Genomic DNA, 56,993 nt, shown 5'->3' on the forward strand with positions numbered 1-56,993 from the left:
CCGTCCGGTGACTCAGGCCTACCGCGAGAAGGCTCATGCGTCCATCGCCTCGGCCCAGTCCTCCGTCATGATGGGGCTCCCTGCTTCACGATCGGCTTTGCGCTGCTCGTGGAAGGCGAGGATCTGCAGCTCCGTCGAGAGATCGACTTTGCGAACATCCACCCCGTCCGGCACGGTCAGCACAACAGGCGCAAAATTCAAAATACTCGTGATTCCGGCAGCGATGACCCGGTCGGCCACCTCTTGCGCCGCCGACGCCGGTGTGGCGATGACCACGATGGAGACCCCCCGGCGGCCGAGGATCTCCTCCAGCTGGTCGATGTGGTCGACGGCCATCCCGACGAGCCGCTCCCCCACGACCGCGGGGTCGGCGTCGAATAACGCGGCGACACGGAAGCCACGCGACACGAACCCCCCGTAGTTGGCGAGCGCCCGGCCGAGGTTCCCGAGGCCGACGATGGCGACGGCCCAGTCCTGGGTGAGACCGAGCTCGCGGGAGATCTGGTAGATGAGGTACTGGACGTCGTAGCCGACGCCCCGGGTGCCGTACGACCCGAGGTGCGACAGGTCCTTGCGCAGCTTGGCGGAGTTGACCCCCGCGGCCAGCGCGAGGTCCTCGGAGCTGACGGTGGCGGTGCCCCGCTCCGCCAGTCCGTTGAGTGCGCGCAGGTAGAGCGGCAGTCGCGCGACTGTCGCATCGGGGATGCCACGTTCTCGCGCTTGCGACATGCGGCGGATCACTTTTGCCGGAACTCCAGGGGACGGCGGGGCGACCGGTGCGCCCCGGCCGCGCTCGCGATTGCGACGGATGACGAACAGCGGACGCAATTCCAGGTTAGTCCCTTTGTGAAGCGATGCACAAAGTGAGGACCACGGACCCTGGGAGGCCCAGTCTCCCAGCCGGGGGCCTCGCCCCCGAATCCGCCCCGGCGTCCCCGCACACCGACGGCACCTCTCATCCCGGACCGGCCAGCACGTTCCACCCGCCTCACCACCGCCCATACCGGGTCAGATCTTGCTTCGACGACCCTACGCCGCCCGCCCGCCGAAAGCTTCTTCACCGCTGCCCTCCTCAAACGGATGAACCGGCCGAAACCCCCGATGCCACGGCTAAGCTGGAGCGCATGGCTCCGCGAGATCACACGATCACCCTGCTCGGAAAGCCCGGCTGCCATCTGTGCGACGACGCGAGAGCCGTCATCGAACGCGTGGCCGGCGAGCTCGGCGTCTCATGGCGGGAGCGGGACATCACCGCGTCCGAGGAGGACATGCGCGCCTACGGCGAGATGATCCCCGTGACGTTGATCGACGGCGTCCAGCACGACTTCTGGCGCGTGGACGAGAACCGCCTGCGCGCCGCCCTCTCCGCCTGACCCTCCGGGGCCCCGCCGCGGGACGCGGCGGGGCGGGGCGCGCTCAGGCCCGGTAGGCCGTGGGCAGCGGGACGACCTTGGCGGCGTTGAGGTTGAGCTCGATCACGTTGGCGGCCAGCACGTGCGCGACGCGCTCGCGGGCGAACCGCTCCATGTGGGGCTGGCGCTGGTGGTCGTTGTACGCCACCTCGTCGCGGTAGATCTCGTAGACGATGCGCTGCAGCGGGGCCGACTTGACCGCGTGGCAGATGAAGATCAGCGTGTCGGGTTCGCTGCGCCGCACCTCCTCCACCGTCTCCTCGGCCAGGCGGTCGAACGCTTCGCCCGCGCCGTCCATCAGGGTGAAGACCGTGAGCAGGCCGTAGATGCGCGGCGAGGGACGCACCGAGCCGGCCGCGGCGGGCGGCTCGGAACGGCTGAGGGCCTGCTGGAGCTCGGCGCCGGCGAACAGCGCCCCGGTGGCCGGCATGGACAGGTTCTGCGGCCCCTGTGCCGGGCCCCCCGCCGGGCCGAGAGGGCCGTGGTGGGAGCCGTTCGGGCCGCCGAGGGGTTCCGCGTGCGTCCCGCGGCCGTACTGCGAGGCGCGGTCCAGCGGGTCGGCGTACGAGGCGGCGCCGTGCTGCCCCTGGCGCGGGCCGAGCGGGTCCTGCCCGATGACCTCGCCGGTCGCCGGGCCGAAGAACCCGCCCGCGTCCGCGGGACCGCCGAACACGCCGGGCCCACCGGAAGCAGCGAGTCCACCGGGGCCGCCGGCAGCACCCGGGCCACCGGCGGCACCGGGAACACCGGGGCCACCCGGACCCATCGGCGTGGCGCCGGGCACGCCGGGCGGGCCACCGAAGCCCTGGTCCTGACGGCCGAAGCCCTCCCCGGGACCGAACGACTCCCCGGGACCGAACGCGCGCGGCTCCCTGGCGCCGAGCGTCCCGGGCTCCCTGGCGCCGAACACCCCCGGCTCCGCCGGGCCGAACCCCCCGGGCTCGCCGGGACCGCGCTCGACCGGGCCGCCGCGCCCCACCGGGGCGCCGTAGGTCCCCTGCGCGCCGGGACGGCCGGGCTGCCCCTGCTGGCCGGGGAAGCCGCCCGAGGGCTGCATGCGTGCCGCGTAGTCCACGTCCGCGTGGTCCCCGGCCCGGTACTCGGCCACCAGGTCCCCGAGGCCGGAGCGGCGCGGCGAAGGCGAGGGGGACGCCTGCGTGACGGGCATCGGCCCCGAGTCGTACGAGGCGGCGGGCGCGGCGCGGCGGCCGCCGGAGGCCGGGCGGGGGTCCTCCTCCCAGTCGTCGGAGTCGTCCCGCTCCTCGTCGTACGGCGCGAGCGGCCGCGCGACGGCGTACCAGATGGCACCCACCATCAGCGAGATCACCAGCGCCGCGAACACCCCGGGGATCGCGAAGCGCACGACGCCCACCAGGGCCAGCCCCGTGGGGGCGAGCACGACTCCCGCGTGCATGTTGTCGGCGTCGAGGTCGTCCCCGCCGCGCCAGCGCAGCACCGCGAGGATCAGGCATCCGATGAGGATCAGGTACGTCACGGCGTGCGCGACGTTGAGCAGCGCGGTCGGGATGATCGTCCAGTGGGTGTCGCCCAGCGGCAGGGACTTGCCGAACTTGTCCACCTGGCTGACCGGGTCGGCCACCAGGATCACAGCGGTGACGACGGTGAACGCGCTGCCCAGTAACCAGGCCGCGAACTTGGAAGGCGTCTTCGCGGCGAGCATCTGGATCATGCCGATGGCCAGCCAGAACGGTGCGAGGAACGCCCCGGTGATCTGGTAGACGCGGAACGTCGCGGGGCCGAATCCGATCAGGTGCCCGATGGCGATCGATCCCAGTGCCAGGCAGAGTGCCGTGGTGGTCACGGTCCACGCGAGGAGCCATCCGCTCCGCTCATCCCTGAGGCGTCCGACCAGGACACCGGTGGTGATGGCGGCGAACAGCGCACCCGCGAAGGCGGTGACGGCTACGAGGGCTTCCATGATGCTCCCAACTCTGCCGGACATTACCTCCAAACCGGTAGCCGGTGTCCGATCTGCCGTGGGACTCCTGTTACGAGAGGTAGTTACTGAGGCAAAGTGGATTGTGTAATTACCGGATGATTTCTAGAGTGGGCGAGCAGCACGCGCCTTCCCTTTCTTCCCCAGGGATACCGGATGTCGAACACATGGTCGGTCGCCGGGCTTTCCCCTCCGGGCGCGGCCGGCACTATGGACCGTGCCCGCGCCGCCGGCCACCGAGAACCCGCCGAGCTCGACGAGCTACGGCGGGTGGTGCTCCGCGCCAAGACCGGCGACGCGGACGCCTTCGCGGCGCTGTACGACCGCTATGTCGATCTCGTGTATCGCTACGTCTATTTCCGGGTGGGCTGCCACGCGCTGGCGGAGGACCTCACCAGTGAAACGTTCCTACGGGCGCTGCGCCGCATCACCGGCTTCACCTGGCAGGGCCGGGACTTCGCCGCGTGGCTGGTGACCATCGCCCGCAACCTCGTCACCGACCACTACAAGTCGGGGCGCTACCGCCTCGAGGTGTCCACCGCCGAGGTGCTGGACACGCCGCTGGACGGCGAGCACATCCCGGAGAACGCCGTCGTGTCCACCATGGTGAACGAGCGCATCCTGCGGGCGGTGCGCGACCTCAACCCCGAGCAGCAGGAATGCGTGGTGCTGCGCTTCCTGCAGGGCATGACGCTGGCCGAGACCGCGCTCATCATGGGCAAGAAGAGCGGCGCGATCAAGGCGCTGCAGTTCCGCGCCGTCCGCGCCCTGGCCCGGGCGCTCCCCGACGACCTCGGCTGATCGGCGACCGGCCGTAACTTCCTGTGCCCTCGCTTCGTTGGGCAGTTAGCACCTATGGATCATCGGAGTGCGCCAGGGAGCATTCATGGGTAAGCGGGGGGGTTCGGGGCGGCCGCTCGGCCTGTGGGCCGCCCTCACGCGGCGCGGCCCCTCGGCGCGTTCGCTGTCCGCCCGCCTCCGCCAGATCGGCGGCGAGTCCCGTGACGAGCCCTCCCCGGACTTCCGAGCCCGGCTGCGCGGGCAACTGCTGGCCGCGCACGGCACCCGCGCCGACCCCGGCCCTGAGCCCGCGGTCCGCAAGCGCAGGCGCCCGCCCCTGCTGGTCCGGCTGCGCCCGGCCGTCCTGATCGTCGCCGTCACCTGCCTGATGATCCTCACCGGCACGCAGACCTACGACTCGGTGCCAGGCGACCGCCTGTACCCGATCAAGCGCGCCGCCGAGGCGACGCTGCTCAGCCTGACGCCGGACGACGTGGAGCGCGCCCAGCGCGAGCTGACCGCGGCCCACTCGCGCGCCGCCGAGGCCGCGGCGCTGCTCGGGTACCCCGGCGACGACCGGGAGCGGTTCATCGGCCCGACGCTGGACGAGATGGCCTCCACCACCCGGTCGGCGCTGTCGGCGCTGCGGCACGTCAAGCGCCGCGGCAAGCACACCCCGGCGATCAAGCGCTTCACCGAGCAGCAGCGCGACCTGGTCGCCCCGATGATCCCCCAGCTCGGCGGGGACGACCGGATGAAGGCCAGCGCCTACCTGGACATGATCGACGATCTGACCCCCTGACCACGCTCCCGCCCCGGGATGTGCCTCAGACGTCACGCCACGCTAACGCCACGTACACCGGGCACACCCCCCGCTCCCGGTTAAGCTGAGGTGCTATGAGGCGGTTACTGCGACGGCGCACCGAGGCAGAGAAGGCCGGGGAAGTCGCGGCAGCCGCCGCGGTCTCGGCCCCGGTGGCGGACCCCGACCCCACGGCTGCGGCGTTCTTCGACGTCGACAACACGATGATGCGCGGCGCGTCCATCTACCACTTCGCCAGGGGCCTCGCCTCGCGCGGGCTGTTCACCACGTCCGACCTCGTGAGGTTCGCCATCGGGCAGGCGTTGTTCCGGGTGCGCGGCAACGAGAACCCCGAGCACATCGCCCGGGCCAAGGAGACCGCCCTGGCGTTCGTCGCCGGGCTCAAGGTCGAGGACGTCGTGCGTCTCGGCGAGGACATCTACGACGAGGTCATGGCCGACCGCATCTGGGCGGGCACCCGCGCCCTGGCCCAGGCCCACATCGACGCCGGGCAGCGGGTCTGGCTGGTCACGGCCACCCCGGTCGAGCTGTCCCGGGTGATCGCCCAGCGCCTCGGGCTGACCGGCGCGCTCGGCACCGTCGCCGAGACCGAGGACGACGTGTACACCGGCCGCCTGGTGGGTGACCTGCTGCACGGCCCCGCCAAGGCCGAGGCGGTCAAGGCGCTGGCCCGCCGCGAGGGTCTCGACCTGACGCGCTGCACGGCCTACAGCGACTCCGCCAACGACCTGCCCCTGCTGCGGCTGGTCGGGCACCCGTACGCGATCAACCCCGACAGCGAGCTGCTGGAGCACGCCCGGGCCAACGGCTGGGCGGTGCGCGACTTCCGCACCGGCCGCCGCGCCACCATGATCGGCCTGCCCATCGCGGCCGGCGCCGGCGCCGTCGCGGGCGGCATCGCCGCGGCCATCGCGCTGCGCAAGCACTACCGCTCGGCCTGACCGCCCGGCGGTTACAGGAACGGCGGGAAGGCCGGGCCCCGCTGGAGACGAAGCTGGTTGAGCTGCTGCTGGATCAGCTCGCGCACCTGGTCGGTGAGGTTGAAGACCAGCATGGGGTCGTCCGCCTCCTCCGGGTCGTACTCGTCGGTGCGCACCGGCTCGTGGAAGCGGATCATCCACTTGGACGGCAGCGGCACCAGCCCGAGCGGGCCGAGCCACGGGAACAGCGGGGTGATCGGCAGGTACGGCAGGCCGAGCAACCGGGCCAGCGTGCGAAGGTCGCCGATCTTCGGGTAGATCTCCTCGGCGCCCACGATCGAGCACGGGATGATCGGCACCTGGGCCCGGATCGCCGAGGCGACGAACCCGCCCCGGCCGAAGCGCTGCAGCTTGTAGCGGTCGCGGAACGGCTTGCCCACGCCGCGGAAGCCCTCAGGGAACACCCCGACCAGCTCGCCCTTGCGCATCAGCCGGTCGGCGTCCTCCGGGCAGGCCAAGGTGTGGCCGGACTTGCGGGACAGGTGGCCGAGCACCGGGAGCTGGTAGACGAGGTCGGCGCCGAGCAGCCGCAACGGGCGGCGCGCCGGGTGCTCGTCGTGCAGCGCCACCTGGAGCATGAGGGCGTCCACCGGCAGCGTGCCGGAGTGGTTGGCGACCACCAGGGCCCCCGCCTCGTCCGGGACGTGCTCCAGGCCGGAGGTCTCCACGCGGAACCAGTGGCGGTACAGCGGGCGGATCAGCTCGAGCAGCACCTTGTCGTTGAGCTCGGGGTCGAACCCGAACTCGTCGATCTCGTACTCCCCCGCCAGGCGCCGCCGCAGGAAGGCCAGCAGGTCGGCCAGACGGTCCTCGACGGCGCGGGTGTCGTGCCCGTCGCCGGAGTGCCGCCGCGCCGCCGTGATCGGGATCACCTGGGCCGTGCCGGGCTCGTGGTCCCCTTCGCCGCGATGGTCCCGCCCTGGATCGCTCTGTTTCACCGTTCCCCGCCCCCGCCCCGCAGTGTCCCCAGCCAGTCGATCACAGAGAGTGGTGTACCGGCAACCAGGCCACGCGAGTGGAGGAAGTCATCGAACGCCGTCGCGGTGGTGAACTTCGGGCGCCAGGCCAGCTCGGCGGACAGCCGCTCGGCGTCCACGGCGCGGCCGTAGCTCATGAGCGCGATCTGCTCGGGGGAGAAATCGACCCTGCCGAGGCCGCGGGCCATCTCGCCGAGCACGCGGAACGCCGCGGAGGGCACCGGCACCGTCGGCCGGCCGCCGCGCCGCACGCACTGCGACAGCAGCATCACGCCCTCACCGGCGACGTTGTACGTGCCGGGGTGGTCCTCCAGCGCCATGCGCCGCAGCACCTCGACGCCGTCGTCCTCGTGCACGAACTGCAGGCGCGGGTCGAAGCCCAGCACGGTCGGCACGACCGGCTGGGTGAAGTAGCGGGTCAGCGGCGAGTCGACGCCGGGGCCCATGAAGTTGGCGAACCGCAGGGTGGACACCGTGACGTCCGGCCGCCGCCGGGAGAAGCCGCGGACGTACGCCTCGACCTCGGTGGCGTCCTTGGCGTAGCCGGAACTCGCCACCTCGGCCGGCTCGACGTCCTCGGTGAACACCGCGGGGCCGTGCGGCGAGGAGCCGTAGACGGCGGTCGTGGAGCGGACGACGACCCTGCGCACGGTGGCGGACCGCTGGCAGGCGGCGAGCAGTTGCATGGTGCCGATGACGTTGTGCTCCTTCATGGAGGAGCGCCCCGCGCTCTTCGAGGGAGCTGTCACCAGGCTCACGTGCACGACCGTTTCGATGTCGGCCGCGCCGATCACCCGCGCGATGTCCGGGCTGCGCAGATCAACCCGGACGAACTCGGTGCGGCCCAGCGCGCCCACGTCGCCCCGCTCCGCCGGCGGAACGGTGTCCACGCCGATCACCCGGTCGATGCCGGGGTCGGCCGCGAGGACGCTCGCCACGCGGGCTCCGATGTGCCGGGACACCCCGGTCACGAGCACGGTGCGTGTCATCGGCGCCTCGCAGGATCACGTGTAGTGGGTCGCGCACGCCCGGATGTGCCCGCGGTATCAGCGCGTCACACCCGGCCCGCCGCTCTGCGTCGTCGTTCCGCGCCGCTTACTACTTCTTGTTACGCCGCTGGATGCGGGTCTTCTTGAGAAGCTTGCGGTGCTTCTTCTTCGCCATACGCTTACGACGCTTCTTGATCACAGAGCCCACGGGACCCCCAGGTGAAGGTAGGTTGGTCGGACCGGCAGTACGTGCCGCGCGACGCGCGATGTCCCGCCGCCGCACGTGCCGTCAGGAACGGCACGACGCGAACGCGGGAGCAGCCGCTCGCCACGAAGCACACCGATCCAACAGCCTACCGGCGTTTCGCGGTCGATCGTTCCCGGGGGGAACCCCGTGCCGCCACCCGGTGGCCGTACCCGGCGACCGGGGCAGGTGTGGGCGGCCGGCCGCCCACCCCGTTCCCGGCCAAGGTCACGTTCCTAGCGAAGCATGCGCCGGTCATGGGACGGTTTCCGGCGCATGACGGGGTGATGTCGCTCAAGGCGTCAGTCAACCCGCTTCGATGAACGCATCCCTGAGGTAGTCGTGCACCGCCTGCTCCGGCACCCTGAAGGATCGCCCGACCCGGATGGCCGGTAGCTCACCAGAGTGCACGAGCCGGTACACAGTCATCTTGGACACCCGCATGACGGTGGCCACTTCCGCCACCGTCAGGAACTTCACCTCGCTGAGAGGTCTTTCGCCTGCACCCATCGGACGCCTCTTCCGCACGTGTTTCCGGGTTATCCCCACTGGTGCCATTGCTCACGCACGTGTACTGCTGTCAGCGTAGAACGGGTCTCCGATCGCGCAAACCCCCTATTCCATCAGCCCACGGAGACGCCTGCCACCAGAATCGGAAAAGTCGCTGGCCAGCCGCCTGGTCAACCACTGATCCCGATGTTGTACACGGTTCCATCACGTCCCATTAGAGTCGCCCAGGATCACAAAAAAGTTGGCAAACGGTCGACGCCCCCGCCTCAGGGTGCACGCGAAACCCCGGGTTACGGACGGCCCGGATCTCGCCGGGACGCCTCACAGGCCACTCAGGACCCGGGAGACCAGGTACTGGTTCATCGGAACGTAGTGGCGCGGCAGCACATTGTCGTCGAGAGGCACGGTGACCGCGATCTTGCCCTCGGCCTCGCCGACGAACAACCCGGGGTCGTTGCTGTCGGCGAAACCGACCGTCTCCACCCCGGCCTCCCCGGCGGCCCCCGCCCAGCCGTGGTCCCCGATCACGAGGTCCGGGCGCCCGTCGCCGAGCTCCGCGAGCTCGGCGAGCATCGCCTGCATCGGGGCGGGGTCGTGGGTGTGCACGAGCGCGCCGCCGTCGTCCAGCATCGCCACGTCGTCCAGGTAGCGGATGCGGCGGCGCCGGCCGAGGCCCTTACCGATGAACGAGCACTGCTCGGCCGGGGTGAGGAGCGTCGCGCCGTGATCCCGCACGAGGCGCACCAGCGCCAGGTGGGTGGTGAGCAGCCCGGTGGGGTGGCCGGTGGCGACGACGATCCGCGGATCGTCCCGCCTCAGCACCGCCGCGACGCGGTCGGCCAGCGCGTCCAGGGCGTCGAGCGTGCGGTCGGGGTCGATGGTGTCCTGGCCGTACCGGTGCTCGGGGTCGGGGATCACCCCGGCGGACTTGGCCATCAGGGCGAGGATGTCGCGGTAGGTCCAGTCGCCGTCAAGGGTGAGGCCGAACATGTAGTGGGGGTCGCGTGCCGCGAGGGACCGGTAGTGGTCGAGGTTGTTCTCCCGGCTGGTCGCGATGTCCCCGGCGATCCTCGTCCGGATGAGATGCTCTCTCAGCTCGTCCCGCGAAGGCGCGGTCTGCATGGTTCACTCCGTCCACTCTGTGCGGGTCACGGGCCGCGCGCGACCCTCACTTGCTACTACGCCCGGACACCGGCTCCCCGTTCGCCGGCGGGGCTCTAGGGCTGCGGGTCCAGCCCGTGGTAGGGAAAGACGGCCTTGCGCGTGGCGATGATCGCCCGGTCCACGGCGTCCGCTGGATCGTAACCACCGGTGAAATCGTGAAATTCCGCGGTCCGCCCGTCCGTCATGGACAGCGGAGGCACCTCACCCGTGCGCAGCCGCACCAGCTCGTGCCAGCTCCCCGGCGTCGCCGTCTCCGGGTCCAGCGGGACACCCGCCGCCTCGGCGATCAGGTGGGTCCACGCGCGCGGCACCACCCGCACCACCTCGTAGCCGCCGCCCCCGGTGGCCACCCACCGGCCGTGCGCGGTCTCGTGCGCCAGCGCGTGCAGCGCCTCGTACGCCCGGCGCTGGCCGTCCACGCTCAGCAGCAGGTTGGCCAGCGGGTCCAGGGCGTGCGAGTCGCAGCCCTGCTGGGTGACGAGCACGTCCGGCTGGAACTCCCGCAGCAGCGGCGGCACCACCGCGTGGAAGGCGCGCAGCCACCCCGCGTCCCCGCACCCGGCGGGCAGCGCGACGTTGACGGACGTCCCCTCCGCGCCCGTCTCGTGCGGGAACCCGGTGCCCGGGAACAGTGTGCGCGGGCTCTCGTGCAGGCTGACGGTGAGCACCCTCGGGTCGTCGAGGAACATCGCCTGCACACCGTCGCCGTGGTGGACGTCAACGTCGACGTACGCGACGCGGCGCGCCCCCTGCGACAGCAGCCACGCGATGGCCACGGCGGGGTCGTTGTAGACGCAGAAACCGCTGGCGGCGCCCGGCATGGCGTGGTGCAGCCCGCCGGCGACGTTCAGGGCGTGCTCGGCCTCGCCGGTCCACACGGCGCGGGCGGCGGCGAGCGTCGCCCCGGCGACCAGCGCCGCCGCCTCGTGCACCCCGGCGTAGGCGGGGTTGTCGGCGGTGCCGAGCCCGATCGAGAGGTCGGGACGGCCGGTGGCCGAGACCTGCCGGACCGCCTCCAGGTACGTCCGCTCGTGCACCAGGGCCAGCTCGTCGTCGGTGGCGGGCACGCACCCGGCCTGCTCGGTCTTGCCGAGCACACCGAGATCGCGGGCGAGCGCCATCGTCAGCTCCACCCGCACGGGCGCCAGGGGATGCCCGGGGCCGAAGTCGTAGGAGACCAGTCCGTCGTCCCAGACAACCCTCACGGATCGGCTCACGCGCTCACCTCGCCTGTGACGAACCGGCCGCCCCGGGGGCCGCGCCGGCGCGGACGATCACCGGTCCGCCGCGCTACCCTCATGCACCCGACCGTACCGCACTCGGTCGCACCCCCCGAGAGGCCGTCACCCTGCGGTCACACCCCGGCGCGGCTCCTCACTCGGCGCGCAGCGCGATCACCGGGTCCAGCCGGGCGGCACGGCGGGCCGGGGCCACGCCGAAGAAGACGCCGACCGCGGCCGAGACGCCGAAGGCCAGGGTCACCGACCACCAGGTGATCGCGGCGGGCACCGGGGACACCGCCTGGATCAGCAGCGAGCCGCCGACGCCGAGCAGGATCCCGATCACCCCGCCGATCGTGGTGAGCAGCACCGCCTCGATGAGGAACTGCCGGAGCACGTCGCGCTGCCGGGCGCCGAGCGCCTTGCGCAGGCCGATCTCCCGGGTGCGCTCACGCACGCTGACCAGCATGATGTTGGACACCCCGACCCCGCCGACCAGCAGCGAGATGCCCGCGATGGCGGCCAGCACGCCGGTGAGCATGCCGAGCACGCTGCCGATGGTGCCGAGGAGCTGGGTCTGGGTGACCGCGCTGAACCGCTCGCCCGGGTACCGCTCGGCGAGGGCCTGGACCACTTTCTGCCGCAGCGGCTCGATCTCGTCGGGCCCTGAAGCGCCGACCGCGATGCCGTTGATGCGGTTCAGCCCGACCAGGCGCTGCGCGGTGGTGACCGGGATGTGCACCTCCTGGTCGCGCGCCACGCCGAACGTCGCGCCGACCGGCTCGTACAGGCCGATCACGCGGAACCGCACCCCCGCGACGGTGATCTGACGGCCGATCGGGTCGACGTCCTGGAACAGCTTGTCCGCCACCTCCGAGCCGAGCACCGCGACGCGGCGGCGGGTGTCGACGTCGGTGGCGCTGAGGTAGCGGCCCCGGTGCAGCGGGCGTTCGAAGATGTTGGGCATGTACTGGTCGGTGCCGGTGACCGTGGCGAACACCTCGGTGCGGCCCACCCGCACCGGCTCGCCGGAGTTCACCGCGACGGTGACCTTGGAGGGGTCGCCCACCACGCGCCGCACGTACGCCACGTCCGTGAGGTCCAGCCTGCTCTGCGTGGGCGCCGCGCCGAGGCCCACCTGGCCGGGCACCACCAGGATGATGTTGCTGCCGAGCCCGGCGATCTCCCCTTCCACCGCCTCCTTGGCGCCGGTGCCGATGGCGACGAGGATCACCACCGCGGACACGCCGATCACCACGCCGAACATCGTCAGCGCGCTGCGCAGCCGGTTGACCCGCAGCGCCTCCAGCGCCATCCGCAGCGCCTCGGCGCCCCTCACGGCGCGTCCCCGTCGTCCAGCTCGATGAGGCCGTCCCGGACATGGATGCGGCGCCGGGCCTGGGCGGCGACCTCGGCCTCGTGGGTGACGAGGACCACGGCCACGCCGCGCTCGGCGTTCAGGCGGGCGAGGATGCCCATCACCTCCTCGCCGTTGCGGGTGTCGAGGTTCCCGGTCGGCTCGTCGGCGAGCACCACCTTGGGGTCGCCGACCAGCGCGCGGGCGATGGCCACCCGCTGCTGCTCCCCGCCGGACATCTGGGACGGCCGGTGGTCCAGCCGGTGCCCGAGCCCCACCGACGTCAGCGCCTCCTCGGCCCGCCGCCGCCGCTCGGCCCGCCCCACCCCGCGGTACACCAGCGGCAGCGCCACGTTGTCGAGTGCCGAGGTGCGGCCGAGCAGGTGGAACGACTGGAACACGAACCCGATCACCTGGTTGCGCAGGTCCGCCAGCCCGCCGTCGTCCAGCGTGGACACGTCCACCCCGTTCACCCGCAGCACCCCGACGGTCGGCCGGTCCAGGCACCCGAGCAGATGCATCAGCGTGGACTTCCCCGACCCGGACGGGCCGACGATCGCCACGAACTCCCCCCGCCCGATCCGCAGGCTCACCCCGCGCAACGCGTCGACCGACACCCCCTCGAGCCGGTACGACCGCGTCAGCCCCACGGCCTCGAACGCGGCCTCCTCCGCGGCCGGGGCCGTGTCCTCCACGGCGGGCATCACCCGGTCAGCTTCTGGCCGGGGCGTACGGCGTCGGCGCCGCGGACCACGACGCGTTCGCCGACCGACAGGCCGCGGGCGACCTCGACGGTGGCGTCCCCCTGGGCCCCCAGCTTGACGACCCGGCGCTCGGCGGTGCCGTCCGGTCGCACCACCCACACCACGGTGTCGCGGCCGCTGGTGACGACGCTGGCGGCCGGGACGGCCACGGCGTCGGGCGACTCGCGGACGGTGAGGCGGACGACGGCGCTCATGCCGGGCTTGGGGGTGGGCGCCTCGCCGCCGTCGTCGTAGGTGCCGTCCCCGAGCGTGAGCCGCACGGGGTAGCTGACCCCGCCGGTGGTGCCCTCCTTGGGGGTCACCCCGACACCGGTGACCTCGGCCCGGTAGGTGCCGCCGGTGACGGCGTCCAGCTCGACCTCGGCCTTCACGCCCCGGCTCACCAGCAGCACGTCGGTCTCGTCCACGTCGGCCGAGACGGTCAGCTCCGAGACGTCCGTCACGGTGACGACGGCGTCCCCGGCCGACACCGGCACCCCCGCCGCGATGCCCCCGCCGGCGCCGCCTCCCGAGCCGCCCGCCCCGGACCCGGCCGCTCCGGCGGCACCCGCCTGCCCGGCGAGCTCCGGCGGCAGCGACCCGAGCAGCGACCCGAGCCCCGCCGAACCCCCGCCCGGCGGCCCGCCGAGCGTGACCACCCCCCGGAACGGCGCCTTGATCACCAGCCCGTCCACCGTGGCTTGCGCCACCCGCACCGCCGCCTTCGCCTGGGACGCCGACGCCGCCTGAAGCGACCCCATGGACGAGGCGAGCCCCCCGAGGCTCGCGCCGAGCTGCCCGCTCACCTGGGCGAGCACCTGGTTGATCGACCGTGTCAGCCCTTGTGTGATCTTGTTCAACTCCGCGCGCTGCGCCCGGTGACGCGCCTGCGCGGTGTCCACAGCCGCGATCAACTGCTTGCGCAACCGCGCGTCGTCGATCTTGCGCGCGGCGTCCCTGGCCCGCTCGAAGTCCCGCGCCACCTTCCGGTCCAGCGCGGACCCTCCCGACAGCCCCGCGAAACTGATGTTCGGCGCCGCGAGCCCCCCACCGAGCCGGACCGGCTTGGACGCCTGCCGCTCCGCCTTACGAGCCTGCTTGAGCTGCTCTTGTGCCTGCGGCGAGCTGATCTTCGCAAGGATCTGCCCCTTGCCGACCGTCTCCCCGTCCCGCACATAAAGCTTGGCCACCGTTCCGGCCGCCGGCGACCGCAACGTGGCCGTGGCCCGCGCCCCGACGGTCGCGGGCGCCTCGACGACCTCACTGACCGCCGACCGCCCGACCTCGGCGATCTGCACCCGCGGCCCTTCGTCACCCGTGCACCCGGGCACGAAAATCACGAGACCAATGAGAAGCGGGGGGAAACCGCGACGAATCGTCACCCGAGCAATCGTAGAAGCCCCCACCCCCGCCCGGTGTGGCGCCCCGCACCCAGGGCCTCGGCGTCACGCGGCGGGTGTGACGGTTCCGCCGGGTCCGGCCACCCGGCGCAGGCGCCTGATGGAGGGGACGGCGAGCAGGCACACGCAACTGCTCACCGCCACCACCGTGGAGACGGCGAGGACCTCGCGAGGGCCGAGCAGCGCGGCGGCGGGGCCGGCGAGGGCCTGGCCGACGGGAATGGCCATGATCGAGCCGGCGACCTCGTAGGCGTGCACGCGGTTCAGCACCTCGGGGGGCACCTGGGTCTGCACGCTGGTCATCCACATGACGCCCCAGAACGCTGACCCGGCGCCCGCCACCGCGTGGCACGCCGCCATCACCGGCAGGGGCAGGCCGAGGGTGATGGACAGCGGCTGCAGCGCGAAGGCGAACATCGCGGTCGCCCCGGCGGCCAGGGGCCGTGACGGTTTCAGCCGCATCGCGACCAGGCCGCCGGCGATGGTGCCTGCCCCGAACGCCGAGGTCACGAAGCCGTACGCGGTGGCGCCGTGGGCCGCGCTGACGAGGGTCGCGCCGAGGGGCAGCACCGGCCCGAACACCGCGATGCCCATGGCCGACCAGACCAGGATGACCCCCCACATCCAGGTGCGGGACCGGAACTCCTGCCACCCTTCCCGCAGGTTGGCCCAGACGGTCGCCTCCCCGCCCACCTGGGGGATGTCGCGCAGCCTCAGCAACGCGAGGCACAGGGCGCTCACGCCGAACCCGGCCGCGTCCACGAGGAAGACCACGCCGACGTCCGCGAACGCGACGAGCGCCCCGGCGACGGACGGCCCGACCAGCAGCATCAGCGACTCCGACGTCCGCTGCGTCGCCACGGCGCGCTGCACGTCCGAGGTGATGCGCGGGATCAGGCTGGCGAGCCCCGGCTGGAACATCGCCGCCGCCGTGCCGTTGATCGCGGAGATCGCCATGAGCTGCCAGAGCTGCGGCGACCCGGTGAGGAACAGCGCCGCCGTCACCGACTGCGTCACCAAGCGCACCGCGTCGGCGCCCACCATCATGCGCCGGGGCGTGAACCGGTCCGCGAACACGCCGCCGAACAGCACCAGCAGCGCCATGGGCAGGGTGGACGACGCCAGTGTGTACCCGACGCCGCTGATGCCGTACCCGGCCTGCAACACGCCGAGCGACATCGCCACCGGCACCATCGCCGTCCCGAGTGTCGAGACCGATCTGGCGGTGAAGAACAGCCCGAAATCCCGCGTCCAAACGGCCCGAGGTGCGACCTCTTGAACGGCTTGCGTCACAAGCTCCCCCATGTCCCCCGTTTCACCAGGGAACATGATGCCTTTTGACTACAAACTTTCCTAATCGATTACCCGGCGGCGAGACGGTTGCTGCGGTCCCTCGCGGCCTCGATGGCGGCGAGGAAGGCGGCGCGCACGCTGTGGCGCTCCAGCTCCGCGATGGCCGCGATGGTGGTGCCGCCCGGGGAGGTGACGGCCTCGCGGAGGATCACCGGGTGCTCGCCGGAGTCGCGGAGCATGATGGCGGCGCCGACGATCGACTGGGTGACCATGTCCAGAGCGGCGGCCCTCGGCATGCCGAGCAGGATGCCGGCGTCCACCATGGCCTCGACCAGGTAGAAGAAGTACGCGGGGCCGCTGCCGGACAGGGCGGTGGCGGCGTCCTGCTGCGACTCGGGGATGCGGAGCACCTTGCCGACCGGCGCGAGCAGGTTCTCGGTCTGCTTGAGGTGGTCCTCGCCGGCGTGGGCGCCGGCGGAGATGACGCTCATGGCCTCGTCCACCAGCACGGGGGTGTTGGACATGACCCGCACCACGGGCACCTCGTCGCCGAGCCGCGACTCGACGAAGGCGGTCGTGATGCCGGCCGCCACCGACACCACCAGCCGGCCGGAGGGCACGTGGGGGGCGATCTCGGTGAGCAGGGCCGCCATGTCCTGCGGCTTCACCGCCAGGATGAGCGTGTCGGCGGTCCGCGCGGCCTCGGCGTTGGACACCATGCGCACGCCGTACCGCTCACCCAGCCACCGCACGCGTTCCTCGCGCCGCGCCGTCGCGACGATCTCGCCGGCCTCGACGCCCGCCCGCAGCAACCCCGACAGCAGGGCCTCGCCCATCTTGCCGGTCCCCAGAATCGCGATCATCACGGCACCTCGCCTAGCTCTCCGAATCCCTCGCAGCCTATCGGCTCCCCGCCCGCGTCCCCCGGGTGAACAGCGCGGACGGATGGTCGGCGAAACGGCGGGCGAGGTGGGGGTACCAGTCCTCGCCGTAGGGCACGTGGACGCGCACGCGGGCGGCGGGAGAGCGGTCGAGCGCGGGCGGCCGCACGCCGTAGGAGACCTGGAACTCGAAGCCGTCCGGCTCGCGCTCGTTGAGCACGGCGAGCGCGGAGGCGATCTCGACCAGGCGGCGGTCGTGCGTGGCCACCATGGGGGTGCCGGGCCCTTCCATGAGGACGCGCAGGCACCGCACGTACGACCGGTCCACCTCGTGGGGGACGGTGTACGCCGGCGCGCCCCACACGCCGGGGGCGCCCCGGACGAGGCGCACCCGGGCCGACGCCAGCGACCTGCAGATGTCCTCGGCGTCGTGCAGGGACGCCGGGACGACGACCCCGAGCGCCGGGTGCTCCGCGCGCAGGGCGTCGTGCACGCCGAGGACGGGTTCGGCGGTGGCCGGGTCGGCGTCCAGGGTGACGGTGGCCCCCACCTCGGCCGCGGCCTCGCAGACCCGGGCGGCGCCGCGCCTGGCGACCCCGAGGTCGAGCCCGAGGCCGAGCGCGGGCAGGCGCACGAGGACGTCGGCGCCCTTGGCGACGTCGCGCCCCGCGAGCGTGTCGACGAGGGTGAGCGTCGCCTTCACCGCGTCCTCGGCGTCCGCGGCGGTGCGCGCCGCCGGTGCGAGACGGTCCAGAGTGACCGGCAGCCCGTCCGACGCGAGCCCGGCCGCGGCGGAGGCGGCGTCCTCGGCCCCGGGCCCCGCGACGTACCGCCCCGCCAGTCCCCTGGCGGGCGGCGCCGATCTCACCACCCGCCCGACCCGGTCGCTGGTCGAGGCGGCCACCAGAACACGACGCAACACCATGGCACCTTCCCTGGACGGCTGAGGAGGAGAAGATCTCCCTCAGCCTACGGGTCCGGGCCCGCCGGTCCAGTGCGACGGCGCCGGGCCCATATCGGTACGGCGAGGATTCCGAACCCGCGGAAAGCGGCATACGTCAATAGGACATGCGAAGGGACAAGCGGATGATGACAGTGCTACTGGTGGCCGGTTCCCTGCTGCTGACCATGGGCTGCGGCAACGTGCCGGGCGACTCCGCGGCGGGCCCCCGCCCGGAGGACGACCAGCCCGTCTCCACGGACGTGGGCACGGGCACGCCGTCGCCCAACCCGGACGCCAGCCCGGTGCGGCCGGTGGGGAACACGATCAACCCGCGCCCGATCGCGTTCGAGAGGGCCGAGCCCTCGGCGGACGGCCGGTCGCTGAAGGTGTACTGGTGGTCCGGCGTCGAGCCGTGCCACGTGCTCGACCGGGTGGAGGTCAAGGAGGCCGCCGGCTCGGTGACCGTCACCCTGTTCGAGGGCCCGTCGGAGCCGGACGCCATCTGTGTGCAGATCGCCGTGCACAAGGTCACGACGGTCCAGCTCAAGGCGCCTCTGGACGCCCGGAGGATCGTCGACGGCGCGAAGTGACCGCTGGCGGCATCGACGCGGGCCCGCCCCGGGGCACCCTGGGCGGGCCCGCGTCGTTCTCCAGGACGAACCACGTCCTTCCAGAGGGTGAAAACGGGGAATAGCCGTGCCCCGCGCAGGGTTGAGCCGGTTAGACTCAAGCTGCTTGACAAACATGCAAGCCGACCACATGATTGAGTCACTCGGACTCAACTTTGACTACAAGGACGTACTCATGGCACGTGCGGTAGGTATCGACCTGGGGACGACCAACTCCGTCGTCTCGATTCTTGAGGGCGGTGAGCCCACGGTCATCGCCAACGCGCAGGGCTCGCGGACCACGCCGTCCGTGGTCGCCTTCGCCAAGAACGGCGAGGTCCTGGTCGGCGAGGTCGCCAAGCGCCAGGCCGTCACCAACGTCGACCGGACCATCCGCTCGGTCAAGCGGGAGATGGGCACCAACTGGACCGTCGAGATCGACGGCAAGAAGTTCTCTCCCCAGCAGATCAGCGCCTTCGTCCTGCAGAAGCTCAAGACGGACGCGGAGGCCTACCTCGGCGAGAAGATCGCCGACGCGGTGATCACCGTCCCGGCGTACTTCAACGACGCCCAGCGCCAGGCCACCAAGGAGGCCGGCCAGATCGCGGGCCTCAACGTCCTGCGCATCATCAACGAGCCCACCTCCGCCGCCCTGGCCTACGGCCTGGACAAGGAGAAGGACCAGACCATCCTCGTCTTCGACCTCGGCGGCGGCACCTTCGACGTCTCGCTGCTCGACGTCGGCCAGGAGGACGGCCACGGCTTCGTCGAGGTGAAGGCCACCAGCGGCGACAACCACCTCGGTGGCGACGACTGGGACCAGCGTGTCGTCGACGAGCTGGTCACCCGGTTCAAGAACGCGCACGGCGTCGACCTGTCCAAGGACAAGATGGCCCTGCAGCGGCTGCGTGAGGCCGCCGAGAAGGCCAAGATCGAGCTGTCCGCGCAGACCGAGACCTCGGTCAACCTGCCCTACATCACCGCCTCCGCCGAGGGCCCGCTCCACCTCGAGGAGAAGCTGACCCGCGCCGAGTTCCAGCGCATCACCTCCGACCTGCTCGAGCGCTGCAAGGGCCCGTTCCACCAGGTCATCAAGGACGCCGGCATCAAGGTCGCCGACATCGCCCACGTGGTGCTGGTCGGCGGGTCCACCCGCATGCCGGCCGTCAGCGAGCTGGTGAAGGAGCTGACCGGCGGCAAGGAGCCCAACAAGGGCGTCAACCCCGACGAGGTCGTGGCCATCGGCGCCGCGCTCCAGGCCGGCGTGCTGAAGGGCGAGGTCAAGGACGTCCTGCTGCTGGACGTCACCCCGCTGAGCCTCGGCATCGAGACCAAGGGCGGCATCTTCACCAAGATCATCGAGCGGAACACCACCATCCCGACCAAGCGGTCCGAGGTCTTCACCACCGCCGAGGACAACCAGCCGTCGGTGCAGATCCAGGTGTTCCAGGGCGAGCGTGAGATCGCGGCGTACAACAAGAAGCTCGCGACGTTCGAGCTGACCGGCATCGCCCCGGCCCCGCGCGGCATCCCGCAGATCGAGGTCACCTTCGACATCGACGCCAACGGCATCGTGAACGTCGGCGCGAAGGACCTCGGCACCGGCAAGGAGCAGTCGATGACCATCACCGGCGGCTCGGCGCTGCCGAAGGAGGACATCGAGCGCATGATGCGCGAGGCCGACTCCTACGCCGAAGAGGACAAGAAGCGCCGCGAGGAGGCCGAGACGCGCAACAACGCCGACTCGCTCGCGTACCAGACCGAGAAGTTCCTCGGCGAGAACGACGAGAAGATCCCGGCCGACGTCAAGACCGAGGTCCAGGACGCTCTGGCGGAGCTGAAGAAGACGCTGGAGGGCACCGACTCGGCCGCCATCCGCGCCGCCGCCGAGAAGCTCGCCACGGTCAGCCAGAAGATGGGCTCGGCGATCTACGCGCAGTCGCAGGCCACCGGTGACGGCACCCCGCAGGACGCGCCGCCCACCGGGGCCCAGGCCAAGGCCGACGACGACGTCGTCGACGCCGAGATCGTGGACGAGGACCAGCCGAAGCGGGAGGGCGGTGCCGCGTGACGTCCCCGAACTCTGGGAGCGAGCACGAGGGCCTGGTCATCCGCGACAACCGGCGCATCGACCCCAAGACCGGTGAGGTGCGTGAGGGGGCGGGCAAGGCGGCCGACCAGTCGCCGCCCGCCGCCCCGGCGGAGGAGGCCGTCCCGGACGACGGCCTGGCCTCCCAGCTCGCGGAGCGCACGGCCGACCTGCAGCGCCTGCAGGCCGAGTACGCCAACTACCGCAAGCGCGTGGAGCGGGACCGTGTCCTGGTCCGCGAGCAGGCGGTGGCCAACGTGCTCACCGAGATGCTGCCCGTGCTGGACGACATCGGCAGGGCGCGCGACCACGGGGAGCTCACCGGCGGTTTCGCCAAGGTGAGCGAGGCCCTGGAGAGCGCCGTCGGCAAGCTGGGGCTGGTCACCTTCGGCACCAAGGGCGACCCGTTCGACCCGACCGTGCACGAGGCCCTGCTGCACAGCTACTCGGCCGACGTCACCGAGCCGACCTGCGTGGAGATCCTCCAGCCCGGTTACCAGATCGGTGACCGCATCCTGCGCCCCGCGCGGGTCGCGGTCGCCGAGCCCGAGGAGCCGGCTCAGGCGGCCGACCGCTCCGCGTCCGACGCGGGCGACGCGGCGGCCGAGCCCGAGGACAATTGAGCGAAGCCCCCTTTGCGCACCGATGGGAAGCGATAGATGAGCACCAAGGACTACCTGGAAAAGGACTATTACGCGGTCCTTGGTGTGTCGAAGACCGCCACAGCCGACGAGATCAAGAAGGCCTACCGCAAGCTGGCGCGCAAGTACCACCCGGACGCCAACCAGGGCAGCACCGAGACCGAGGCGAAGTTCAAGCAGGTCTCCGAGGCCTACGATGTGCTGTCCGACGCCAAGCGGCGCAAGGAGTACGACGAGGCCCGGGCGCTGTTCGGGTCGGGCCTCGGCGGGTTCGCGGGTGCCGGTGCCCCCCGCGGCGGCGGGGGCGTGCCGTTCGACTTCGGTGACCTGTTCGGCGGCAGCCAGGGCACCGGGGAGCGCATCGGCGATCTGTTCGGCGGGCTGTTCAACCGCGGCGGGCGCACCACCGGCACCACCACCCGGCCACGCCGCGGGCAGGACATCGAGTCCGAGGTCACCCTGTCGTTCAGCGAGTCGGTCGAGGGCACCACGGTGTCGCTGCGGCTGACCAGCTCGTCCGCCTGCCCGGTCTGCGCGGGCACGGGCGCCAAGGCGGGCACCACCCCGCGGGTCTGCCCGACCTGCGAGGGCACCGGCGCGGCCAGCCGCAACCTCGGCAACTTCGCCTTCTCCGAGCCGTGCCGCGACTGCAAGGGCCGCGGGCTGCTCGTCGACGACCCCTGCCCGGTGTGCGAGGGCAGCGGCCGCGGCAAGAGCACCCGCACCCTGCAGGCCCGCATCCCGGCCGGGGTGGCGGACGGCCAGCGCATCCGGCTCAAGGCCAAGGGCGCGCCCGGCGAGAACGGCGGGCCGGCCGGCGACCTTTACGTCCAGATCCACGTCAAACCCCACCCGGTCTTCGGCCGTTCGGGCGACAACCTCACCGTCACCGTCCCGGTGACGTTCACCGAGGCCGCCCTCGGCTCCGAGATCAAGGTGCCCACCCTGCACGGCATGCCGGTCACCTTGCGCCTGCCGGAGAGCACCCCGAACGGCCGCACCTTCCGGGTGCGCGGCCGGGGTGTCACCCGCAAGGACGGCACCAAGGGTGATCTGCTGGTCACCGTCGAGGTCTCCGTCCCGCAGCACCTCGACGACAAGGCGAAGTCCGCGCTCGAGGAGTTCCGCGCCGTGTCCGACGGCGAGGACGTGCGGGCCGAGCTGCTGAAACAGGCCGGAAGCGAGTAAGCCGAAGGGAGGCGCGACGCCGGTGGACGCCAGGTATTTCGATCTGTCCGACGACACACCCGTGTACGTCATCTCGGTGGCCGCTCAGCTCTCCGGTCTCCACCCACAGACCCTCCGGCAGTACGACCGTCTCGGCCTGGTCAGTCCGGGCCGGACGGCCGGCCGGGGCAGGCTTTATTCGACCCGTGACATCGTCCTTCTCCGCGAGGTCCAGCGCCTCTCCCAGGAGGAGGGCATCAACCTGGCCGGCATCAAGCGCATCCTCGCCCTGGAGACCGAGAACCTCCGCATGCGCGAGGAGCTCGCCCGCCTCAAGGGCGAGATGGCGATGATCCGCGCGCTGATCCAGTACCAACTGCCGCCGGCCTGACTTTCCGCCGCCCACCGGCGGCTTCTCACATAGCACCCGGCGGGCGCCCGTGAACGGCCCGGGCGTCCCGTCCTCGCGAGGAAGGCAAGGTCGACGTGGACTACAAGCTGACGCGCAAGAGCCAGGACGCGCTCTCCGCCGCCATCCGGCGCGCCGCCACCGAGGGCAACCCCGAGGTCGCGCCGGCCCACCTGTTCACCAGCCTGCTCGCGCAGAACGACGGCACCGCCGTCCACCTGCTTGAGGCGGTCGGCGCCGACTGGAAGAAGCTGCGCTCCGAGGCCGAGGCGCAGCTCGAATCGCTGCCGAAGGCGCAGGGCGCCACGGTGAGCGCGCCGAGCACGTCCCGGCAGTTGCTCGTGGTGCTGAACACCGCGGCGGCCAGGGCCAAGCAGCTTGAGGACGAGTACGTCTCCACCGAGCACCTGCTGGTCGGGCTCGCCGCGGACGGCGGCCCCGTCGCGCAGTTGCTCAGGGGCCAGGGCGCCACGCCGAACGCCCTGCTCGAGGCGTTCGACAAGGTCCGCGGGCACGCCCGGGTGACCAGCGAGAGCCCCGAGGACACCTACCGTGCGCTGGAGAAGTACGGCGTCGACCTCACCGAGCGCGCCAAGTCCGGCAAGCTGGACCCGGTGATCGGCCGGGACAACGAGATCCGCCGCGTGGTGCAGGTGCTCAGCCGCCGCACCAAGAACAACCCCGTGCTCATCGGTGAGCCGGGTGTCGGCAAGACCGCCGTGGTCGAGGGCCTGGCGCAGCGCATCGTCGCGGGCGACGTGCCCGAGAGCCTGCGCGGCAAGCGGCTGGTCGCGCTGGACCTCGGCGCCATGGTGGCCGGCGCGAAGTACCGCGGCGAGTTCGAGGAGCGGCTCAAGGCCGTGCTCACCGAGATCACCGAAAGCGACGGCCAGGTCGTCACGTTCATCGACGAGCTGCACACCGTGGTCGGCGCCGGCGCCGCCGAGGGCGCCATGGACGCCGGCAACATGCTCAAGCCCATGCTGGCCCGCGGCGAGCTGCGCATGATCGGCGCCACCACCCTGGACGAGTACCGCGAGCGCATCGAGAAGGACCCGGCGCTGGAGCGGCGCTTCCAGCAGGTCTTCGTCGGCGAGCCCAGCGTCGCCGACACCATCGCGATCCTGCGCGGCCTCAAGGGCCGGTACGAGGCCCACCACAAGGTGCAGATCTCCGACGGCGCCCTGGTCGCGGCGGCCTCGCTGTCCGACCGGTACATCACGGCGCGGTTCCTGCCGGACAAGGCCATCGACCTGGTGGACGAAGCCGCGAGCCGCCTGCGCATGGAGATCGACTCCCGTCCCGTCGAGATCGACGAGCTCCAGCGCGCCGTGGACCGGCTGAAGATGGAGGAGCTGGCCCTCGCCAAGGAGACCGACGAGGCGAGCGTGCAGCGGCTGGAGCGGCTGCGCAAGGAGCTCGCCGACCGGCAGGAGGAGCTGGACGCGCTGGTCGTGCGGTGGCAGAAGGAGAAGTCCTCGCTGAACCGCGTCGGCGAGCTGAAGAAGCAGCTCGACGACACCCGCTCCGCCGCCGAGCGCGCCCAGCGCGACGGCGACTTCGAGGCCGCGTCCCGGCTGATGTACGGCGACGTGCCGCGCCTGGAGAAGGAGCTGGAGGAGGCCAACGCGCAGGCCCAGCCCGAGGACGCCATGGTCAAGGAGGAGGTCGGCGCGGACGACATCGCGCAGGTCATCTCGTCGTGGACCGGCATCCCCGCGGGCCGCCTGCTGGAGGGCGAGACCGCCAAGCTGCTGCGCATGGAGGACGAGCTCGGCCGCCGCCTCATCGGCCAGCGCCAGGCCGTGCAGGCCGTCTCGGACGCCGTGCGCCGGGCCCGCGCCGGCATCGCCGACCCCGACCGCCCCACCGGCTCGTTCCTGTTCCTCGGCCCCACCGGCGTCGGCAAGACCGAGCTGGGCAAGGCCCTCGCCGAGTTCCTGTTCGACGACGAGCGCGCCATGACCCGCATCGACATGAGCGAGTACGGCGAGAAGCACAGCGTCGCCCGCCTCGTCGGCGCCCCTCCCGGCTACATCGGCTACGAGGAGGGCGGCCAGCTCACCGAGGCCGTCCGCCGCCGCCCGTACACCGTCGTCCTGCTGGACGAGATCGAGAAGGCCCACCCCGAGGTCTTCGACATCCTGCTGCAGGTGCTCGACGACGGCCGCCTCACCGACGGCCAGGGCCGCACGGTCGACTTCCGCAACACCATCCTGATCCTGACCTCCAACATCGGCTCCCAGTACCTGGTGGACCCGTCCCTGGACTTCATGGCCAAACGCGACAAGGTGATGGCCACCGTCCGCACCTCGTTCAAGCCCGAGTTCCTCAACCGCCTCGACGACGTGATCCTCTTCGACGCCCTCGGCTCCGAGGAGCTCACCCAGATCGTCGACCTCCAGGTCTCCCGCCTGGCGACCCGCCTGGCCGACCGCCGCCTCACCCTGACCGTCACCACCGCCGCCCGCGACTGGCTGGCCCTGACCGGCTACGACCCCCTGTACGGCGCCCGCCCGCTGCGCCGCCTCGTGCAGTCCGCCATCGGCGACAAACTCGCCAAGAGCCTCCTCTCCGGCGAGATCCACGACGGCGACAAGGTCATGGTGGACCTCGACGAAGCCGGCGACACCCTCACCGTCTCCACCGGCGCCTGACCCCCACGATCCGCCCTGTCCCTTCGGCCAGGGCGGGTTCCGGGCGTCCGGCGCGGCGGCCCGGTCAGCTCGTGCCGGCCGCCGCGGTGGTCATGCCGGCCGTGGAGGACGCGGGGACGCGGACCCGTACCGTCGTGCCCTCGCCGGGGGCGCTGTCGACCTCCATCGTGCCGCCGAGCTCGGTGACGCGTTCGCGCATCAGGCGCAGGCCGAGCCCGTGGCGTTCCCTGGCACGCCGGGGGTCGAAACCGCGGCCGTGGTCGCGGACCACCACCTCCACCTGGCCGTCGACGGCGGTGACGCGCAGTTCGACGGTCTCGGCGCCGCTGTGCTTGACGGCGTTGCCGAGTGCCTCCTGGGCGACGCGCAGCACGGTGTGCTCGGCCCTCGGGTCCAGGGTCACCGGGTCCAGGCCGGTCGTGATGGTGATGCCCAGGCGCGCCTGGTAGGCCTGGCACACCTCGCGCAGTGCGGCGGCCAGGCCGGCCTCCTCCAGCTCGGTGGGACGCAGCTCCATGAGCATCATGCGCATCTCTCTCATCGTGCGGCGGACGGTCTGCTCGACCGACGCGGCCTGGTCATGAGTGCTCGACCCCTCGGGGAGGGTGCGACGGAGGTTGTCGGCGACCAGGCTGACGGAGAACAGGTGCTGGGAGATCGAGTCGTGCAGCTCACGGGCGATCCTGGTGCGCTCGGCCGACCGTGCCTGCGCCCCGGCCGTCTCCCGCTCGGCCCGCGCGGCCGCCTCCACCTGTTCGGTCATCAGGTTGAACGCGTCCTCCAGCCGGCCCACCTCGTCGGTGCCGGACACCGGGACCCGCGCGCCGAGATCGCCCTGCGCCATCGTGTCCGCCGCCGTGGCCAGCCGCCGGATCCGCGAGATGAGCCGCCGGGTGCTCAGCAGCCCGAACGCGACGCACACCGGCACGAGCAGGGCCAGCGCCAGCCCGGCGGTCCCCAGCCACCCCGAGTCGTTGGGCTCCCACCCCGATGTGATGAGCGGCGCGGACGGCACATAGCCCTCCGGCTCCTGCATCGACACGTACACCACGCCGATCACCCGCATCGGGTCGATGACCCGTACCGGACTGGTGACCCACACCATCGGCTGTCCCGGTTTGGTGCTCACTCCGCTGCCCGAGAAGTTGTCCGCCTCGATGCCCGGGGGGGTGGAGCCGACCGGGTAGACGGGCGGCACCGACGCCTGGACCAGCCGCCCGTCCAGCCCCGCCACCGCCACCACGATGGTCGGCCCGATGGGGTCAGTGGTGCGGTCGATCCGCCTCGACCAGCGGTGCAGCGCCTTGACGAGCGCGGCCTTGTCGGACAGCTTCGGGTCGCGGGCGACGATGTCGCCGGCCACCAGGCCCAGCGCGACGGCATTACCGGACGCGAGGATGTGCGCCTGTTCCTCCAGCGGCCTGCCGGTGTGCTTGCCGTACTCGATCTTGATCCAGGGGGACAGCCCGCGCGGGACGATGAACCACGCGATCACCGCGGCGAGCAGTGCGGCCACGGCCGAGATCAGCACCAGCGACACGGCCATGCGAAACCACAGACCATAACGGGAGAACGCTCCGCGTCTCCTCTTGGAAGGGACCCGCCCCTTCACGCGTGTGACATCACGCTTCACGCTGCCAAGCTAACGTTTCTGACCGACATCACGGCCGATGGTCATGATGTTGCGACCGCAATGATGATATCGGTCACGGGCTGGAGCGTCGTGGGCACGGCGGGCTTCACGGTGAGACGCCACGGCCCCGGCCGCGGTAGGACCAGCGCCGTGCGGTAGCGGCCCTCACCGAGGTTGCGCATGACGGGGGTGGCGACCTCCGCGCCGGTCTCGTCGTGCTCGGCGGTGACGTCGAGGGGCAGGCGCTCAGAGCCGGTGGTCACGGTGATCTCGGCCGGCTCACCCACCGGCGCGAGCTCCGGGACGTCCAGCGAGAGCACGTCCTCGACGGTCGCCTGGTACTTGCGCACCGGGGTGGCGGTGAGGATGGCGTGCAGGGCGTGCAGCAGCGGCTTCGCGCCGGCCAGGGCGGCGTGGCGGTCGCCGGAGAAACGCACCTGGCCGTCGTCGGCGAACTCGGGAGGCACGCAGGCGAAGCGGGGCACCGTGCCGTCGCCGTGCGGGTCCTCCCCGTTCCACGTGGAGAGAGCGGCCACGCCGGCGGCGTCGTGCCGGATGCTGAGGGTGGTCGGCTGGCGGTGGCCGCCGAAGGTCCACAGCCCGTACGGGGCGGGCGTGCCGTCGGCGACGGCGTCACGGATCTCCTGGTGGAAGGCCGCGCCGTGCTTGACGGCCTCGGTCGGGAGGTCGGGCAGGCCGGTGTCGGTCAGCCGGTACATGCGCCCGTCCCCGCGGTCCACGCAGCGGTACGTCGGGAGCAGCTCGTGCGCCGACGCGAAGGTGGCGACCACGTCACGCAGCTCGTCCAGCACTTTCCCGAACCGTCCCAGCCGGGACCGGATGCCCGGCGCCAGCCCGAGGCTCAGCGCCGCCGCGGCCTTGGCGGCCCCCTGGTGCGGGGTGCCGATCGTGACGAGGCCGCGCGCGATCTCACGGCCGCCGAGCACCTCCAGGTAGTACCGCGCGATCAGCCCGCCCATCGAGTGGCACACGAACACCGCCTTGGCGTCCGGCACCGTCTCCCGCCACCGCAGGAGCTCCCTCTCGACGACGTCCCCCAGGCGGCACGCGTTGACCCGGCACGACAGGCGCCAGTCGTACGGGAACGCCACGAGGTTCCCCCGGCTCACGTCGAAGACCTTCTCCAGGTGATCGAGCAGCCCGCCGTACCCGTCGATGCCCCACAACCCCGGGACGACGTGCAGTCCCCCGATGAGCCGGGTCGCGGTGACCTCCCCCGGGCCGTCCAGGCGCAGCGCGTCCACCAGGCGCCCCGGCGGCAGCACGTGACGCATCGCGGCCAGCGAGTGGTTCCAGACCTCCCGGCCGTCGCGCTCCAGCACGCTGCCGAGGATGCCGGGGATCACCACCACCAGATCGTCCATGCGCTCCGCCATGCCGTCTCCCATTTGGGGGCGTTCCCGTAGTCAGCCGGTGACCCGCAGGCCATCATGGTCCTACCGGCCCGTCAAGCCGTTTCGCACCCGGGAGGCAGGCAGGTCCATGACCGAACGCGCACGCGCGGACGCGCCCTGATGCGGGAATCGGACATCCACCGAAAAATCGCCGATGCCCTCGTCGCCGCCGCCCCGAGGACCCGGCCCGGTGGCGCCTCCGGGCCGAGCGGCGTCGCCGAGCCGAGGACCCTGCATGGTGGCGCCACCGGACCCGCGAGCCCGCCGCGCGGCGTCCCGGAGCCGAGCACCTGGCCCGGTGGGACCGTGGACTGGGAGGCCGCCGACCCGTACCTGCTGCGCCACCTCGCGGCCCACGCGGCGCTCGGCGGCCGATTACCGGACCTGACGGACGACCCCGGCTACCTCGCGCACGCCGACCCGGCCCGTCTCCTGGAAGCGCTCGGCCTCGCCGGCGCCGACCTGCCTCCCCTGGCCCGCACCTATCTGCGGGCGGCCCACCACCTGCGCGACACCGCCCCGCACGACCGGGCGGGCATCCTGCACACCACCGCCGTCGAGGACGAACCCGACGCGATCCGGCGGTTCACCGGCCGTCCCGCCCGCCCGCTCACCGCCCGCTGGGCCTCGCACACCCGGTCCGACTTCCACCGCACGCTCACCGGGCACGTCGGCGCGGTGTACGCGCTGGCCGTGACGTCCCCCGGCGACGAGGCCGTCCTGCTGGCCAGCGCCGGGTACGACGGCACCATCCGCATCTGGGACCCGATCACCGCAAGCCACCACACGACGCTGCTCGGCCACACCGGCCCGGTCAACGCCCTCGCCTTCACCACCCTGCCCGACGGCACCCTCGTGCTGGCCGGCGCGGGGGACGACCGCATCATAAGGATCTGGGACCCGGCCACCACGACCACCCTCCTCACCCTCGCCGGGCACACCGGCCCCATCAACGCCCTGGCCTTCGCCCCACTGCCGGGTGGCCGGCTGCTGCTGGCCGGCGCCGGGGCCGACCGCACCGTACGGATCTGGGACCTCGCCACCGCGACCCACCGCGTCATCCCCGACCACACCGCCCCGGTCAACGCGCTGGCCTTCGCCGCCCTCCCGAGCGGCGCCGCCCTGCTCGCCAGCGCGGGGGACGACCGCACCGTCCGCGTATGGGACCCGGCCACCGCGTCCCACCGCGTCACCCTCGTCGGGCACACCGACCCGGTCAACGCGCTCGCCCTCACCGCGCCCGCGCACGGCGTCCCACTGCTGGCCAGCGCCGGGGACGACCGCACCATCCGCGTGTGCAACCCCGCCGCCGCCACCCACCGCACCACCCTGCACCCGACGTTCACCGGGCACACCGGCCCGGTCAACGCGCTGGCCTTCCCCGCCGAGACCCTCGGCACCCCGCCGCTGGCCAGCGCCGGGGACGACCACACCATCGGCCTGTGGAACGCGACCACCTCGCACCACACCGGCCTGAACGGGAACACCGGGTCGGTGCGGGCCCTCGCGTACACCACGCTGCCGAACGGCGTGCCTCTGCTGGCCAGCGCCGGGCACGACTCCAGCGTCCGCCTCTGGAACCCGGCCGCCGCCACCGGCCGCGCCGCATTCACCGGCGACCACGACGCCGTGTACGCGCTGGCCCGCGTCACCATGCCCGACGGCACACCGCTGGTCGCCGTCCCCGGCGACGGCCGGTCCGTCCGCCTCTGCGACCCCGCGAACGCCACCCCGCACCTGTACCTGCCGGGGTTCAGCTCCTCCGTCTACGCCCTGAGCTCCTGCACCTGCCCCGACGGCAGCCCGCTGCTGGCGGCCGGGGGGCGGCAGCGCACCGTCTGGCTCTGGGAACTCACCACCGGCACCGCCCGCGCCGCCCTCGTCGGCGCCAACCGCTCGGTGCGCGCCCTCGCCGCCACCACCCTGCCCGGCGGCACCCCCCTGATCGCGAGCGCCGGGGACGACCACGTCATCCAGCTCTGGGACCCCCGAGCCGTCACCGCCCACGCCGCCCTCACCGGCCACGAAGGCCCGGTGTACGCCCTGACCTTCACCACCCTGCCCGACGGCACCCCGCTGCTCGCCAGCACCGGGTACGACGGCACGCTCCGCCTCTGGGACCCGGTCGCGGCGGCCCCCCGCGCCGTCCTCACCGCCCACGAAGGCCCGGCGTACGCACTCACCTCCATCCCCCTCCCCGACGGCACCCCGCTCCTCGCCACCGCCGGGCGCGACCGGACCGTCCGCCTCTGGAACCCGTCCACCGGCCGCCCCTGCGTCACCCTCCCCGGCCCTGCCCACCTCGTCCGCACCCTGGCCGCCACCACCCGCCCCGACGGCACCCCCCTGCTCGCCGCCGCCGGCGACGACCACACCGTCCGCCTCTGGAACCCCGCCACCACCCGCCCCGTCGACACGATGCCCCTCTCCGCCGTCGTGTACTCCCTCGCCTTCGCCGGCCACCACCTCCTCGCCGGCACCGCCCGCGGCGTCACCGCCTTCGACCTGCGGTGACCACTCACCTTCGCCGGACGCCCCCTCCCCGCCGTCCGACGGATTCACCTCATCGGCGCCGCGCCGGCGGGACGGTGTACGGCGAATCCCGGCGCCGTCCTACGGCGAAGCACTGGGTGAACGTTCCTGGATACGGCACTGGATACGTCTGATTGATGGTGTTTCCGTAGTCAGCCGGTGACCCCCGGCGCCATCATGGTCTTGCCAGGCCCGCCGATCCCCGGGAGTACCCCCGACCATGACAGAGGCACCGCACGGCGCGTTCATCGTCGTCGGCATGGCGGACTACGACCACCACGACGACCTGGACCACGTCAAACGCGTCGTCCCCGACCTGTGTGCGGCCCTCGCCTCCTGCAAACTCACCCAGCACCTCCCCGCGCTCGCCCGCGGTGGCACGTTCCTGGAGGTGGTCGGCGCACTCAGCGCCCCCTTACGCGACCGGCCGACCTCCCTGGTCCTCTACTGGACCGGCCACGGTGTTCATCTGCCGCACGGCGATTTCCTTCTGGTGAAGAACTCACCTCCCGAACGAGGGCTCGGCCCGTTCAACGCGGTGAACGCCCGCGACCTGGCGAGCAACCTGGCCGTCTGGCAGGTCCGCGAAGCCATAGTGATCATCGACGCGTGCTACTCCGGCACCTCCGCCCTGGAGGTCGCCGACCTCCTCTTCCGCGCCATCAAGGAGCAGACCTTCCCGGACGGCGACCCGAACGTCTCGATCATCGCCTCCTGCGGCCCGTTCGACCGGGTCCAGGACGGCCACTTCGCCGAACGCTTCGTCAGCATCGTCCGCAACGGCGGCACGTCCCGCGACTGGGCCCCCGGCAACGAGTACGTCTACCCGTTCCAGGTCATCGAAGAGATCAACAAGGAAGCCGACCACCTCGGCCTCTCCCGCGCCAGCCACATCTCCTACGGCAGCCCCCCACGCCTCATCCCCAACCCCAAGGCGATGGTCCTCCCCACCGACGACGTCCACACCCAGGCCCGCCGCCAGCAACGCATCCTCGACACCGGCCTGCGCGACCACTTCCGCCGCGCCGCCAGCGGCATAGAGGTCGACAGCACGGGCTGGTTCTTCGTCGGCCGCACAAGAATCCTCAGCACCCTCCTGACCTGGCTCGACGCCGACCGCGCCTACGGCCTCCGCGTCATCACCGGCAAACCGGGTTCCGGCAAGTCCGCCGTCCTCGGCCGCATAGCCACGCTGTCCCACCCCGCCTACCGCGAACTGGCCGAACAGGAAGGCGCCCTGGAAGGCGCCGCCCCCGGCACCATCCCCCGAGAGGGCCTGATAGACGTAGCCCTCCACGCCAGGAACAAGTCCCTCCACGACTGCTGGGACCTGCTCTCCTCCGGCCTCGACATCCCCCCACCCCCCGACGGCTGGCGCTCCAGCGCCGAGTTGATCGACCGCATAACGGCCCTGCACCGCCCCGTCCGCATCATCATCGACGCCCTGGACGAGGCCCGCCGCGACGCCATCCTGGCAATAGCCACCGACCTCATCCGCCCCCTGGGCCAGCAACAAGACATCAGAGTCCTGGTAGGCACCCGCCCCAACGCCCCCTGGATGACCACCCCCACCGCCCCCGGCCGCGGCCCATTGACCACCCTCCTCGCCCCCGACGCCCACCACACCGTCGTCCTCGACACCGACCCCCACACCCAGCAGGACATCGAACAGTACGTAACCCGCCGCCTCACCCGCACCCCCAACTCCCCCTACCGCTCAGCCCCCCACCCCACCATCGAGGCCACAGCCCAAGCCGTAGCCGAAGCCAGCGCCGGCGTCTTCCTCTTCGCCCGAATAGTCACCCGGGCCCTCCTGGCCCGCACCACCCCGTTACGCCTAGGCACCGAAGAAGCCTCCCAAATGCTCTCCGGCGAGGTGGCAGACGTCTTCGCCGCCGACCTGGCCCGCTTCGGCGAAGACGAAGGGAAAGTCCGCGAACTGCTGTCCCCCCTGGCCTGGGCCGAAGGAGCCGGCTTCCCCCGCCACCTGATCTGGCCCACCGTAGCCACGGCTCTCTCCCCCACCGGCACGCAATACACCACCGCCGACATCGACTGGCTCCTCGACATAGCCGGCTACCACGTCAGCGAATCCAGCGAAGACGGCCAAGCCGTCTACCGCCTCTACCACCAGGCCTTCGCCGACTACTTCCGCGCCTTGGCCACCCGGATTCCGTGATGCGGAACGCGGGGCGGGGAGGGGTGCCGCTGATGGTGAATCGGGTGGATGTGTTGTGTGAGGGTGGTGGGCGGGGGTTGTGGCTGGTGCGGGAGCCGGCTTCTGGGTGGGGATGGGCGGATGGGGGCTGCGGACGTACGGTCTGGTTCTGTGTTCAGGGGCCGGGTGGGGGGATCGATGCGTGAGGCGGGAATCCAGGGGCGGATCACTGAGGCGTTGCTGGGGACCGTCGCGGGTGGGTGGGGGACGGCGGATCCGTACGTGGTGCGGCATCTGGCGGTGCACGCGGCGGGGGCGGGGCGGCTTGGGGAGTTGGTGGAGGACGCGGAGTTCGTGGTGCACGCGGAGCCGGGGCGGTTGCTGGAGGTGCTGGGGGCGGTGGAGCCGGCGGAGCATCCGCTGGCGCGGGTGTACTGGCGGGCGGCGCATCATCTGCGGGACTCGGCGGTCGGGGACCGGGCGAACATCCTGCGGACTACGGCGCTGGAGGATGAGCCTGACGCGGTAGCGCGGATCTCCGTGCCGGTGGGGCCGCCGTTGACGGTGCGGCACGCGCGGTTCCAGGCTTCGCACTTCCATCGCACGCTTTACGGGCACACCGGGGCCGTCTACTCGCTGGAGTTCCTCACGCTGGCGGACGGGACGGTGCTCCTCGCCAGCGGCGGGGACGACGGGACCATACGGCTGTGGGACCCGGTGAGCGCCACGCCGCGGACCACCCTGACCGGGCACAGCGGTGCGGTGCGAGGGCTGGCGCAGGTCACCTTGCGGGACGGGACGGTGTTGCTGGCCAGCGGCGGGACGGACGCTGACGTCCGGTTGTGGGACCCGGCGGCCGCCGTGCCGCTGGACACGCTCCAGCACCAAGGTGCCGCTGTGTACTCCCTCGCGTCCACCACCCTGCCGGACGGCACATCTCTGCTGGCGAGCGGTGACCTGGCCGGGAACATCCACGTATCGGATCCGTGCACGGGACGCCGCCTGACCGTCCTCAAGGGGCACGGCGCCATCGTGAACGCCCTGGGCTTCGTCACCCTCACCGGTGGGACCACCGTGATGGCCAGCGGCAGCAGCGACAACTCCGCGCGGCTCTGGGACCCCCTCACCGGCTCCCACAGAGAGCTCAAGGGCCACCAGAACTGGGTGAACGCCCTGACGTTCACCACGGGACCCGACGGCGACCCCGTCCTGCTCACCGGGGACTCCAACGGGGTGATCAGGATGTGGGACCCTGCCACAGGCCGCGATCTCGGCGCGTTGGAGGGCCACAGGTCGTGGGTGAGCGCTCTCGCCTCCACCCCCCTGCCCGGCGGCGCCCCTGTGGCGGCCATCGCCAGCACCAATGACGTGACGCTCCTGCGTGACCTGACCGGCCGGGACGGCACCACCCGCACCGGCCACACCGCGTGGGTGTACACGGTGGCGTTCGGCACTCTCCCCGGCGGCACCTCGCTGATGGCCACCGGGGGCAACGACCACACCGTCCGCCTGTGGGACCCCAGCTCCCCGGCCCCTCTCGCCGACGATGCCGAGGACGCGTCGGAAGTGTTCTCCCTCGCCTTGACCACCTTGCCGGACGGCAACCCCGTGCTGGCCGGCGGCAGCCTACGTTCGGACGTCAAACTGCTGGACGCTGAGACGGCCGTCACCCGGCGCCTCCTCTCCGGACACAAGGGCCAGGTGTACGCACTGGACCTCACCATCCTTCCGGACGGCACCACGCTGCTGGCCAGCGGAAGCTATGACAGCACCATCCGCGTATGGGACCCCGGTAGCGGCGCCACCCGCTTGGTGATAACCGGGCATACGAACACGGTGTACGCGGTGGCCTTCTGCCACCTGCGTGACGGCACCGTTATCGTGGCCGGCACCGGAAACGAGCAGAGAGAAGACGGCGACTACGAAGGCGCCGTCCGCCTGTGGGACCCGATCACCGGCGGATCCCGCGGTGTCCTCACCGGCCACACCAGCGGCATGAGCGCCCTGGCCGCCACCGCCCTGCCCGACGGGACCCCTCTGCTGGCCAGCTCCGGGCACGACACAACCATCCGCCTCTGGAACCCGGCCACCCTGAAACACCGAGCCACCCTGACCGGTCACCGCCGCACAGTCACCGCCCTGGCCTTCACCACCCTCCCCGACGGCACCCTGGTCCTCGCCAGCGCCGGCTACGACGCCACCGTTCGCCTCTGGGACCCGATCACCAAACGCCTCCGCACCGTCATGAACGGCCACACCGGCTGGATCATGGCCCTGGCCTTCACCACTCTCCCCGACGGAACGGCCCTCCTCGCCAGCGCCGGCTACGACGGCACCATCCGCCTATGGGACCCGTCCACCGGCCGCCCCATCTACACCCTGCCGGTGTCGGTCACCGTCCGCGCCTTGGTGTTCGCCGGCGAACGACTGGTGGCGGGCACGGCCCGGGGCGTCCTCGTGATGGACTACCTGCACGGGAGCCGTTGATGCGGGAGGCCGAGATCCAAGCCAGGGTCACCGACGCCTTGCTGGGCACGCTCGCCGGACGCGACGGCTGGCCCACAGCGAACCCCTACCTGACGCGCCACCTGGCCGCGCACGCGGCCGCTGGGAAGAAGCTCGGGGAGCTGGCGTGGGACGCCGGTTACCTGACGCACGCGGACCCGGCACGGCTGGTGGAGGTGCTGGGCACGGTCGACGCCGGGCAGTTCCCGCTGGCACGGGCGTACTGGCGGGCCGCGCGGTATCTGGCGGACGTCCATCCCCTGGACCGGGGCAACATCCTGCACACCATCGCCGTGCAGGACGAGCCGGAGGCGTTGAGGTGGCTGACCGCGCCGGGCGGGCGGCCGCTCACCGTACGGTGGGCCGAGGTCGTCGCCTCGGATTTCCACAGGACGCTCATCGGGCACACGGGGTGGGTGCACACCCTCTCCTTCGTCACCTTGCCCGGCGGGGTACGGCTGCTGGCCAGCGGCGGGGACGACGGGACCGTCCGGCTGTGGGATCCGGTCACCACCGAGGTGCACACCACCTTCACCGGGCACACTGGGACGGTGGAGTCGCTGGCCTCGTTCACGCCGGCCGACGGGCCGGTCCTGCTGGCCAGCGGGAGCGCCGACCGTACCGTCCGGCTGTGGGATCCGGCGACCGCGGCGCCGGGCCGCGTCCTGACCGGGCGCAGCGGCACGGTGAAGGCACTGGCGTTCCTCGCCCCCTCCGATGACGTGCTGCTGGCCGCCGGCGACAGCAACGGCAGCATCCACCTGTGGGAGATCGGCACCGGGCGCCGCCGCCCTCCCCTCACCGGCCACCTCGGACCGGTGAACGCACTGGCCTCTGCTCTGCTCCCGGACGGCACCCCCTTGCTGGCAAGCGGCGGAAGCGACATGACCGTGCGGTTGTGGAACCCGGTGGCCCGCAGCGGCACGTCGCTCACCGGCCATACCAACTGGGTGACCGCGCTGACGTTCGTCACCCTGCCGGACGGCACCTTCCTGCTGGCCAGTTCGGACACGGACGGCACTCTCCGATTGTGGGACCCGGTCCGCGCCGTACCCCACTCCGTGATGACCGGTCACAGCGCGTGGGTGAACGCCCTGGCCTTCGCCGCGTTGCCCGATGGGACCCCGCTCATGGCCAGCGCCGGATCCGGTGGCGGCGTACGGATATGGATCGCGGGGGAGCCCGCCCCGCGCCGTACGTACACCGGCCACACGGCCTGGGTGAACGCCCTGGCCGCCACCGTCATGCCCGATGACACGCTTGTGCTCGCCAGCGCCGCGAACGACCACACCGTCCGGTTGTGGGGGTCGGGCAGCGTCGGACACGCCGGCAGCTCCACCGGGCACACCGCCGGAGCGAGTTCCCTGGCGTACGGCAGGCCGCCGGACGGGGACCCGGTCGTGGCCGTGGGCTACACCGACGGGCGCATCAAGTGCTGGCACCCTGACGGCACACCCGTCGCCGCCCCCAAGGGCCACTCCGGCTCGGTGAGCGGGCTGGCCTTCGCCACCTGGGCCGACGGCACACCGCTGCTGGTCAGTGTGGGACACGACATGACCCTCCGGTTGTGGAACCCGCCCTCCGGCGGCCGGCGCGCGGTCCTTGAGATCGCTCGCAAGAAACACCAGGGAACCGTGAAGGCGCTCGCCGTCACCAACCTCCCCGATGGCACGGTCGTCGCGGCCACCGCGGGAGACCATCGCAAGCGGCGGCCGGACCATATCGGGTCCGAAGGAAGCATCCGGCTGTGGAATCTGGCGAAAGGCTCGAAGTACGCCGATTTCGTGGCGCACTCCAGCGCGGTGACCGCCCTGGTCTTCCTGACCCTGGGCGACGGCACACCCTTGCTCGCCAGCGCGGGAACGGACCGCACGGTGGGGCTGTGGGACCCGGCCGGCGGCGGCGCGCGGGGCAGGCTCACCGGGCACACGGGTGCGCTGATGGCACTCGCCGTCGTACCGGCCCCCGGCGGTCCCCAGCTCGCCAGCGCCGGGCATGACGGCACCGTGCGGCTGTGGGATCCGCGGACCGCGCGGTGCCGGGCCGTCCTCACCGGACACACCGGCTGGGTGACGGCGCTGGCGTCCACGCTGCTGCCCGGTGGGCGGGCCGTGCTGGCCGGAGGCGGGTACGACGGCACGATCCGGCTCTGGGACCCGGAGACAGGCCGGGCGATCTCCACCATGCCGGTCGGGACCGACGTGCGCGCGCTGACCTTCGCCGGCCGGATGCTCGTGGCCGGGACGGCGCGTGGGGTCGTCGTGTTCGACGTGGGCCGGGTCTAGCGGGTCGCGTCCAGCAGGGCGTCCAGGTCGTCCTCGGGGAGGCCGAGGTCGACGCGGATGCGGTAGCGGGTGCGGAGCAAAGCGTCGCGGGTGGTTCCCGTGTCGTCGCCGGTGAGGATGCCCTCGGTGGCCCAGTCGTGGGCGGCGGTGAGGTCGCCGTAGGCCAGGAGGGTCTCGGCTACGTGTAAGGCGGTGGAGGGGGAGACGGGTGGGGTGGATTTGATGGAGTCGATCAGGTCTCGGGCCTCGTCGGGGCGGTCGAGTTCGAAGAGGGTGTCGGCGATGCCGGCGCGGGGGTCGACCGGGACTTCGCCGCCGTCGTCCAGGGCGCGCTGGTAGCAGTCCAGGGCGCGGGCGGGCTGGCCTGCCTGGCGCCATTCCTCGGCGGTCAGGACCAGGATCGCGGCGCGGGACACGTCTCCCGAGGTGTAACCGCGGGCCAGGGTGTCGAGGCGATCGGCCAGGGCGCCGTGGTCGTCGTTCAGGAGCGCCTGCTCCAGGAGCCGATCTAGCTGCTCTCGAGTCACATGTGCCACAAGGACGAGATTACCGAGCGACGCTCGACTTCGCCGGGCATTGCTTCGGTAGCGATTCGCACATGTTCGGGTACGCTCCGCGTGGCGTTCGGGACAGGGGGGCATCTCCCCATCGCCTGGAAGCTCGCCCGTTCGAGGGAGCTGCGATGGACATCTCCTGGCAGACCACCTTCGCCCTCGCTTGCGCCGCCATCACCGCCGCGGTGATCCCGGGAACCCTCGGTTACGCCACCGCCCGCCTTGAGGCGGCCGACCGCCATCATCACGAAGTGGTGCGGCTGAAAGCCGACCTGCAGGCCGCCCGTCAGATCGTCCGGCGTGACTCGGCCACCTGCGGGCCGGAGGAACGGCCGTGGCCGGCCCCGAGCGGCAGGTGACCGGGCTGGAGGACCTCCAGGAGCCGCCGCGAACGCCCGCGGGTGAGTCGTCCCGACTAGAGGACCTCCAGGAGGCGTGCCGCGAACGCCTTCGGGTGGGTCGTGGGGCCGTTGTGGCCGCCGGGGAACTCGCGGAGCGAGGTGCCGAGGGCGACGGCGAGGCGTTCGGCGCAGGCGCGGTCGAAGAAGCGGCGCGAGGCGGTGTCGCCGACGGCGGGGACGATCGGCACGGGGACGGCGGACAGGGCGGCGGCGTCCAGGGTGCAGCGGCGCATGGCGGGCACGTCGTAGGTGAAGAAGTAGTGGAAGTTGGCGATGCGCTCCATGGACAGCGGGGGCGGCAGCTCGGCTCCCGGTTCCCTGCTCTCGGTGGCGGCGCCGGTGATCTCGGCGAGTCTCTTGAACGCCGCGACCCAGCCGTCCTCGCGGTAGACCCGCAGCAGGCCGTCGATCAGCACCTCGGCGTCCGCCCGCTCGGTGTCGGGGAGCAGCGCGATCGCGGGCGGTTCGTGGGTGACGAGCCGGCGGACCCACCGGGGGTGGCGGGCGGCGAGGACCAGCCCGACGAGGCCGCCCAGGCTGGAGCCGAACACCCGCACCGGCTCACCGGCCAGCGCGACCAGCAGGTGCCAGGCGTCGTCGGCGTGGGTCTCCATGCTGGGCGGCCCTGAGCACGGGGCGCCGGGGCCGGCCAGGGTGCTGCGGGACAGGCCGCGCCGGTCGTAGGTGATCACCGTGTAGTGCTCGGCGAGCCGCCGCACGAGGTCGCCGGCGCGGCGGGCGTCGCCCTCGGCGCCCTGCAGCACGAGCAGCCCCTGCCCGGAGCCGCGCGTCTCGTAGTAGAGGCGCGCCCCCGGCACCTGCAGCGTCCCCGAGGTCACCACGTCCATATTCGTCCCCCGCGGAGGGAGATAACGAACTACCGGCCGGTGGTGACGGCCTCCAGGCTCGCGGACCGCCGGGCGCGCTGCATGGCCCTGAGCTGGCTGGACAGGTATTCGCGTATGAGGCGCTTGGCCTCGTCGATCAAGGGCTGGGCCCCCTGCGGGTCGCGGCGGAACGCCAGCGCCAGCACGGCGCCGCCGGCCTCGACCGCGACGGTGAGGGACAGGTCGAGCTCCTCGCTGTCGGCCATGCCGAAGTCGGCGAGCAGCAGCTCGCGTAACCGCGCGGCGATGACCATGTTGTTCTCGGACGCCGAGTCGAGCAGGTTGAGGTCCACGGCGTCGCCGAACCGCAGGGCACGGAAACCTGGAACGGTCCTGTGCATGTCGACGTACTCGTCGATGATGGCGTCCACCGCGTGCCACCATCTGGTGTACTGCTCGTTCATGAAGCGCAGGCCGACCCGGGAGATGAACAGCTCCACGTTGCGCTGGGTCAGCGCCAGGGTGACGGCCCGTTTGTCGGGGAAGAACTGGTAGACCGAGCCGATCGCCACCGAGGCGCGCTCGGCGATGCGTGTGGTGGACAGCGCGTCGTAGCCGGCTTCGTCGAGGAGTTCGGCGCAGGCGTCCAGCATGCGCTCCACCCGGCGGGCGCTGCGGCGCTGAGAAGGACGCCGTCGCAGGGGTTGCTGCTGCTCGTCGTCGCATGGGTCAGATCGCAGGGCTGTCACAGCTTTCATATTGCCCCTTCATCGCCCTCTGGTCAGTGCTTCCCGGCGGGTCGTCCGATTGCGGCACTGATTCGGTGCGGCAAATAATCACATAGCGGCACCGCGGCACGTCACCCCCGGAATCAGGGGTCGGGGGACAGCCCGGCGCAGGACCGCAGCGCGCCCCACGAGGAGATGGCGGAACGGCGGGCCTGGCCGGTGAGGGGGATCGGGATGCCGCTGTTGATGCGGGCCGGGGTCCACTGGTCCTTGAGCACCTTGCGGCCCTGGATGGTCAGGGTGAGCACGCCGGTGGCGCCGGTCTGCGGGCCGGAGTTGTAGAAGACGAAGTTGCCCATGCCGTAGTTGACGTAGCGTCCGCGCAGGTAGCCGCTGCCGAGCAGGATGTGCGCGTGGCCGCCGACGATCACGTCGGCGCCGGCGGCGATCAGCTTGGGCGCGAGGCTCCGCTGGGCCGGGTTGGGGCAGGCCTGCAGCTCGGTGCCCCAGTGCAGGTGCACGATCACGGTGTCGGACGTCTTGCGTGCCTGGCGGACGGCCTGGATCAGCCGGGCCTCGTTCTTGGCCGAGGCGAGGCCGCCCTGGGTGGAGGTCGCGGTCCACGCCTGGATGAACTCCGAGTCCAGCACCTGGGTGGCGCCGATGATGGCGACGCGGTTGCCGTTGACGGTGCGGCGGAACGGCTTGTACGCCTCGGCGGCGTCCTTCCCGATGCCCACGACGGGGAACTTGGCGCGGCGGATCGCGGCCAGGGAGTCGCGCAGGCCGGACTGCATGTAGTCCATGCCGTGGTTGTTGGCCATGGAGGCGACGTCCACGCCGGCGGCCTTGAGCGCGGTGAGAGCGCTCGGCGGGGCACGGAAGGTGTACTGCTTGCCGGGCGCGGGGGTGCCGCCGGTGGTGATGGCGGTCTCCAGGTTGACCATGGCGAGGTCGGCGCGCTTCAGCACCGAGGCGATGGGCCCGAGCGCGGTGCGCGGGTTGGCGAGCCTGCCTCGCAGCATGCCCTCGAAGTGGGTGTCGCCGCCGAAGGCGATGGTGAACGGTTCACGGCGCACCGCCTGCGGGGTGCGCCCGGCGCCGGAGGAGGAGGTGGCGGAGGAGCCGGAGCCCTTGCCACCGTCCGGTGCGGACGACTCGGCGGGCGAGCACGCCGCGCCTGCGGCGACGACCGACGTGGCGAGCACGACGGCGGCCGTGCGGCGTGCGGACCCGGGCAGGGTCATGCTTCGCCGGGGGGTGTCCGGGGGCGTTATGGGTGGGCTGGGGTGACTTCTCATCGCTCCAGAGCATGCCATCTTCCGCCCTCAGTTGGACACCGCCTCACGAGTGCGCAGGAAGTTCATCTAACTTGGACGATTCCTTTACTTGAACCATTCAGGTTTAGGTTCTAGGGTCGTTGAACGTGGGGGATGCCGAAACGTCGTCGTCAGGCCGGGCCGCGGGTGACCGCGGCCCGGGTGGCGATGCCGCGGACGGTCCGGGCCGGCGATCCCCTCGATGTCCGCGCGACCGGGGCCGCCCCCTGCCTCGATGCCGCGGACGCCGCCGGCTACCTCGCCGAAGAAGCCGATGTCATCTATTGGGGCGTCTGCCCCGAATGCCTCTCCCTACGCACGTGACGGAGTGCGGTACCGCACTCCTTTCCCTAGAGCGATCCGGAGGACCGCACGATGACCGACCGGCCCGTCACGACCACGGACGCGGGCATTCCCGCGCCCAGCGACGAGTTCTCTCTATCGGTGGGCCCGAACGGCCCCTTGCTCCTTCAGGACCACTACGTCATCCAGAAGATGGCGCAGTTCAACCGTGAGCGTGTGCCCGAGCGCGTGGTGCACGCCAAGGGCGGCGGCGCGTACGGCGTGCTCCAGATCACCGAGGACGTGAGCCAGTACACCAAGGCCGGCCTCTTCCAGAAGGGCAAGGAGACCGATCTCTTCCTGCGCTTCTCCTCGGTGGCGGGCGAGCTCGGCAGCCCCGACACCCAGCGCGACCCCCGCGGCTTCGCGATCAAGTTCTACACCGACGAGGGCAACTACGACCTCGTGGGCAACAACACCCCGATCTTCTTCATCCGCGACCCCCAGAAGTTCCAGGACTTCATCCACAGCCAGAAGCGCCGCGCCGACACCAACCTGCGCGACCACAACATGCAGTGGGACTTCTGGACGTTGTCACCGGAGTCGGCCCACCAGGTCACCTTCCTGATGACCGACCGCGGCACCCCGAAGAGCTGGCGGCACATGCACGGCTTCGGGTCCCACACGTTCCTCTGGTACAACGCGGGCGGCGAGAAGTTCTGGGTGAAGTACCACTTCAAGACCGACCAGGGCGTCGCCAACTTCACCGACGCCGAGGCGGGCGCCGTGATCGCCCAGGACGCCGACCACCACATCCGCGACCTGCACACCGCGATCAAGAACGGTGACCACCCGTCGTGGACGGTGAACGTGCAGATCATGCCGTTCGAGGCCGCGGCGGACTACCGCTTCAACCCGTTCGACCTGACCAAGGTGTGGCCGCACGGCGACTACCCCGAGATCACCATCGGCAGGTTCACGCTGAACCGCAACCCGGAGAACTACTTCGCCGAGGTCGAGCAGGCCGCGTTCGAGCCCGCCAACATGGTGCCGGGCATCGGGGCGTCCCCCGACAAGATGCTCCAGGGACGCCTGTTCTCCTATCCCGACACCCATCGCTACCGCATCGGGGCCAACTACCTGCAGCTCCCGGTCAACCGGCCCAAGGTGGACGTCCACAGCTACAACAAGGACGGCCAGATGCGGTACAGCAACCCCGGCGACCCGGTGTACGCGCCGAACAGCCAGGGCGGCCCGGTGGCCGACCCCTCGTTGTTCGCGGGCGACTCCTACCACGTCGCCGGCGAGATCATCCGCAGCGCCTACACCAAGCACGCCGAGGACGACGACTTCGTGCAGCCGCGTGCCCTGTGGGAGAACGTGTTGTCCGGCACCGACCGCGAGCACCTGGTGAGCAACATCGTGGGCCACGCCTCGGCCCCCGAGGTGACCGCCGAGATGAAGAAGCGCGTGGTCGAGTACTGGACCAACGTCCACAAGGACCTCGGCGAGGGCGTCGCCACCGGCCTCGGCGTCGTCTGACCGCGCTCGCGGGGCAGGACCACGCTCCCAGGGTGAGAGAAAGGGCCCGCCGTCACTCCATGACGGCGGGCCTTTCGCGCTCTCGCTCCACTACGCCCGATCCGCCGCCCGGGGTGCGACACCGGCACGGGCGGCCGGAGGCGGAGTGGCCGGGCCGAAGGCTGCCACCTCCGGGCCCGGCGGGGGGGTGAAACACTTGCGTGCCACCGAAGGGCACGATGGCGGCACCACGGTACCAAGAGCGTTCCGGTTTCTCAGGGTTTGCCGTGCCACGCTTCTCCGCACCCGCTCCACGGTTCACCCGCCCTGCGCCACACCGCTCCACACAGATCCCACACGTGTGGCTTCCCAGGGCGGCTTCGGGCGGCAAAGATGAGTTCATCGGACGAACTCAGGAGGCGTTCATGCGTACCGCCCACCGGACCTGCCCGCTGTGCGAAGCCGTCTGCGGCCTGACGATCACGCTCGACGACGGCGGCCGGGTGACCGGGGTGCGCGGCGACGACGCCGACCCGTTCAGCAAGGGCTTCATCTGCCCCAAGGGGGCGAGCCTCGGCCGGCTGGACGAGGACCCCGACCGGCTGAGCGCCCCGCTGGTGCGCCGGGACGGGGCGTGGCACGAGGTGAGCTGGCCCGAGGCGTTCGCGGCCGTGGAGCGGGGGCTCGGCGCCGTGCCGGGGCCCTCCCGGGCGGTGTACCTCGGCAACCCGAGCGCCCACACCATGGCGGGCACGCTGTACGGCACCGCGCTCATCAGGTCGCTCGGCACCCGGCAGGTGTACTCGGCCAGCACGGCCGACCAGATGCCGAAGCACGTGTCGGCGGGGCTGATGTTCGGAGACCCGCTGGCCATCCCGGTGCCGGACCTGGACCGCACGGACTTCCTGCTGATGCTCGGCGCCAACCCGCTGGAGTCCAACGGGTCGCTGTGCACCGCGCCGGACTTCCCCGGCCGTCTGAAGGCCCTGCGGGCGCGCGGGGGACGCCTGGTGGTCGTGGACCCGCGCCGCACCCGCACGGCCGCGCTCGCGGACGAGCACGTGTTCGCCCGGCCGGGGACCGACGCGCACCTGCTGATGGGCATGGTGCACACCCTGTTCGCCGAGAAGCTGACCGACGTGCGGGTGCCGGTGACCGGGCTGGAGGAGCTGGAGGAGGCGGCGGCGGGCTTCACCCCGGAGGCCTGCGCGGCGGTGTGCGGAGTGCCCGCCGAGCGGATCTCCGGGCTGGCGCGGGAGCTGGCCGCCGCGCCCACCGCCGCGGTGTACGGGCGGATCGGCACGTGCACGGTGGAGTTCGGCACGCTGGCGCAGTGGCTGGTGGACGTGCTCAACGTGCTGACCGGCAACCTGGACCGGCCCGGCGGGGCGATGTTCCCCTGCCCGGCCACCGAGGGGCCGCGGCGCCGCAGTCCGTACACCACCGGCCGCTGGCACAGCCGGGTGCGCGGGCTGCCCGAGGCCAACGGCGAACTGCCGGTGGCGACGCTGGCCGACGAGATCGAGACGCCGGGGGAAGGGCAGATCCGGGCGCTGGTCACGGTGGCGGGCAACCCCGTGTTGTCGGCGCCAGGTGGCGCGCGGCTGGACGGGGCGCTGGCCCGGCTGGACTTCATGGTGAGCGTCGATCCGTACCTGAACGAGACCACCCGGCACGCGCACGTGATCCTGCCGCCGCCGCGGGTGCTGCAGTCCGGGCACTACGACTTCGCGCTGCTCGGCTTCGCGGTGCGCGACTACACGCGGTACTCGCCGCCGGTGCTGCCGACGGCGGAGGACCGGCCGTCGGAGTCGCAGATCCTCGCCCGGCTGGCCATGATCGCGTCCGGGCAGGGAGCGGAGGCCGACCCCGGCCTGCTGGACGAGCTGATCCTGGACCAGACGCTGCGCAAGGCGGTGGAGACGCCCGGTTCGCCGGTGGAGGGGCGCGATCCCGCCGAGCTGCGGGCCCTGCTCACCGGGACCACGGGGGCGGAGCTCCGGCTGGACGCCATGCTGCGCCTCGGGCCGTACGGTGCGTGGGGCGGGCGGCTGCCGTACGACGGGGCGTCCGGCGGGGACGGGCTGTCGCTGGCCACGCTGCGTGAGCACCCGCACGGGCTGGACCTCGGGCCGCTGCGGCCGCGGCTCGGCGAGGTGCTGCGGACGGCGTCGGGGGCCGTGGAGCTGGCCCCGGAGACGATCACGGCGGACGTGGCGCGGCTGCGGGAGGCGCTCGGGCGGGAGGCGAGCCCGTTCGTGCTGATCGGGCGGCGGCACCTGCGCTCCAACAACAGTTGGATGCACAACGTGGCGCCGCTGGTGGGCGGCAGCAACCGGTGCACGCTGCAGATCCACCCGGACGACGCCGAGCGGCTCGGGCTGGACGGCCGGGCGGTGGTGCGGTCGGCGGCCGGGGAGCTCACCGTCCCGGTGGAGACGACCGACACGATCATGCGCGGGGTGGTGAGCCTGCCGCACGGCTGGGGACACGCGGGCACCACCCAGGCGGTGGCGGCGGAACACGCCGGGGTGAGCGCCAACGTGCTGACCGACGCGTCCGTGGTCGACCCGCTGTCGGGGAACGCCGTGTTCAACGGAGTGCCGGTCACCCTCACGCCCGCCTGAGCCGGCACCGGTAGCCTGGACGAAGCACGGTGTTTCCCCGGAGTCACAGGGGTACGTCCCTTAGGCAAGAGGGGGCGAAAGTGGAGGAAACTTCGAATTCGATCAACTCGCGGCGCCGGACGCTCCGGGAAACCCTGGGGCTCGGGCGCATGTCGCTGCCGGACGGCCTCACCGAGCGCCTGGAGCACATGAGCGCCCTTGACCGGATCACCCAGGGCCTCGCCAAGGCCGTCCGCCGGGTCCTGCCCGCCGGTCATCCCCTGCGGGACGCGCTGCACGGCGTGCCCACCGGCCACCCGCTGCACCCGCCGCTCGCCACCGTGAGCCTCGGCTGCTGGACCGCCACGGCCGTCCTCGACGTCATCGACGCCGACCCCCGGGCCACCCGTGCCGTCCTCGCCACCGGCCTGGTGAGCGCCCTGCCGACCGCCGCCGCGGGCATCACCGACTGGTCCGTCCTGCACCGCGAGCAGCAACGCGTGGGGTTCGTCCACTCCGTGGTCAACGTCGCCGCCCTGAGCCTCTACACCGGCTCGTTGTGGCTGCGCGTGACCGGCCGCCCGAAGGCCGGCCGAGCCCTCGGCTTCCTGGGCCTCGCCGCGGCGGGCGTGGGCGGGTTCCTCGGCGGCCACCTGGCCTACCGCATGACCGCCGGCCCCTCACACGCCGAGCCGCTGACCCACCTGGTCCCCCTGGGCTGGCACGACCTCTGCCGCCTCTGGGACCTGCCGGACGGCCGCCCGGTGACCCGCCGCCTCGGCTACATCCAGCTCTTCGTCCTGCGCCACGGCGCCCAGGTGAAGGTCCTGGCCGACCGCTGCTCCCACCTGGCCGGCCCCCTGCACCAGGGCCGCCTGGTGCTGGAGAACGACGAGGCCTGCGTGGTCTGTCCGTGGCACGGCAGCGTCTTCCGCATAGAGGACGGCGCCGTGGTCCACGGCCCCGCCACCTCACCGCAACCGGCCTTCGAGGTCAACGTGAGAGGCGACGGGGTGGTGCAGGTCCGGCCCCGCCAGGCCTGACGCGCCTCGCGGGACCGGGGGGATCACTCGTCGGGGTCGGCGGCCTCGCCGTCCGCCGCCGGGTACTCGACCAGGGCGAGGATGCGGCTGGCCATGAAACGGGCGGTGCGGACCGGGGTGCCGGTCCTGGTCACTTCGGTCACTTCGATCAGGCCGCGGCGGGTGGCCACGTCCACCCGTCGGCCGGCCTTGGTGGCGATCACTTCGTAGGTGCGCGGCGTACCGCCTGCGTCGATGACGATCTCGACCCGGTCACCCTTCATGTCCAGGTAAATACCCATCCGGGGCTGGGATTATCCGTACACCAGTTTGATAATCGCCACCACACCCACGACGACGATCACTCCCCGGAGGAGGCGAGGGGACAGGCGGCGGCCCACGCCGGCGCCGAGGAAGCCGCCGAGGGTGGAGCCTAGGGAGATCCACAGGACGGCCCACCAATCGACCGGGGCGAACAGGGCGAACAGGACGGCGGCCGCCGAGTTCACCAGGAGGGACAACATGTTCTTGGCGGCGTTGACGCGCTGGAGGTGGTCGTCGAGGAAGATGCCGAGCAGGGCGATGAGGACCACGCCCTGGGCGGCGCCGAAGTAGCCGCCGTACACGCCGGCCACGAAGATGCCGAGCCACAACCAGAAACCGCCGTGCGGGCGCGCGGTCTCGCGGCGGTCGGCCAGCCAGGCGTTCAGCCTCGGCTGCAGGACGACCAGCACGCACGCGATCGCGATCAGGGCCGGGACGATCACGTGGAACGCCTCGGCGGGGAGCACCAGGAGCAGCAGGCCGCCGGACACCGCGCCGGACACCGACCCGGCGCCGAGGCGGACCAGGCGGTCCCGCTGGCCCTTCAGCTCGTCGCGGTACCCGATCACCCCGGTCACCCCGCCGGCGACCAGGCCGACGTTGTTGGAGACGTTGGCGACGATGGGCGGGTAGCCCAGCGCGAGCAGGGTCGGGAACGTGATCAGTGACCCGGACCCGACCACGGCGTTGATCGCCCCCGCCGCGACCCCCGCCACCAGGGCCGCGACCACTTCCCAAGGCGTCAAAACTTCACCTTTCGCACGGCTTCGCCCGATATTAGACGGACACACCGTACCGATGGGACTCCAGGGGCACGTGCCCCCGGACGAGGCGATTCACACGTTGTCGGGGTCACCCTTGGTGATCTCGGGGAGGGTCTGGAGGTACCGGTACGCCAGCAACTGCTGGTCGGGGTCGCCCTCGTGGATGGCCTGGAAGATCATGGCGATCGCGTCGGCCTGGCCCTTGGCGCGCATGGCCTGGGCCTCGGCGTCCGCCTGGGCGCGCAGGACGGCGGCCTCGGCCTCGCCGCGGGCCTTGAGCACGGCGGCCTGGCGCTCGCCCTCCGCGGTGAGGACGGCGGACTGCTTCTGGCCCTCGGCGGTCAGGACGGCCGCGGCCTTGTCCCGCTCGGCGCGCATCTGCCGCTCCACCGAGTCCTGGATGGAGGAGGGCGGGTCGATGGCCTTGAGCTCCACGCGGTTGACCTTGACCCCCCACCGGCCCGCCGCCTCGGCCACCACGTCGCGCAGCTCGGAGTTGATCGTGTCGCGCGAGGTGAGCGTGCGTTCGAGGCCCATGCCGCCGACGACGTCGCGCAGGGTGGTGACGGTGAGCTGCTCCACCGCGGTGAGGAAGCCGGCGATCTCGTACGTCGCGGCCCTGGGGTCGGTGACCTGGTAGTAGATCACCGTGTCGACGGACAGCACCAGGTTGTCCGAGGTGGTCACCGGCGCGGGCGGGAAGGAGACCACCTGCTCGCGGAGGTCCACGATCGTGCGGACGCGGTCGACGAACGGCACCACGACGTTCATGCCGGGCCCGAGCGTGCGGTGGTACCGCCCGAGGCGCTCGATGATGTACGCCTGGCCCTGCGGCACGGTGCGTATCGTCCGATACAGCGCGTAACCGGATAATGCCACCAGTACCGCGGCGACGATGAGCTGAGTCATTGGCTGCTCCGACCGGACGATTCAGATGTCCCCCGGCCGGAATGATATTTGGTCCACGCTTTACGTGGTCGGCAACCACGTGCCCGGCATGGCCCGTACCGGAAGGGTCACCCCGGCAGCGCGCGGGCGTACCACCGGCCGTCCGCGCTGGTCTCCAAGCTCAGCGGCACACCGAAGGTGCGCGACAGGTTGTCGGCGGTCATCACGTACTCGATCGGCCCCTGCGCCACCACCGAGCCGTGCCGCAGCAGCAGCACGTGGGTGAACCCGCTCGGCACCTCCTCCACGTGGTGGGTGACCAGCACCATCGCCGGCGCCTTCGCGTCGTACGCCAGCGCGGACAGGCGCCGCACCAGGTCCTCGCGCCCGCCGAGGTCCAGGCCGGCGGCCGGCTCGTCCAGCAGCAGGAGCTCCGGGTCGGGCATCAGCGCGCGGGCGATCTGCACACGCTTGCGCTCGCCCTCCGACAGCGTGCCGAACTTGCGCCGGATCAGGTGGGCGCAGCCGAGCTGGTCGATCAGCTCCACCGCACGGGTGACGTCCCCCGAGTCGTACTCCTCGTCCCAGCGGCCGAGGATGGCGTACGACGCGGTGAGCACCAGGTCGATGACCTTCTCATCAGACGGCACGCGCTCCGCGATGGACGCGCTGGCCAGCCCGATGCGGGGGCGCAGCTCGAACACGTCCGTCTTGCCGAGCGTCTCGCCGAGGATCTCCACCGAGCCGTCGCTGGGATACAGCAACGCCGCCGCGACCTGCAGCAGCGTCGTCTTCCCCGCGCCGTTGGGGCCGATCACGACCCAGCGCTCGTCCTCCTCGACGGTCCAGTCGATGCCCCGCAACAGGGCGGCGCCATCTCTGCGGACGGCGACATCCTGGAGCCGAAGCACCTGACCACCCATCCCGACTACCTCCTGACATCTCGATCCGGGCGGACGCGGGGTCGCCACGCCGCCCGGCTCCACCCGGCGGGCCGCCCCGCCCGGTGTCGCTCCGGACCAAACCTATTGCAGCATCAGCGCATATCGTGGTCCGGTGCACCCCGATTCACCGATCTCCACCACCTTGGTAGCCTGGGGCAACGCCTGGCTCACCGGGCACGCCGGTCTGGACGAGGCCGTCGACCGGCTGGAGCGCGCGGGTGGACCCCAGGTCGTCGCCTCCGGTGGCACCGAGGTGACGCTGCGGGCCTACCTCGCCGATCTGCGGGTCGAAGGCATGAGCGCCCTGCGGCTCTCCCTGCCCGCCGCCGGCGACCCTCTCGGTCTCACCGGGCCGGCTCCCTTCACCGTCGCCGCCATCGAGGCGGGCCAGGCCGTCACCGCCGTGCTTCCCGAGCGGTGCGCGGGCCTGGTGCCCTCCCTGGACCGCCGCGGCTCCTCGTACGCCGGCATCCGCTGGACCGCCATGGAGGCCAGCGTCACGCCCCCCGACGTCCCCGCCCTCCCCGAGGCCGAGCACGCCCTCACCACGGCCATGCGCTCCGCCACGGACGCGCTGCTGACCGTGGACGGCCCCGGCCAGTCCCATCCGTCCCTCCCCCACGCCGACGAGGGCCTGGCTCCCGGCTACCCCGCACGGGCCCACCGGGTGGCCGCCCTCACCGCCCGCCTCGCCACCGCCGTCCGCGTGGCCAGGGAACGGGGCCTCACCTCGACCCAGATCACCACCCGGGACGAAGCACTCAGAAACCTCGACCACGCCATCCGCCGCGCCCGCGTGGCCGCCCACAACAGCGTGCTGGACCCCCGCCACTCTCCCCGTCCTCACTGACATCCCTCCCGGGGCCGGGGTTCTCCTTCCGGCCCCGGGAGACGGCGTCAGGCGGTCAGACCACCTTGTACGCCCAGAGCTCGTAGCCGTTGGGTGTGCTGTAGTCGACGTAGCTGCACCACCAGACGGTCCACCAGCCGGCACGCTGGCCCATCTCTCCCCAGATCCGGCAGGACTCGGGCTGGAGGTGGTCGCCGATCCGGGTGAGCTGGAGATCGGCGGACGCGGGAGCGGCGGTGAGGGTGCCTCCCAGGCCGGTGAGGCCGAAGGCGAGGGCGGCGATCAGTGAGGCGCGGGCGAGACGGTGGCGCACGGTTCCTCCGGGGGTTGGTCCGCGACGTGGCCGGGCCGAGTGGGAGCGCTCCCACGCGGCCTCTCACAAATTATCCCCATCCCTGGTGACGCCGACAACGACCGTCTCAGAACCGGCTCAGGCGAGGCCGTGGCGGACGGCGTAGAGGGCGGCCTGGGTGCGGTCCTGCACGCCCAGTTTCATGAGGACGTTGGAGACGTGCGTCTTCACCGTCTTCTCGGCGACGAGCAGCTCCCTGGCGATCTCGCGGTTGGACCGGCCGGAGGCGATGAGGGCCAGAACCTCACGCTCCCGTTCGGTGAGCACCGCGATGGACGGCGGCGCGGACGCCGGGGCGGACGGCCCGGCGAGCATGGCGTCGGCCGCCTCGGGGGCCAGCAGCACCTGACCGCCGTGCACCGCCCGGACGGCCTGCACCAGCGCCTCGGGATCCACGTCCTTGTAGAGGAACCCGGCGGCCCCCGACCGCATGGCGGGCGCCACATCCCCCCGGTCGCTCACCGACGTCAGCACGATCACCCGGGTCGGGTCCCCCCGCCCGGAAAGCTCCCGGAGCGCCCCGAGACCGTCCAGCACGGGCATCTTCAGATCCAGCAGCAGCACGTCAGGGGCCAGGGACCCGACCAGCGCGACCGCCTCGGCCCCGTCGCACGCCTCCCCCACCACGTCGAGATCGTCCTGCAACCCCAGGAACGTCCGCAGTCCCTGCCGCACCACCGGGTGGTCGTCCGCGATCACCACCCGGATCACCGCGGCACCTCCAGCCGCACCACGGTCCCCTTCCCCGGCGCCGACACGACCGTCAAGGTCCCCTCCAGCACCTCCGCCCGGTCCTTCATGGACAACAACCCAAGGCCCCGCAACGTCGGCTCCTCCACCACGAACCCGTCCCCGTCGTCCCGCACCTCGAGCACCACGCACGCCCCCACCGTCGTCAGCGTGACACGGATGGCCGACGCGTTCGCGTGCCGCAGCGCGTTGTGCAGCGACTCCTGCGCCACCCGCAGCACCGTCACCTCGGTGTCCGGCGTCAGGTCCTCCACCACGGAGCCCTCGAACGACATCTCCACCGGGGAGAGCCGGTCCAGCAGCGAGACATGCTTGCGCAACGTCTCACACAGCCCGTGCCGGTCCAGCTCGGCGGGGCGCATCTCCACGATGACGGCACGCAGCTCCGCCAGCGCCTCCCCCGCCAGCCGCCGCACGGTGTCGATCTCGGCGCGGGCCCGCTCGACGTCGGCGTCCAGCAGCGCCGACGCCGCCTGCGCGGTCAGCCGCAACGAGAACAGCTTCTGCGTCACCGCGTCGTGCAGCTCGCGCGCCATCCGCGTCCGCTCCTCCGACACCGTCAGCTCCCGCACGCACTCGTACAGCCGCGCGTTGGTCATCGCGATGGCCGCGTGCGCCGCGAACAGCACCAGCAGGCTCTCGTCCCGCCGCGTGAACCCCCCGGGACCCCGCTTGTTGGACAGGAACAGGATGCCGAGCACGTTCTCCCCGTCCTTGATCGGCACCCCGATGAAGTCCTTCAGCACCGGATGCGCGGCCGGCCACCAGCCGAACCGCGGATCCTGCCGGATGTCCGCCAGCCGCACCGGCGCCGCCTCCCGCAGCAGCGCCGCCAGCATGCCGTGCTGCCGCGGCAGCGGCCCGATGGCCTCCCACTGCCGGTCCGACACCCCCTCGGCGACGAACTCGGCGAACGACCCGTCGTCGTCCGGCACGCCGAGCGCGGCGTACCGGGCGTCCAGCAACGTCTGCGCCGACCGCACGATCACCTGCAGCACCTCGCGCACCGACAGGTGCCGCGTCACCGCCAGCACCGCCGAGCTGACCGCGTGCAGCACCGCGTCCCGCTCGCCCGCCTGCTCCGCGCCGTACGCGTCCTCGATGCCGGGGTGTTCCGCCGTCACGCCCTCACTGTAAGCGCCCCCAGGGAGAGGTGACCCGGGCCGGAGGTCCTAGGTCCATGTGCCGACCCCCGAGGCCGATGCCCCGCCTCCCGCGCGCTTCTAACGTCGAGGCCATGACGCGATCGACGGACGGACGAACACCCACGGCCCTGGTCACCGGGGCCTCACGCGGCCTGGGACTGGCCCTGGCCCGCGCCTTGGCCGCCGAAGGCTGGCGGCTGGTCATCACCGCACGGGGAGCGGACGACCTGGAGAAGGCGGCGCTGGAGACCGGCGCCACGGCACTGGCCGGCGACGTCGCCGACCCCGGGCACCGGGCGCGGATCGCGCAGGTCGTGAACGAGCTCGGGGGCCTCGACCTGCTGGTGAACAACGCGAGCACGCTCGGCGCCGCACCGCTGCCCACCCTGGCCGTGTACCCGCTGGACGCCTTGGAGGACGCGCTGCGGCAGAACGTCGTCGCACCGCTCGGGCTGATCCAGGCCACCCTGCGGGGGTTGCGCGAACGCGGGGGCGCGGTGGTGAACATCTCCTCGGACGCGGCCGTCGAGGCGTACGAGGGCTGGGGCGGCTACGGCGCGACCAAGGCGGCGCTGGAGCAGCTCTCCAAGGTGCTCGCCGCCGAGGAGCCGGACATCGCGGTGTGGTGGGTAGACCCGGGCGAGATGCGCACCCGCATGCTGGCCGACGCGGTCGGCGAGGAGGAGGCCGCCGGGGCCGACGACCCCGAGGTGGTGGCCGCGTTCCTGGTGGACCTGGTGCGCGGACGGCCCCGCAGCGGCCGGGTGACCCGGTGATCACCTTCGACCTGCCCCCGGTGCGCGAGGCGCACGAGCCGCCCGAGGAACGCGGCCAGGCCCGCGACGCCGTACGCCTGATGGTGTCGGGCAAGGACACCGGCACCATCACCCACCACGACTTCACCGAACTGCCCGACCTGCTGCGGCCCGGCGACCTGCTCGTCGTCAACGACTCGGCCACCCTGCCCGCCGCGGTGCCGCTGGACCGGCTGGCCGTGCACTTCTCCACCGAACGCGAGGACGGCACGTGGCTGGTGGAGCTGCGCCGCCGCACCGGGGACACCACCGCACCGTACGGCGGGGGCGAGTCCGGTGAGTGGCTGCCCATGCCGGGCGGGGCCACGTTGCGGCTGCTCGGCCGCGAGACGCCGCGGCTGTGGCGGGCCCGGCTGGACCGGGACGTGGCCGGCTACCTGCGTGAGCACGGCAAGCCGATCAGGTACTCGTACGTGCGGAAGGACTGGCCGCTCGCGGCGTACCAGACGGTGTTCGGGGTGCGGCCGGGCAGCGCCGAGATGCCGAGCGCCGGGCGGCCGTTCAGCCCTGAGATCGTGACCGGGCTGGTCGCCAGGGGCGTGCTGATCGCGACGGTGACCCTGCACACCGGGGTCGCCTCGCCGGAGAAGGACGAGCCGCCGTACGCCGAGCGCTTCTCGGTGCCCGCGCAGACGGCGCGGCTGGTCAACCAGGCCGACGGGCGGGTCATCGCGGTGGGGACCACGGTGGTGCGTGCCCTGGAGAGCGCCGTGGTGCCCGGCGGGCGGCGGGTCCGCGCGGCGCGGGGGTGGACGTCCAAGGTGGTGACGCCGCAGGAGGGGGTGCGGGTCGTGGACGGGTTGATCACGGGGCTGCACGAGCCGCGGTCCAGCCACCTGCTGATGCTCACGGCCATCGCCGGGGAGGAGTTGTTGGCACGTTCCTACGAAGAAGCGATTCGAAATGCATATCTGTGGCATGAGTTCGGCGATATCCATATGATCATTCCCGATCAAACCGGATCAATATGATCGGCAGCCCCATTCCCGCCGATCTTCGCCGAAATGGCGCCGCTGACTCGCGGGACGCCATCATCCACTCAGGAGTCGACTCAATGCGACGGCACCTCTCCGTACTCGCCGCACTGACCGTGGCCGGCTCACTCGCCGGCTCCGCGCTCGCCGTGCCCGCCTCGGCGGCCCCCGCCGCCGCGGCGCCGGTGAGCGTCAGCCACGTGAGCGCCGCCCCCCAGTCCCCGCTCAAGACCACCGTGCTCTACAACAAGTACGCGCGCCGCGGCGGTTCGTACACCTACACCGTGAAGGCCAAGAACGTCGGCGAGTGGGCCACCGACTTCGCCGGCCTGCTGGCGCTGATGCCCAAGGGCGCCGCCAAGTACCGCGTGATCAGCAAGTCCCGCTTCACCTGGTGCGACTTCGAGGGCCGCGAGCTGCTCTGCGTCTTCCCCACCCTCGACCCGGGCAAGAGCACCTCCGTCAAGATCAAGGTCTGGCTCAAGCGCAGCACCAAGGGCTCCGTCTACGGCGAGTTCGGCACCTTCTCGGTGGACGTCCCCGGCGGCGTCGACATCAACGACCCGGAAGAGCTCGAGAAGCTCGACCTCGCCCAGGACGTCAAGTACCTCCGCGTGAAGACCAAGATCATCCGCTGACCCACCCGGGGCCGGCACCATCCCCCGGCCCCACCCCCGGGGCACGGCACCGCCGTGCCCCGGACCACAACTCCCCCCGCCCCCTCACCCCCGTGGCGGGACGTCCCCGTCCTCGTCGCGGGACATCCCTGTCCTCGTCCCCGCCCCCGTGGCGGGACGTCCCGTCCTCGTCGCGGGACATCCCTGTCCTCGTCCCCGCCCCCGTGGCGGGACGTCCCGTCCTCGTCGCGGGACATCCCTGTCCTCGTCCCCGCCCCCGTGGCGGGACGTCCCGGTCCCCGACCGTCCCCCGCACCCCGGGCCACCTCCGCGGGCCGTTCCTGGACGGCGCCGACGCGGCGGGACGTGGTACGGCGAATCCGGCGCCGCCGTACGGCGGTCAAGCGGCCGCCGGCACCTCATGGGATCGGGGCAGATCGCCCGACACCGTGGCACGCGCGATGCCGGCCAGTTCACGCCGCGACACCCCCGCCTCGTAGGCGAGAAGCGGAAAGAGGGTCACCTCCACCTCAAGCCCCCGTGACGCGAGCACCCGCCCCAGGGAGGCCAGCAAGGTGTCCTCCCCCACGAAGGCGGGCGCCGTGGCCAACGCGCCCCCCACCTCGCCGTACCGGAGCGTGACGGGCCGCACAGGCACCTCGGCCTCGACCGCCGCCTGGAAGACCGCGGGCCGGAACACCCCGGTGCCTCGCCCGCACCACGTGGTCCCCTCAGGAAAAGCCACAACGGAACGACCTTCGCGCAACACCGCAGCGACCTGCCGCACCGTCCCAGGGAGCAACGACAACCGCTCCCGGTCGATGAACACGGCCCCGCTCCCGGCCACCAGTGTCCGCAGGACAGGCCACCGCGCGATCTCGCTCTTGGCCAGCGCCCGGCAAGGAACCACCGCCGCCACCACCAAGGGATCCAGCCACGACACATGATTGGCGACGATCAGCGCCGCCCCGTCCCCGGGAACCGAGGCCGGCCGGGGAGACCGGGCACCGCCGAACACGGTGAACCCCTCCTGCACCCGCACCCGTATCCCCAGCACCCGCAACAACATCCGCGCCTGCGCCATGGTGGCCGCGCTCAAGGAGTCCGCCCCGAGCCGGCGCGCCACCGCCATCCACGGCAACGCCGCGAGCAGCAACCCCAGCACCCCGAGCACCCGCACCGCCCGCCGCACCGCCCCGGCCGTACGCGACGACGGTGTCACGCAGCCCGACACCGTGCACGGCCCGCTCGGCAGCCACGTCCAGGCGCTCATTCCGGCACCCCGAGGAAGTGCCGCAGGTACCGCGTGTCCACCTCGGCCAGCGACAGCAGCACGAAGAAGTCCGCCGTCCCGAAGTCCGGGTCGTGCGCCGGCGCCCCGCAGATCCACGAGCCGAGCCGCAGGTACCCCCGCAGCAGCGACGGGATCACGAACCGGTCCGGCCGGGGCACCCCCCGTCCCGTCCACTCGTGGTGCGGCCGCACCCGATACTGCTCCGGCCCGAGCGGGATCTTGTCGAGCACCCCGGCGGCGGCCG

The 56,993-nt window shown here is 72.0% G+C and carries 52 protein-coding genes and 1 pseudogene (2 of these 53 cut by a window edge); 23 read left to right on the top strand and 30 right to left on the bottom strand.

Annotated elements, in window-relative coordinates; genetic code table 11:
* Positions 1–37: the beginning of a glutamyl-tRNA reductase gene (locus ABGB17_RS19945; RefSeq protein WP_347631639.1), read on the bottom strand. It extends 1,289 nt beyond the left edge of the window; the window shows 37 of its 1,326 coding nt (coding positions 1–37); the start codon lies at positions 35–37; its stop codon lies beyond the left edge, outside the window.
* Positions 34–729, bottom strand: a complete 696-nt coding sequence (locus ABGB17_RS19950) for a redox-sensing transcriptional repressor Rex (protein ID WP_347631641.1) — start codon at positions 727–729, stop codon at positions 34–36. The genes ABGB17_RS19945 and ABGB17_RS19950 overlap by 4 nt, the downstream gene beginning before the upstream one ends.
* 395 nt (positions 730–1,124) lie before the next feature.
* Here ABGB17_RS19950 and ABGB17_RS19955 point away from each other — a divergent pair, with 395 nt between their 5' ends.
* Positions 1,125–1,373: a glutaredoxin family protein gene (locus ABGB17_RS19955; protein ID WP_347631643.1), complete on the top strand. Its 249-nt coding sequence runs from the start codon at positions 1,125–1,127 to the stop codon at positions 1,371–1,373.
* Positions 1,374–1,416: 43 nt separating this feature from the next.
* Here ABGB17_RS19955 and ABGB17_RS19960 read toward each other — a convergent pair whose 3' ends face one another.
* Positions 1,417–3,351: an antibiotic biosynthesis monooxygenase gene (locus ABGB17_RS19960; RefSeq protein ID WP_347631645.1), complete on the bottom strand. Its 1,935-nt coding sequence runs from the start codon at positions 3,349–3,351 to the stop codon at positions 1,417–1,419.
* A 174-nt stretch (positions 3,352–3,525) separates the two neighbouring features.
* Between ABGB17_RS19960 and ABGB17_RS19965 the strand changes: the two genes are divergently transcribed.
* The 3 genes from ABGB17_RS19965 (at position 3,526) to ABGB17_RS19975 (ending at position 5,913) form a co-directional block, all read left to right on the top strand.
* Positions 3,526–4,170, top strand: a complete 645-nt coding sequence (locus ABGB17_RS19965; protein ID WP_347631647.1) for a sigma-70 family RNA polymerase sigma factor — start codon at positions 3,526–3,528, stop codon at positions 4,168–4,170.
* Positions 4,171–4,255: 85 nt separating this feature from the next.
* Positions 4,256–4,951: a DUF5667 domain-containing protein gene (locus tag ABGB17_RS19970; protein ID WP_347631650.1), complete on the top strand. Its 696-nt coding sequence runs from the start codon at positions 4,256–4,258 to the stop codon at positions 4,949–4,951.
* A 95-nt stretch (positions 4,952–5,046) separates the two neighbouring features.
* Positions 5,047–5,913: an HAD-IB family hydrolase gene (locus tag ABGB17_RS19975; protein WP_347631652.1), complete on the top strand. Its 867-nt coding sequence runs from the start codon at positions 5,047–5,049 to the stop codon at positions 5,911–5,913.
* Positions 5,914–5,924: 11 nt separating this feature from the next.
* Here ABGB17_RS19975 and ABGB17_RS19980 read toward each other — a convergent pair whose 3' ends face one another.
* The 12 genes from ABGB17_RS19980 to ABGB17_RS20035 form a co-directional block, all read right to left on the bottom strand.
* Positions 5,925–6,821, bottom strand: coding sequence for a lysophospholipid acyltransferase family protein (locus tag ABGB17_RS19980; RefSeq protein ID WP_347631767.1), 897 nt, complete (start codon positions 6,819–6,821; stop codon positions 5,925–5,927).
* A 65-nt stretch (positions 6,822–6,886) separates the two neighbouring features.
* Positions 6,887–7,918, bottom strand: coding sequence for an NAD-dependent epimerase/dehydratase family protein (locus ABGB17_RS19985; RefSeq protein WP_347631654.1), 1,032 nt, complete (start codon positions 7,916–7,918; stop codon positions 6,887–6,889).
* A 109-nt stretch (positions 7,919–8,027) separates the two neighbouring features.
* Positions 8,028–8,126, bottom strand: coding sequence for an AURKAIP1/COX24 domain-containing protein (locus ABGB17_RS19990; RefSeq protein ID WP_018654693.1), 99 nt, complete (start codon positions 8,124–8,126; stop codon positions 8,028–8,030).
* 342 nt (positions 8,127–8,468) lie between these two features.
* On the bottom strand, positions 8,469–8,672 hold the full coding sequence (locus tag ABGB17_RS19995) for a helix-turn-helix domain-containing protein (RefSeq protein ID WP_030456159.1): 204 nt from the start codon (positions 8,670–8,672) through the stop codon (positions 8,469–8,471).
* 321 nt (positions 8,673–8,993) lie between these two features.
* A complete protein-coding gene (locus ABGB17_RS20000; protein ID WP_347631657.1) occupies positions 8,994–9,794 on the bottom strand; it encodes a phosphatase in 801 nt (266 codons plus the stop codon).
* A 95-nt stretch (positions 9,795–9,889) separates the two neighbouring features.
* Positions 9,890–11,053 (bottom strand): acetoin utilization protein AcuC, encoded by a 1,164-nt coding sequence (locus ABGB17_RS20005; RefSeq protein WP_347631659.1) that lies wholly within the window; start codon positions 11,051–11,053, stop codon positions 9,890–9,892.
* Between the two features lie 157 nt (positions 11,054–11,210).
* Complete coding sequence (locus ABGB17_RS20010) at positions 11,211–12,395, bottom strand: ABC transporter permease (protein WP_347631661.1); 1,185 nt, start codon at positions 12,393–12,395, stop codon at positions 11,211–11,213.
* Complete coding sequence (locus tag ABGB17_RS20015; RefSeq protein WP_347631663.1) at positions 12,392–13,117, bottom strand: ABC transporter ATP-binding protein; 726 nt, start codon at positions 13,115–13,117, stop codon at positions 12,392–12,394. Before ABGB17_RS20015 ends, ABGB17_RS20010 begins: the two co-directional genes overlap by 4 nt.
* The gene (locus ABGB17_RS20020; protein ID WP_347631665.1) at positions 13,117–14,496 is read right to left on the bottom strand and encodes an HlyD family efflux transporter periplasmic adaptor subunit; all 1,380 of its coding nucleotides are present in this window, start codon (positions 14,494–14,496) and stop codon (positions 13,117–13,119) included. Before ABGB17_RS20020 ends, ABGB17_RS20015 begins: the two co-directional genes overlap by 1 nt.
* A gap of 105 nt (positions 14,497–14,601) precedes the next feature.
* Positions 14,602–15,861, bottom strand: coding sequence for an MFS transporter (locus tag ABGB17_RS20025; protein WP_347631667.1), 1,260 nt, complete (start codon positions 15,859–15,861; stop codon positions 14,602–14,604).
* A gap of 56 nt (positions 15,862–15,917) precedes the next feature.
* A complete protein-coding gene (gene proC / locus ABGB17_RS20030; RefSeq protein WP_347631669.1) occupies positions 15,918–16,712 on the bottom strand; it encodes a pyrroline-5-carboxylate reductase in 795 nt (264 codons plus the stop codon).
* A 37-nt stretch (positions 16,713–16,749) separates the two neighbouring features.
* The gene (locus ABGB17_RS20035) at positions 16,750–17,655 is read right to left on the bottom strand and encodes a proline dehydrogenase family protein (RefSeq protein ID WP_347631671.1); all 906 of its coding nucleotides are present in this window, start codon (positions 17,653–17,655) and stop codon (positions 16,750–16,752) included.
* A gap of 161 nt (positions 17,656–17,816) precedes the next feature.
* Between ABGB17_RS20035 and ABGB17_RS20040 the strand changes: the two genes are divergently transcribed.
* From ABGB17_RS20040 to clpB, 6 genes and pseudogenes are all read left to right on the top strand, one after another.
* On the top strand, positions 17,817–18,263 hold the full coding sequence (locus tag ABGB17_RS20040) for a hypothetical protein (RefSeq protein WP_347631673.1): 447 nt from the start codon (positions 17,817–17,819) through the stop codon (positions 18,261–18,263).
* Positions 18,264–18,477: 214 nt separating this feature from the next.
* Positions 18,478–20,352, top strand: a complete 1,875-nt coding sequence (dnaK, locus tag ABGB17_RS20045) for a molecular chaperone DnaK (RefSeq protein ID WP_347631675.1) — start codon at positions 18,478–18,480, stop codon at positions 20,350–20,352.
* Positions 20,349–20,993 (top strand): nucleotide exchange factor GrpE, encoded by a 645-nt coding sequence (gene grpE, locus ABGB17_RS20050; protein ID WP_347631677.1) that lies wholly within the window; start codon positions 20,349–20,351, stop codon positions 20,991–20,993. The genes dnaK and grpE overlap by 4 nt, the downstream gene beginning before the upstream one ends.
* Before the next feature lie 36 nt (positions 20,994–21,029).
* Positions 21,030–22,199 (top strand): molecular chaperone DnaJ, encoded by a 1,170-nt coding sequence (gene dnaJ / locus ABGB17_RS20055; protein ID WP_347631679.1) that lies wholly within the window; start codon positions 21,030–21,032, stop codon positions 22,197–22,199.
* Between the two features lie 43 nt (positions 22,200–22,242).
* Positions 22,243–22,515 (top strand): annotated as a pseudogene (locus ABGB17_RS20060) (helix-turn-helix transcriptional regulator); the annotation flags it as partial.
* A gap of 149 nt (positions 22,516–22,664) precedes the next feature.
* Positions 22,665–25,244 carry an ATP-dependent chaperone ClpB gene (clpB, locus tag ABGB17_RS20065; protein WP_347631681.1) on the top strand — a complete coding sequence of 860 codons (2,580 nt, stop codon included), beginning with the start codon at positions 22,665–22,667 and terminating at the stop codon, positions 25,242–25,244.
* A 64-nt stretch (positions 25,245–25,308) separates the two neighbouring features.
* Here the strand turns inward: clpB and ABGB17_RS20070 are convergent, their stop codons facing one another.
* On the bottom strand, positions 25,309–26,790 hold the full coding sequence (locus tag ABGB17_RS20070) for an ATP-binding protein (RefSeq protein ID WP_347631683.1): 1,482 nt from the start codon (positions 26,788–26,790) through the stop codon (positions 25,309–25,311).
* Positions 26,791–26,918: 128 nt separating this feature from the next.
* Entirely contained in the window at positions 26,919–28,274 is a 1,356-nt protein-coding gene (locus ABGB17_RS20075; protein ID WP_347631685.1) for an alpha/beta fold hydrolase, read from the bottom strand.
* Positions 28,275–28,412: 138 nt separating this feature from the next.
* On the opposite strand from ABGB17_RS20075, the gene ABGB17_RS20080 reads away from it, so the two are divergent.
* The 4 genes from ABGB17_RS20080 to ABGB17_RS20095 all read left to right on the top strand — a co-directional run bounded on the left by ABGB17_RS20080 (position 28,413) and on the right by ABGB17_RS20095 (position 37,772).
* Positions 28,413–30,806 carry a WD40 repeat domain-containing protein gene (locus tag ABGB17_RS20080; protein WP_347631687.1) on the top strand — a complete coding sequence of 798 codons (2,394 nt, stop codon included), beginning with the start codon at positions 28,413–28,415 and terminating at the stop codon, positions 30,804–30,806.
* 238 nt (positions 30,807–31,044) lie between these two features.
* Positions 31,045–33,003, top strand: a complete 1,959-nt coding sequence (locus ABGB17_RS20085) for an ATP-binding protein (protein WP_347631689.1) — start codon at positions 31,045–31,047, stop codon at positions 33,001–33,003.
* Positions 33,004–33,180: 177 nt separating this feature from the next.
* On the top strand, positions 33,181–35,469 hold the full coding sequence (locus ABGB17_RS20090) for a WD40 repeat domain-containing protein (protein ID WP_347631691.1): 2,289 nt from the start codon (positions 33,181–33,183) through the stop codon (positions 35,467–35,469).
* Entirely contained in the window at positions 35,469–37,772 is a 2,304-nt protein-coding gene (locus tag ABGB17_RS20095; RefSeq protein WP_347631693.1) for a WD40 repeat domain-containing protein, read from the top strand. Before ABGB17_RS20090 ends, ABGB17_RS20095 begins: the two co-directional genes overlap by 1 nt.
* Here ABGB17_RS20095 and ABGB17_RS20100 read toward each other — a convergent pair.
* Positions 37,769–38,308: a hypothetical protein gene (locus tag ABGB17_RS20100; protein ID WP_347631695.1), complete on the bottom strand. Its 540-nt coding sequence runs from the start codon at positions 38,306–38,308 to the stop codon at positions 37,769–37,771. The two genes, ABGB17_RS20095 and ABGB17_RS20100, sit on opposite strands and share 4 nt — an antisense overlap.
* Before the next feature lie 146 nt (positions 38,309–38,454).
* On the opposite strand from ABGB17_RS20100, the gene ABGB17_RS20105 reads away from it, so the two are divergent.
* Entirely contained in the window at positions 38,455–38,685 is a 231-nt protein-coding gene (locus ABGB17_RS20105) for a hypothetical protein (RefSeq protein ID WP_347631697.1), read from the top strand.
* A gap of 56 nt (positions 38,686–38,741) precedes the next feature.
* On the opposite strand, the gene ABGB17_RS20110 is transcribed toward ABGB17_RS20105, so the two are convergent.
* The 3 genes from ABGB17_RS20110 to ABGB17_RS20120 all read right to left on the bottom strand — a co-directional run bounded on the left by ABGB17_RS20110 (position 38,742) and on the right by ABGB17_RS20120 (position 41,529).
* The gene (locus tag ABGB17_RS20110; protein WP_347631699.1) at positions 38,742–39,575 is read right to left on the bottom strand and encodes an alpha/beta hydrolase; all 834 of its coding nucleotides are present in this window, start codon (positions 39,573–39,575) and stop codon (positions 38,742–38,744) included.
* Between the two features lie 29 nt (positions 39,576–39,604).
* Positions 39,605–40,312 carry a TetR/AcrR family transcriptional regulator gene (locus ABGB17_RS20115; protein WP_347631701.1) on the bottom strand — a complete coding sequence of 236 codons (708 nt, stop codon included), beginning with the start codon at positions 40,310–40,312 and terminating at the stop codon, positions 39,605–39,607.
* A gap of 113 nt (positions 40,313–40,425) precedes the next feature.
* Positions 40,426–41,529, bottom strand: a complete 1,104-nt coding sequence (locus ABGB17_RS20120; protein ID WP_347631703.1) for a CapA family protein — start codon at positions 41,527–41,529, stop codon at positions 40,426–40,428.
* A 186-nt stretch (positions 41,530–41,715) separates the two neighbouring features.
* Between ABGB17_RS20120 and ABGB17_RS20125 the strand changes: the two genes are divergently transcribed.
* From ABGB17_RS20125 to ABGB17_RS20140, 4 genes are all read left to right on the top strand, one after another.
* Positions 41,716–41,925: a hypothetical protein gene (locus ABGB17_RS20125; RefSeq protein ID WP_347631705.1), complete on the top strand. Its 210-nt coding sequence runs from the start codon at positions 41,716–41,718 to the stop codon at positions 41,923–41,925.
* 51 nt (positions 41,926–41,976) lie between these two features.
* Positions 41,977–43,425, top strand: a complete 1,449-nt coding sequence (locus ABGB17_RS20130; protein ID WP_347631707.1) for a catalase — start codon at positions 41,977–41,979, stop codon at positions 43,423–43,425.
* 404 nt (positions 43,426–43,829) lie between these two features.
* The gene (locus ABGB17_RS20135; protein WP_347631709.1) at positions 43,830–46,031 is read left to right on the top strand and encodes a molybdopterin-dependent oxidoreductase; all 2,202 of its coding nucleotides are present in this window, start codon (positions 43,830–43,832) and stop codon (positions 46,029–46,031) included.
* Between the two features lie 80 nt (positions 46,032–46,111).
* Positions 46,112–47,053, top strand: coding sequence for a Rieske 2Fe-2S domain-containing protein (locus ABGB17_RS20140; RefSeq protein WP_347631711.1), 942 nt, complete (start codon positions 46,112–46,114; stop codon positions 47,051–47,053).
* A 23-nt stretch (positions 47,054–47,076) separates the two neighbouring features.
* Here ABGB17_RS20140 and ABGB17_RS20145 read toward each other — a convergent pair whose 3' ends face one another.
* The 4 genes from ABGB17_RS20145 to ABGB17_RS20160 all read right to left on the bottom strand — a co-directional run bounded on the left by ABGB17_RS20145 (position 47,077) and on the right by ABGB17_RS20160 (position 49,931).
* A complete protein-coding gene (locus ABGB17_RS20145; RefSeq protein ID WP_347631713.1) occupies positions 47,077–47,316 on the bottom strand; it encodes a hypothetical protein in 240 nt (79 codons plus the stop codon).
* A gap of 30 nt (positions 47,317–47,346) precedes the next feature.
* On the bottom strand, positions 47,347–48,102 hold the full coding sequence (locus tag ABGB17_RS20150; RefSeq protein WP_347631715.1) for a sulfite exporter TauE/SafE family protein: 756 nt from the start codon (positions 48,100–48,102) through the stop codon (positions 47,347–47,349).
* Positions 48,103–48,192: 90 nt separating this feature from the next.
* The gene (locus ABGB17_RS20155; protein WP_347631717.1) at positions 48,193–49,029 is read right to left on the bottom strand and encodes an SPFH domain-containing protein; all 837 of its coding nucleotides are present in this window, start codon (positions 49,027–49,029) and stop codon (positions 48,193–48,195) included.
* 107 nt (positions 49,030–49,136) lie between these two features.
* Positions 49,137–49,931, bottom strand: a complete 795-nt coding sequence (locus ABGB17_RS20160; RefSeq protein WP_347631719.1) for an ABC transporter ATP-binding protein — start codon at positions 49,929–49,931, stop codon at positions 49,137–49,139.
* Between the two features lie 133 nt (positions 49,932–50,064).
* Here ABGB17_RS20160 and ABGB17_RS20165 point away from each other — a divergent pair, with 133 nt between their 5' ends.
* Positions 50,065–50,802 (top strand): hypothetical protein, encoded by a 738-nt coding sequence (locus ABGB17_RS20165; protein WP_347631721.1) that lies wholly within the window; start codon positions 50,065–50,067, stop codon positions 50,800–50,802.
* A 55-nt stretch (positions 50,803–50,857) separates the two neighbouring features.
* Here the strand turns inward: ABGB17_RS20165 and ABGB17_RS20170 are convergent, their stop codons facing one another.
* The 3 genes from ABGB17_RS20170 to ABGB17_RS20180 form a co-directional block, all read right to left on the bottom strand.
* Positions 50,858–51,115, bottom strand: coding sequence for a hypothetical protein (locus ABGB17_RS20170; protein ID WP_347631723.1), 258 nt, complete (start codon positions 51,113–51,115; stop codon positions 50,858–50,860).
* Positions 51,116–51,232: 117 nt separating this feature from the next.
* A complete protein-coding gene (locus ABGB17_RS20175) occupies positions 51,233–51,865 on the bottom strand; it encodes a response regulator transcription factor (RefSeq protein ID WP_347631725.1) in 633 nt (210 codons plus the stop codon).
* Positions 51,862–53,028 carry a GAF domain-containing sensor histidine kinase gene (locus ABGB17_RS20180; RefSeq protein WP_347631727.1) on the bottom strand — a complete coding sequence of 389 codons (1,167 nt, stop codon included), beginning with the start codon at positions 53,026–53,028 and terminating at the stop codon, positions 51,862–51,864. The genes ABGB17_RS20175 and ABGB17_RS20180 overlap by 4 nt, the downstream gene beginning before the upstream one ends.
* A gap of 113 nt (positions 53,029–53,141) precedes the next feature.
* On the opposite strand from ABGB17_RS20180, the gene ABGB17_RS20185 reads away from it, so the two are divergent.
* The 3 genes from ABGB17_RS20185 to ABGB17_RS20195 all read left to right on the top strand — a co-directional run bounded on the left by ABGB17_RS20185 (position 53,142) and on the right by ABGB17_RS20195 (position 55,476).
* Positions 53,142–53,825: an SDR family oxidoreductase gene (locus ABGB17_RS20185; protein ID WP_347631729.1), complete on the top strand. Its 684-nt coding sequence runs from the start codon at positions 53,142–53,144 to the stop codon at positions 53,823–53,825.
* On the top strand, positions 53,822–54,835 hold the full coding sequence (locus tag ABGB17_RS20190; protein WP_347631731.1) for an S-adenosylmethionine:tRNA ribosyltransferase-isomerase: 1,014 nt from the start codon (positions 53,822–53,824) through the stop codon (positions 54,833–54,835). The genes ABGB17_RS20185 and ABGB17_RS20190 overlap by 4 nt, the downstream gene beginning before the upstream one ends.
* Before the next feature lie 83 nt (positions 54,836–54,918).
* Complete coding sequence (locus tag ABGB17_RS20195) at positions 54,919–55,476, top strand: hypothetical protein (RefSeq protein ID WP_347631733.1); 558 nt, start codon at positions 54,919–54,921, stop codon at positions 55,474–55,476.
* 379 nt (positions 55,477–55,855) lie between these two features.
* On the opposite strand, the gene ABGB17_RS20200 is transcribed toward ABGB17_RS20195, so the two are convergent.
* Together ABGB17_RS20200 and ABGB17_RS20205 are read right to left on the bottom strand one after the other, a co-directional pair.
* Positions 55,856–56,728 carry a lysophospholipid acyltransferase family protein gene (locus tag ABGB17_RS20200; protein ID WP_347631735.1) on the bottom strand — a complete coding sequence of 291 codons (873 nt, stop codon included), beginning with the start codon at positions 56,726–56,728 and terminating at the stop codon, positions 55,856–55,858.
* Positions 56,725–56,993, bottom strand: the final stretch of a protein-coding gene (locus tag ABGB17_RS20205) for a GNAT family N-acyltransferase (RefSeq protein WP_347631737.1). The gene runs 505 nt beyond the window's last position; the window shows 269 of its 774 coding nt (coding positions 506–774); the start codon falls outside the window, past its right edge; it ends in the stop codon at positions 56,725–56,727. Before ABGB17_RS20205 ends, ABGB17_RS20200 begins: the two co-directional genes overlap by 4 nt.

Origin of the sequence: Sphaerisporangium sp. B11E5 (assembly GCF_039871875.1) — a bacterium.
Taxonomy (GTDB): Bacteria; Actinomycetota; Actinomycetes; order Streptosporangiales; family Streptosporangiaceae; genus Sphaerisporangium.

Bases quoted from the DNA above. Each gene is read 5' to 3' on its own strand.
- ABGB17_RS20085 (WP_347631689.1), top strand. From the start codon at position 31,045: ATGACAGAGGCACCGCACGGCGCGTTCATCGTCGTCGGCATGGCGGAC.
- ABGB17_RS20160 (WP_347631719.1), bottom strand. From the start codon at position 49,931: ATGGGTGGTCAGGTGCTTCGGCTCCAGGATGTCGCCGTCCGCAGAGAT.
- ABGB17_RS19975 (WP_347631652.1), top strand. From the start codon at position 5,047: ATGAGGCGGTTACTGCGACGGCGCACCGAGGCAGAGAAGGCCGGGGAA.
- ABGB17_RS20095 (WP_347631693.1), top strand. From the start codon at position 35,469: ATGCGGGAGGCCGAGATCCAAGCCAGGGTCACCGACGCCTTGCTGGGC.
- ABGB17_RS19995 (WP_030456159.1), bottom strand. From the start codon at position 8,672: ATGGGTGCAGGCGAAAGACCTCTCAGCGAGGTGAAGTTCCTGACGGTG.
- ABGB17_RS20125 (WP_347631705.1), top strand. From the start codon at position 41,716: ATGCCGAAACGTCGTCGTCAGGCCGGGCCGCGGGTGACCGCGGCCCGG.
- ABGB17_RS20155 (WP_347631717.1), bottom strand. From the start codon at position 49,029: ATGACTCAGCTCATCGTCGCCGCGGTACTGGTGGCATTATCCGGTTAC.
- ABGB17_RS20185 (WP_347631729.1), top strand. From the start codon at position 53,142: ATGACGCGATCGACGGACGGACGAACACCCACGGCCCTGGTCACCGGG.
- ABGB17_RS19970 (WP_347631650.1), top strand. From the start codon at position 4,256: ATGGGTAAGCGGGGGGGTTCGGGGCGGCCGCTCGGCCTGTGGGCCGCC.
- ABGB17_RS20145 (WP_347631713.1), bottom strand. From the start codon at position 47,316: ATGAAGGGTGACCGGGTCGAGATCGTCATCGACGCAGGCGGTACGCCG.
- ABGB17_RS20090 (WP_347631691.1), top strand. From the start codon at position 33,181: ATGCGTGAGGCGGGAATCCAGGGGCGGATCACTGAGGCGTTGCTGGGG.
- ABGB17_RS20135 (WP_347631709.1), top strand. From the start codon at position 43,830: ATGCGTACCGCCCACCGGACCTGCCCGCTGTGCGAAGCCGTCTGCGGC.
- ABGB17_RS20105 (WP_347631697.1), top strand. From the start codon at position 38,455: ATGGACATCTCCTGGCAGACCACCTTCGCCCTCGCTTGCGCCGCCATC.
- ABGB17_RS20130 (WP_347631707.1), top strand. From the start codon at position 41,977: ATGACCGACCGGCCCGTCACGACCACGGACGCGGGCATTCCCGCGCCC.
- proC (WP_347631669.1), bottom strand. From the start codon at position 16,712: ATGATCGCGATTCTGGGGACCGGCAAGATGGGCGAGGCCCTGCTGTCG.
- ABGB17_RS19965 (WP_347631647.1), top strand. From the start codon at position 3,526: ATGTCGAACACATGGTCGGTCGCCGGGCTTTCCCCTCCGGGCGCGGCC.
- ABGB17_RS20080 (WP_347631687.1), top strand. From the start codon at position 28,413: ATGCGGGAATCGGACATCCACCGAAAAATCGCCGATGCCCTCGTCGCC.
- dnaJ (WP_347631679.1), top strand. From the start codon at position 21,030: ATGAGCACCAAGGACTACCTGGAAAAGGACTATTACGCGGTCCTTGGT.
- ABGB17_RS20025 (WP_347631667.1), bottom strand. From the start codon at position 15,861: ATGGGGGAGCTTGTGACGCAAGCCGTTCAAGAGGTCGCACCTCGGGCC.
- ABGB17_RS20195 (WP_347631733.1), top strand. From the start codon at position 54,919: ATGCGACGGCACCTCTCCGTACTCGCCGCACTGACCGTGGCCGGCTCA.
- ABGB17_RS20075 (WP_347631685.1), bottom strand. From the start codon at position 28,274: ATGGCGGAGCGCATGGACGATCTGGTGGTGGTGATCCCCGGCATCCTC.
- ABGB17_RS20000 (WP_347631657.1), bottom strand. From the start codon at position 9,794: ATGCAGACCGCGCCTTCGCGGGACGAGCTGAGAGAGCATCTCATCCGG.
- ABGB17_RS20040 (WP_347631673.1), top strand. From the start codon at position 17,817: ATGATGACAGTGCTACTGGTGGCCGGTTCCCTGCTGCTGACCATGGGC.
- ABGB17_RS20110 (WP_347631699.1), bottom strand. From the start codon at position 39,575: ATGGACGTGGTGACCTCGGGGACGCTGCAGGTGCCGGGGGCGCGCCTC.
- ABGB17_RS19960 (WP_347631645.1), bottom strand. From the start codon at position 3,351: ATGGAAGCCCTCGTAGCCGTCACCGCCTTCGCGGGTGCGCTGTTCGCC.
- ABGB17_RS20115 (WP_347631701.1), bottom strand. From the start codon at position 40,312: ATGAAAGCTGTGACAGCCCTGCGATCTGACCCATGCGACGACGAGCAG.
- ABGB17_RS20070 (WP_347631683.1), bottom strand. From the start codon at position 26,790: ATGGCCGTGTCGCTGGTGCTGATCTCGGCCGTGGCCGCACTGCTCGCC.
- ABGB17_RS19950 (WP_347631641.1), bottom strand. From the start codon at position 729: ATGTCGCAAGCGCGAGAACGTGGCATCCCCGATGCGACAGTCGCGCGA.
- ABGB17_RS20035 (WP_347631671.1), bottom strand. From the start codon at position 17,655: ATGGTGTTGCGTCGTGTTCTGGTGGCCGCCTCGACCAGCGACCGGGTC.
- ABGB17_RS20200 (WP_347631735.1), bottom strand. From the start codon at position 56,728: ATGAGCGCCTGGACGTGGCTGCCGAGCGGGCCGTGCACGGTGTCGGGC.
- ABGB17_RS19955 (WP_347631643.1), top strand. From the start codon at position 1,125: ATGGCTCCGCGAGATCACACGATCACCCTGCTCGGAAAGCCCGGCTGC.
- dnaK (WP_347631675.1), top strand. From the start codon at position 18,478: ATGGCACGTGCGGTAGGTATCGACCTGGGGACGACCAACTCCGTCGTC.
- ABGB17_RS20015 (WP_347631663.1), bottom strand. From the start codon at position 13,117: ATGCCCGCCGTGGAGGACACGGCCCCGGCCGCGGAGGAGGCCGCGTTC.
- ABGB17_RS19985 (WP_347631654.1), bottom strand. From the start codon at position 7,918: ATGACACGCACCGTGCTCGTGACCGGGGTGTCCCGGCACATCGGAGCC.
- ABGB17_RS20120 (WP_347631703.1), bottom strand. From the start codon at position 41,529: ATGACCCTGCCCGGGTCCGCACGCCGCACGGCCGCCGTCGTGCTCGCC.